The organism is Flagellimonas sp. CMM7, assembly GCF_021390195.1.
GTDB lineage: Bacteria > Bacteroidota > Bacteroidia > Flavobacteriales > Flavobacteriaceae > Flagellimonas.
On record NZ_CP090003.1, the window covers coordinates 3,493,100 to 3,550,770 of the forward strand.

The window sequence follows — 57,671 nt, forward strand, 5'->3', positions numbered from 1 at the left end:
TTAACTTCTTAAAACCATCTACAGGCAATTCTGGAGAAGCTGTTTTGGTCAGGTGCAAGATTGCAGCTTCAATGGCCTCAATTTCTTTTTGAATTTCGGGATATTGTATGGCATAGTGCTGCACCTCTAAATTTTCTTCTGGGCTAAGTGCTCCAGCAATGTAGAGTTCTAAAATTCCGGATGCTATGTACTTTTCAATATCCATTTATAATCTTACGTTTTTCCTTAATTCGGAAATACAACTCCGTAAACGTGTTTTAATAGTGCCAATGGGTGTTTTTAGTTCTTTAGATACTTCTTTTTGTGTATACCCTTTAAAGTAAAGCAAATCTATCAAAAGGATGCATTTCTCTTTCAGGCCATTTAATAAGGATTGCAACCCAATGGTATCAATTTTACCATTTAAATCCTCGCTATTTTCATAGATACCTACGAAAGAATGTACGGGGAGGTTTTTCTTTTGATTTTTATGGGTTTTTGAGCGCAGTTCATCGATGGCAGCATTTCGGGCTATGTTCAAAATCCATGTAAAGAAACGCCCTTTGGACGCATCATAATTATCAGATTTATCCCATATCTTAATAAAAACATCTTGGCAAAGTTCTTGGGAACGTTCTACATCTTTAATGATGGTATTGATGACTCCACAAATATTTTCTGCATACATATTATACAATTTCTCGAAGGCAGTTTTATCCTTTTTCTGAAATTGGAGTATGAGGTCGTCTAAATTCATAGCTAATCGGCCAAAGATATAAAAAGGTATCGTTCAATGCTGCCAAAAATCTAAACATGTTGGTCAATTAGAATAGTATTGCCATCTGGGTCCATGACCATAAAACTGGCAGGTCCGCTTGTGGTCTCATCAGCTTCGGATGTTAGTGCCACCCCATTTTTCTTTAAGGCCTTTTGAATGTCGCGAACATCATCAAAAGCATCCAAAGTTTGGGCATTTTCATCCCAACCAGGGTTAAAGGTTAGAATGTTGTTTTCGAACATACCTTGAAAAAGCCCTAAGAGAGAGTTACCATTTTTCATTATAAGATAGTTTCGTTCCATCTCACCGGCAAAAACGGTGAATCCCATTTTTTCATAAAATGTTTTGGAAACCTGAAGATCTTTTACCGCTAGACTTATAGAAAAAGCACCTAGTTTCATATTGTTTTGTTTTAAGTTATGCAATAGACGTGTCTCGCACTATTGTATTTTGCCATCATGAAAACCAGCTCTTTTCCAAGCCCCATTTTCATAGACCCATATGTTGGTTACTCGGTACTCATTTTTACTTAGTTCCCCATTTTTGGTAATAGATGTGATTACTTTGGCTGTGGCAATAGCAGTATTATCATGAAATTCAACCTTAAGTTGCTTCATTTCATAACTATTGATGGTCAAAATACCAGCTTCGATTTCTTTATCTCTCTTGTTTAAATATTGAAACCAACTTTCTTTGTCAATAGCTTCATAGGTCCCATTTGTATGACTATAATTATTGGTTACCATGGATTCCAATACGGAAATTTCACTATTGGCGAAAGCCAAATTAAACCGGTCTATCGCTGTAATCAGTTCTTCTTTTTGTTCCGCTTCCAACTTTTGGGATTGGTTTTCACATGCAGTGGAAAACCACATGAAGATGAAGATATAGAGAAATGAGAATTTGTAAGATTTCATTTTATGATTGCCTTCTTTGAATCATAAACTTAAGAAATTAAATTCTTGTAGCAGTATTCTAAATTTTGGAAGATTTTACTGTGGATTATTGGCTTTCAAGCTTCCCAAAAGTAAAAACACCAAGAAGGCCAGCCCTATGTATCCTACCAAACTATAAGAGTCAAAAGTAGAAAAGCAAAGACTAAAAATGGAAGGGGCCAAGGCACTGGCTAAAATGAGAAAACTCATTACTTTTCCAGTAATGGCTCCCAAATGATCACGACCATAAAAACGAGGCCAAGCTATGGCATTTAATACCGCAAAAAAACCACCCATAATACCAAAACCAGCAATTAGGAAAGGAACCCCTATAGGACTGGCCAAAAATAAAAAACCGACGGAAGCTAATATACCTCCCAGTAACATTAAATAGAGGAAGAGTTTTAAGGGAAGACGGTCACTTAACCAATTAAAAATTGTAGAGACCGTTACTGCGACAACAGAACCAGGTAAGAAGATAGAAATGGCATCAGCTTTTGGGAAACCCTCACTGGCAAAAATGGATACGATATGAAAGGTAAGCCCAGTGATGAAAAAACTATTGAAAGCTAACATAAGTCCATACATCCAAAAGGAACGTGTGTTCATTGCTTCTTTTAGTGTGAATTGTTTATGGGCCAATACCTTGTTTTTTTCTTTTGTACTTATTTGAACATTGTCACCATCTGGCAAAAGGCCATGTTCTTCTGGTTTATTTTTATAGAATAGAAAAACCAGAACACTAAAAATGAGCAAACCTATGGCAAAGTACCGCCATGTAACCTCCCAACCATTAGTATCTATCAATGTGTTTATCCAAATAGGAGAAGAAGAGAAACCAAAAGATAATGCTACACTGCTGAACATGTTTACTTTGCCTCGGTTTTTATCGAACCAAATCATAATCATGTTCCTAGAGGCCATTGTTAAAACTCCTTGCCCGGCAAAACGTAGTAAAAAGAAAAGGCATGTCATCAATAAGAAAGGGATCCACCAAGTATTGTTGTTCAATACATTTTTTATGAATTCGCTCATTTGTGAGGACCAAGAACAAAGAAAAAGCGTTGTTACCAAAGTTAGGGTTGCAAAAAAAGCAACGTACCGTGCCCCATATCTATCAAACCAAACACCTGCGCGCCCAATAACCAAAGAACTAATAATGGTTCCTATCATATACGCGTTACTGAACTGATTACGACTAAGACCCAGAGCGTCTTTTACGGGGTCTGTAAAAACCGATACACCAATGGTCTGGCCAGGGATACTACAATAGACACCAATGGTGCCAATGACCAAGATAACATAGCCATAAAAAACAGGACTTTTTGAAGGGTCAATAAATTGGTTTTTTTTGGATTGGGCCATGATTGGTTTTCGGCCTCAAAAGTAATTGTTTACTCCAAGGAATAAATCAAAAGAAAAAAGAAAATTATCGGTTTAAGCTATGTTGATACCCTTTAGTACCAAAGTTTTCCACTCCGGGTGTCTTTTAATATACATGGCTACAAAGGGGCACAAAGGAACTAGTGTTAAGTCATGTGCTTTAATGTTTTCCAAAGCCTGTTTAATAAGTTCGGAGCCAACACCTTTGCCTTCATAGTCCCTAGGTACTTCGGTATGGGTGAGATAAATCTTTTCTTTGGCCTTTATATACTCAATCTTCGCAATGGATTCCCCTATTCTAAATTGAAATTCCTTTGCTTCAACATTGTCAATAAGTAAGTATTCAGAGTTCATTGCTTAAGAATTAGGTTAGCGGTAACTTAAAGCTCCTGAGGGGCATTGGGCAATTTGATTTTTCAACTCTGCGGTAGTTGCATTTTCAGCCTTTATCCACGGTTTTTCTTTAGGGTTATAAACATTGGGGAGCATCTTCACACAAATCCCCGCATGTTCACAAAGTTTTGGTTTCCAGATTACGGAAACCTCTCCATTGGAATATTCTTTTGTTATGTCCATTTTGAAACAGGGATTAAATTATTTTAAAAAGAGCTGCTTTTAACGCAGCTCTTGTACTATTTGTTATTGAATAATTCCTGTACAAGCGACACGAGCACCAGCTGCACCACTAGGTTGGGAGGTGAAATCATCTACTCCTTGGTGAACAATAACAGCTTTGCCAACTATGTTTTTGGTTTCATCATCACAGCCAATACACCATTCTTTGGTAGCAAAATCAACTGTGGCATTACCCTCAGCATTAGCCACAAAATTACCAATGTCACCTTTATGATAACCATCAGCAGCTCCCCATTTGGCATGAGGTTTAAACGTTGGGTTCCAGTGTCCACCTGTGGATTTTCCATCAGCAGATGAACAATCCGCTTTTTCATGAATATGAATCGCATGTTCACCTTCTGTAAGGCCAGACAGCGTTGCTTTCATTACTACAGTTCCATTCTCTTCCGTAAAGGTCACTTCTCCACTAACACTGCTATCACTTTTTGGTTCCATTGAAAATTTGATTGACTTCACTTCTACTACCTCTTCCACCACTTCTTCCACAACTTCCTCAGAAGTAGCCTCTACCTCTTTTTTAGCTTGCTTACAACTAAAAGCAGTAATTAGTATTAGTGCCAAAGGAAGCGCAACAATTTTTTTCATCGTAAATATTTTTAGGTTTTGTCTAAGGTACAGATTATTTAAGGAGGTGTCAATAGTTTTGTTCGTTTGTAATATGTAAATCCGTATTATAAATGAATTTGATTTAGAGATACATAAGGTTTTAAATCAATGTGTTATGCAGTTTAAAATACTATTCTTTTTTTTAAAACGTTATCCTCATAACAACCTAAAACCATAAAAGGGCATCTAAAAAATAGTATATGTTGGTTCATCAACCTTCAAATTATATTGAATTTCTAAGGTATTGCAAAAAGAGAAGATCTTTCTGTAGAGGTTATCATCGTCTTAAAAGAGATAAATTTAGAGGGGCAATTGATCAATATAATTACGTAAAATCTTTACGTAAAATCCATAAATCCGCTATAGAACTTGAATTGGATTATTTTGATATTCTGCATATGCGTCTTTAATTGACTAAGGTACAAGAACAGTGATTACCTGCGTCTCGCTATGAAGCGTTTTGTGCACGGGACATTTATCAGCAATCTGCATTATTCTGGCTTTTTGTTTGTTATCTAGATTTCCAGTTAATTTAATTTCACGATGAAAAGTGTCAATCTTTGCCTGATCACTTTCACAATTTGCACAATCTTCTGCATGTGATTTGCTGTAAGACGTATGTACTTCAACATTGTCAACCGGCCATCCTTTTCTTCTGGCATACATTTGAATCGTCATCACAGTACATGCAGAAAGACCAGCAGAGACGAGCTCATATGGGGAAGGTCCAAAGTCATTACCCCCAAAAGAAGTGGGCTCATCTGCAATCATATAATGATTACCGACTTTCATTTGGGTAGTGAATCCATCATCACCAGCTAAACTTGCTGCAACTTGATGTTTGGTTCTTAATTTGGAATCTATTTTTTCTGAAACATCCAAATAACGCTTGGCCCATCCCGAAATTACCTCACCTACGTAAATGGAGTCTTCTTTCCTGGATAATAAATGATCGGCCCCATCCAGAGAAACAAAACTTTTGGGGTGATGCGCTGCAACATAAATTTCTTCAGCATTCTTAATTCCAACAGTGTCGTCTTGCGGAGAATGTAAAACTAAAAGTGGTTTGCGAAGTGCTTTTGCTGTCTCCGGCAATGATTTGGTCTCTAAATCATCTAAAAATTGCTTTTTGATGGTAAAGTCCCTGCCACTTAAATTGATTACTGCCTTTCCTGTGGATTGAATCTCTTCAACGCCACTCTTCAATAAATGTTTTACATGTACCGGATTTGAAGGCGCACCAACTGTTGCAACAGCTTTTATGGACGAAATCTCGCTGGCAGCAAATATGGAAGCCGCGCCACCTAATGAATGTCCAATGATTAGGGTGGGGGCTTCGTAGTTTTCTTCAAGATATTTTGCAGCTGCGACTAAATCTTCAACATTACCTGAAAAATTAGTGTCCGCAAAATCACCTTCGCTCTCTCCAAGACCTGTAAAGTCAAAACGTAAAACGCCAAAACCATGAGAAGTTAATGCCTTTCCTATATTCTTAACGGCCAACAGATTTTTATTACATGTGAAGCAATGTGCAAACACTGCATAATTGTGTGGATGTCTGTCAACAGGAAGTTCTAAACGCCCAACCAGCGTTTGTCCTTCGGTATTTTTAAATGTTACTTTTTGGAGGGCCATGTTACTTTTCTTAGTTAGAGGAAGTCTTTTTCTTTTTAAACACACCTCTTAAGTCGGGATTATAGAAGAATCCTATCTGCAAGCGGTCAAAAACAGCATTACTGAACTGGTTTCGTAAATATCCAAATTGAACACTACTGTTTTCTGTGATATGAATTCCTAAAGCTCCATAAAGACGATTTTGCCCAAAAAGGTCATTTTGCAAATTGATAAACAACTCATCATAAAAATTTAAGAAGAAGGTATCTGTAAGCGGTAGTGTCACCTGGATACGATAACGGGCTCTATGCTGTGTTTCATTTCTAGTGCCAAAATCCAAAAAACGCTGCTCTAATCGGTATCGGTGCTCAAAAAGTAATTCCCAAACCTTGTTTTTAAGAATAAACTGCTCAAAGATTCTATGTTCTTTGATGTTTCGTTCACCTGGGAACTCTAAAAAAGTGTTATCTGTTGATATATATCCATACCCGCCAGTGGCTATTGCACTGGGATTGATATGGTAGTTTAAACCTGTTCGTAACAATAGCTGATTAAAATTACCTGTGGTTTCATAAAATCGAAATTGGGCTTCAGTATGAATACTGAAACGTTCTGCAATCTTATTGGTCCCAAAATACATATACCACGCACCCAACTCATCTTCGCCTGCTAGTTGGGCGTTACTCAAGAAAAAAGAAAACAAAGTGAAAAGCAAAAATAATCTCTTCATATGATGAACAATTGTCAGGTCGAGCGCAGTCGAGACCCAATTTGAATTTATGGTTAAGAACCTCTCGACTGCGCTCGAGAGGACAACAACTTATTTTAATCTATGCTAAAAGTTTCTGTTTCTTTAAAAGGGGATAAATCCAGCGCTTCAATAGATTCGCGGTAGGGTTTCCACTTTTCGTTAAAGAAACTATTGGTTTTTCCCAAGGCTGATTTTAATTCTTCTTTCGCAAATTTGATGAGGTTTTTCTCCGTTTCTGTAACTCCAGATTTCCTTGTTTGGGTATAAAAATCAGCTGTGTTCAAGCGTTGCATCACATTAATCTCAGGATTACGAGTAATCCCTTGCCTTTTATCTTCCTTACCTAAATACAAAGCCACTATTGAATCAATTTGCTTAACAATGTTTGTGGATTCCTTTATTTGATCCTTATATTTTTCCTTGTCCAATTCCTTCATTTCTTTCTGAAACTTATTGGCCAAGTCTTTACTTTTTACTAGTTGCTTTACGGCATCAGCGGCAGTTTGCGTATAATCCTGTACTTTTTTACCCATTTCATAAACCTCATTTATTGAAGCTAATGAAGTTTGAAGCCTTGGGTCTGTTTTTACAGTAACCGAAGTAGAATCTGCGAGTTCACCATAATGTACTTTTACTTTATAAGTACCAGGCTTTACATTAATGCCACCTTCTTCCGTTTTACTTTTACTGATTTTTCTTGCGGGTGTATCCGGACCTTTTTCATCAAGGTTCCAATAGATTCTGTGGAAACCAGCTTTCTTGGGTGTTTTATGTTTAAGGGTGCGAATCAATCGGTCGCCATCATAAAACTTGAAGAAAATAGAATCCTTTGTTTTTTTCTTCTTGTTATCTTCTTTTTCAGGAGCATCTTCTTTGTCATCCTTTTTTTCTTCGTTCTTAGCTACCTTGTTACCTTCTTTCAGATAATACGTAATCATAGCTCCAGCCTTTCTATTTTCACCATTATAAAGTGCATCACCGCCAAAACGACTTCCTGTAGCTTGTTGATAAGCGGCATGATAAGCGTCTGGACTTTTAAATAAGCTTATTTCTTTCTGAAGCACATTTGGATTATTGGCAAGTGCCCTTAGCGGACGAATGTCATCAAGGACCCAAGCAGCGCGCCCAAATGTGCCAATAACCAAATCATGCTCTCTTGGTTGAATGGCTAAGTCTTTGGTTGATACCGTAGGGAAACCTTCAGTCCATTTTTGCCATGAACTCCCCGCATTGAATGATACATACAAACCATCATCCGTTCCTAAAAATAGTAGATTAGGGTTTTCAGTATCCTCAACAATGGAAAGTGTATAACTTTCCACATCGTTTTTATCTACAATTCGGGTCCATGTTTTTCCATAATCTTTGGTTCGATAGGCATATGGAGTATAATTAAACCTTCTATAATCGTTTGCGATCAATAGCGCTTCTCCTTTGTTCTTTCTTGAAGCTTTAATTTGAGGGATCCAGCTTCCTACCGGAAGTCCTTTAATGTTAGATGTTACCTCTGTCCAACTTGCTCCTCCGTTTTGTGTGTAATGGACACGACCATCATCTGTGCCTATCCAAAGCATATCCTTTTCTACAGCAGATGGTTCAATGACCAAAATAGTACAATGGTTTTCAGCTCCTGTAGCATCCATGGTAAGGCCACCGCTTTCGCTCTGTTTTTGTTTTTCCTTATCGTTGGTAGTTAGATCTGGTGAAATAACTTCCCAAGTCAATCCTTTATTGGTTGATTTATGTACAAACTGACTTCCAAAATAGACAGTACTGTTATTAAAAGGATCTTGTCCAATTCCCGCATTCCAGTTAAACCGAAGCTTGGTTGTTGCATCTGGCGGTGTTGGGCGCACAATGTAGTTATTACCTGTTTTCCAATCGTATCGCGAAACAAAACCTTGTTGACTCATGGCATAGCCAAATTGGTTGTCATCTAAATCTGGAACAACATCAAAACCATCACCAAAGGCAATTTCTTGCCAGTAACTGTTGCGTATGCCTTGCGCACGCCATACATATGCCGGTCCTCTCCAAGAGCCATTGTCTTGCATTCCACCATAAACATTGTAGGGATATTCATTGTCAACGTTAATATGATAAAATTGAGCAACAGGTAAGTTGCCAATAAAACGCCATGTTTTTCCACCATCCTTGGTAATGTTCATTCCTCCATCATTGCCATCAATCATAAATTGTCCATTGTCTGGATGAATCCACCATGCATGGTGATCAGGGTGTACCCCATTATCCACTTGGTAAGCAGGCATCAATTGTTTAAAGTTTTTTCCCGCATCCTCAGAAACATTCACGTAGGTGAACACAGAATAAACTCTATTCTCGTTTTCTGGGTCTACATGGATGTCAGAATAGTAAAAAGGTCTATTTCCAATATCGTTTTTGTCATTGACTTTTTCCCATTTAAATCCACCATCCATGGATTTGTACAGTGCATTTTTCTTTGCTTCAACAAGGGCATAGATAATATTGGGCTTGTTTTTGGCAATGGCAATTCCTATTCTTCCCAATTCGCCCTTCGGAAAACCCTCTTCATCGGTAATTTTTTTCCAAGTTGAACCACCATCATGTGTAATATGCAATCCACTTCCATCTCCTCCAGACTTGAAAAACCAAGGGTCGCGTTTATGTTCCCACATGGCAGCAATTAACTTATTTGGGTTGGAAGGGTCCATGACCAAATCTGCGGCGCCAGTTTTGTTATTGATAAAAAGGACTTTCTCCCATGTTTTTCCGCCATCAGAGGTTTTGTAAACTCCGCGCTCAGGGTGAATTCCCCATGGGGAACCAATGGCTCCAGCATACACTACATCTGGATTGGTGGGATCAATAATTACCCTATGAATATGCCTCGTTTTTTCAAGGCCCATGGATTTCCATGTTTTTCCCCCATCAAGAGATTTATAGATGCCATAGCCACCGTTAAGACTGTTTCTAGGATTTCCCTCTCCAGTTCCTACCCAAATTACGGATGGATTGGATTGCTGGATGGCAACAGCGCCAATGGAAGCGGTAACTTCCTTGTCAAAAATGGGGTCCCATTTGATGCCGCCAGAAGTAGACTTCCATAAACCACCAGAAGCGGTGCCCACATACATGATATCTGGGTTGGAAGTCACAACATCAATAGCAGTGACACGCCCGCTCATACCGGCTGGGCCAATGTTACGGGGTTTCATGTCCTGGACCAAATCCATGGAAAATTGTTGCGCAAAAAAAGGGATGGATGCCAGTAGCATCAATAGGGTGTAAAGGTGTTTCATTTTAGGATCAATTAGTCGCCTAAAGATACCAAAAACCCCAAGTGGATTTCTTAAGGAGTTGTTAATGGATTATGGCTTGGTCAAAAAATATATAAATGGCTTACAGAATTGATATAAAATGATTTTTTTGAAAAAATAAGGGAAGTAATTGCTGCGAATATGTCAGAATTACTCTTTATAAACCACCCCATCTTTCATTACATAAGTAACCTTACGCATTTTTTTAATGTCTTTACTAGGGTCGCCTTCCACAGCAATGATGTCTGCAAGGAAATTCTTTTGTATGCGCCCCAATTCATTCAAATGAAAGATACGGGCGTTAACAGAAGTAGCAGATTGCAGCACTTTTAAGGGTTGCATGCCATATTCAACCATCAATTCCAGTTCCCGATAATTTTCTCCGTGGGAATAGACCCCTACATCACCCCCAAAAACAATGTCCACTCCAGATTCCAATGCGAGTTTAAATGACTTCTTCTTTTTAATGATTCGCTCAGTATCTGGTTCTTTTCCTTTTTTCCAGCCTTTGTAGCGTTCTATAGCATCACCAGCTGCCAGAGTAGGGCATAGTCCAATTCCTTTTTCTTTCATCATTTTAAAGATTTCCATAGTGCCTCCATCACCATGTTCAATAGTTTCTACACCTCCTAATATGGCACGTCGCATCCCTTCTGGTGTGCCGGCATGGGCAACAACATAGCGTCCTGCACTTGTGGCGGTAGCTACCATTGCATCTATTTCTTCCTGTAAAAAGGTAGGCTGAGAGGGCTCATCTTTACCCCAGCGATAATCTGCATATATTTTTATGAAGTTTGCACCCTTTCCCAATTGCGTCCGAACTTCTTTAATAGCATCTGCCTTACCACTCACGGGCTCTGCACCCAATGGAACAGTAACCCCATCATGAAATCCTTTTGGACCATAGGCTCCTGTGGCTACAATGGCAGGACCTGCTACTAACAATCGTGGTCCAGGAATTATACCATCATCAATAGTCTTTTTTAAATAGACGTCTGTATAACCAGCGCCTTCAGCTCCTAAATCTCGCATGGTAGTAACCCCTGCCATCAAAGATTTTTTAGCATGTACTACGCCTCTAATTGCTCTTTCTACAGGAGATTCCTTTAATACTTGATCGTTCCATTCGGTTTCATTGTAAGGATGTAACAATAGATGGGAGTGTCCTTCTATGATTCCTGGCATTAGGGTCATACCCTTAAGTTCCCTTTTTTTATATGAGTTGGAATTTTTTAAACTCGAGATAGGGCCAGCAAAAGTAATTCGATTTTCATTTACCAATACTACCCAATTTGAATGCAATGCCTCCCCGTCAAAAACTTGGTCAGGAACCAATAATAATTGTGCCCTAATGGGTACGAACGTTAGGAATAAAAGAATAAGAAAAGTAGTTCTCATATTTAGTGAATTTCGTTTTGTTTAAAAAGTTCGGCTCCCTGATTTCATGATACTTTTCATCTGCTTCCAGGGTTTCTGGTTTTAATGTTATTGGCTGAAAGTGTTATGATTTCCGCTATTCTTTTTTGTCGGGTTTCTTCCCGTTTGGCCTGATTTAACCAGTACAGATAGCTCTTGCGTTGTCCACGGGTGAAATTTTGATAGTTTTTAAAAGCTTCAGGGTTTTTATCAAAAGAAGCTTTTAAATCCTCAGGAACTATTTCATTTTCAACGTCATCCAAAGCGGTCCAAGAACCATTTTTTTTAGCGACTTCAATAACTTTATGTCCGCTTTCATGCATTAAATCAGCGGCTATTAATTCTTTCAAATGATTTTTGTTTACCCTACTCCAGACACTTTTGGGCTTTCTTGGGCAGAAATACTGTCTGCGTTTACCATCACCTAAACTTTTGACGGTACTATCTATCCAACCGAAACAGAGCGCTACTCTTACTGCTTCTTCCCAACGCATGCTTGGCATCTCATGTTCAATCTTGTACATGATTACATGAATACCGCCTGAAATTTGATGGTTGGCATGTAACCAAATCCGCCATTCCTCATCATTTTTAAAGTATATCTCTATTGCATCTTTCATACACTAATTAAAAGTATTGATGATGGTCATTCCCTTATTGGTAAACTGATTCATCTCTCTCAAAACTTTACCCGCTTCTGATAAGTGAATGGTTTGTTCCACCAATTTTTGAGGCATCAATTTTCCTTCTTTGATGAGTGCCATCATTTCAGGGTATTTATGTGCTTGCATTCCGTGGCTGCCAATAATTTCGAGTTCGTTGGCAAGAACTTTATCCATGGGTATTTTTGGATATTGATGATTCCCCGTCATTAACCCAACCTGAATGTGTTTCCCTCTTTTTCTAAGATTCCCTATTGAATTTTGACAAGTGATAGAACTGCCCAAGGCATCTAAAGATACATGAACGCCGCCATTTGTGAGTGACACTACTTCTTCAATAACACCTGAAGATTCAGAAGCATTTATAACTTTTGAAGCACCCAAATCTCTGGCCAGTTTTAAGGTATCCTTGTTGATGTCTATTGCAATAACCTGTGCACCAAACGCTTTAGCTATCATGATTGCAGAAAGTCCTACGCCGCCACAGCCATGAATTGCGATGGATTGCCCTTCAGTTATTTTCCCTTGAGCCACAACAGCCCTATATGCGGTTATGAAACGACAGCCTAGAGAAGCAGCGGTAATATCATCTATTTCTTCAGGAAGTTTCACCAAATTGGTATCTGCTTGATCTATACGGACATATTCGGAAAAAGAACCCCAATGCGTAAAACCTGGCTGTGATTGATGGTCACAAACTTGATGATTACCAGAATTGCATTGCTCACAAGAGCCACAGCCACATACAAAGGGAACGGTTACTCTATCACCAATGTTGAAGTTTTTTACATCTTTACCAAGAGCGGCAATGCTGCCTGACAATTCATGACCTGGAACATGTGGTAAAACAATATCTGGGTCGTGGCCCATCCACCCATGCCAATCACTACGGCAAACCCCGGTTGCAGCTGTTTTTAAAACAACACTATGATCTAATGGAGTCGGATCCTGAACATCTTTAAGTTCTAAATCCCCTTGAAAAGTTTCATAAACCAATGCCTTCATGATTACTCCTTTTCTATTGTCATATCCGGTTGACCAGTCACGTTCAGATTAAAGATATCATTTCTTGCATAATGGCCAATAACATCAAAATCTAATTTACTCACGGTTACATCTTTAAGATCTAGTTCTGTCACCAGTGCACCTGCTTCACCAAAGAGAGGTCCAGCTATAATTTTTCCTAAAGGGGACACGACAATGCTCCCACCCGGACATATGTCTTCCTTTTCGTTTTCTACCAAATGCTGGTATTCAGTGGGATACATAGATTTGGTGTAGAATTGATTGCAACCCAATACAAAACATCTACCCTCTAAAGCAATGTGCTGCATGGTTGCTGTCCATTCGTCTCTAGAATCAGCTGTTGGGGCAATATAGATTTCCACTCCTTGCTGATACATGGCCATTCTTGCCATGGGCATATAATTTTCCCAACAGATAAGACCGCCCATTTTCCCAATTTTGGTATCAAAACTTACCAAGGACTCTCCTGAAGCTTCTGCCCAAACAATGCGTTCCGTTCCAGTAGGTTTAATTTTTCTATGTACACCCAACAAGCCCGAGGTGGGTGAAATGTAGGCCATGGAACAATATAGACTTCCGTTGACTTTTAATCTTTCCGTTATTCCAATTACCAGATATACATTTTGCGATTTGGAGAGCCTCTCTAGAAATTCAAGATCATCTCCTTCCAAACAAACACTATTTTCATAATATTTGGCATATAATTCTTTGCCTTCCATGGAACGACTCCCTACGGTTGCTCCAAAAGTAAAGCCTCTAGGATAACCAGGGACAAAAGACTCTGGAAAGACAATTAAATCACAACCTTCAGCAGCATGTTTTTTAGTTAAATCAGCTAGTTTTTCAAAGGTTTTCTGCTTGTTAAAGAAAACAGGACTTTCTTGTATGAGCGCTACCTTTACCTTCATAAGCACTTGTTTTAAGGTATTAAAAGTTCTACACTTATGTTTTGATTATTCTTCTTCAATGGCCTTTAAAAAAGGTTCCATTTCTATAAGGTCAATATCATCTCTTTTTCTCAATTCCCGTATAAACCAACTCTTGTGTCCGGCACCATAGGTGATTAAAAAGCGTTTACCAGAATAGCGATGTTTTTCCAATGCTTTTTCAATATTCCAGTAATGCGCAATATTGATGTTGTCCCAGCCGCCAAGACCCAATTCTACATTAAAAAGCTTGTTATAGACCTGCAATGAAATATCTTGAATACTATCGTAAGTGTCCGTATGTATAAAATGGGGGTTATTTACTTTTCCAGTCGCTTTATAAACCGAATCTGAGCGCTCATTGGCCTCAGTATAGGCAGCCCAATCCTCCGTTCTCGTAGAATCTTGGCTTATGGCAAGAAGTTTTGCACTTCTTTCATCCGCCATTGGTTTCGTCCAGCCAGCAGTTGGGATAATTTCAAAATCCATTTCCTTTGTTAAAGGAAAAATGACATCCACATACTCTGGAAAACGCATTACTCTTGGTTCGGATATACTATCGTCCCTTTTAAACCCATCAACAGCGGCTTGAAATCTATCTGGCGGAATTTCTGCCAAGATAAAATCGGGATTGATTTCTTTTACTAGCTTCCTTAAATACGGAAGGTTATAAACACTATCTGTTAAATGCCCACTATGAATGGTGCCAAGTATCAAAACTTCATTCTTGAGAGGTTTCGGAGTTTGTTCTTTACAACTTAGCAAAAGAAGCAATGCGATGCAGCAAGTTAAAAGTGTCTTCATTTCATCAATACGTTTATAATTCCCTCAATAGGTCTCAGTTCTTCAACATTTGCAGTGATAGACTCCAAAACACTTGTTCCAACTACATTAAAGCTACTTTTTAACTCATAGATGCATTCCTCTGCATCTTTTATCAATAAGCCATCAGGAACTCTGTAGTAGGTTTTATCATAATTCGAAGGTTCTAGGCAATCAAAATCAAAATGTAAATAGAGATGCTCTATGTTTTTGGATTGCAAGGTTGAAACTAGCTCTGGAATATTCAGTTTTTTTGGGTGATAAATACCACCTCTCTCCAATCTAGTTTTTTCAGCGTTATCAATATCTCGCAATCCAACATAATGGATTTGGGAACTATTTATGGTGCTAAACAGCAAATCGTCCATATTGGGTTCTCCTTCTCCAAGTAATGTTCTGAGTGGCATACCATGAAAATTGCAACTTGAAGAATCGCATGGTTTATTGATGTCTGCATGTGCATCAAACCATATAACACCCAAATTTGGATATTGAGCATTTAAGTAGGATACCGGTACAATCTCAAGGCCACAATCTCCACCAATAGTAGCAGTAGTGTTGGGTTTTTCCGAAGTTAGAAATTGTTTAAATCGTTGTAGTTGTTCGTAAATGGCGTCGTAATTGTTTATGTTGAATTTTTGCAATCCATTTTCCCCTGCCGAAATATTGGATAGTGGAATTTGAACAAAATTTGGATTTTTCAAATACTCCAACACAGCAAAAGCCCCAGATTCTATATCCTTACCCAATCCAGCGCCCTGCCATTGTGGAAAGTATATTTTCATAATAACTTGCGGTTGAATTTAAATTTTCTGATGCAGGATGTAAAAGTTGTCGTCAAAAACCAGTTCACTGCTCTGCAATGTTTCAGTTTTCCATTCTTTGCTAGGAAATAACCACTGTTCTTTGCCATTAGTAAAAACTCTGATAGGCATATCAAAATCTTCTACAACATCCACATAACGATGCGTAATGGACTTTCCTTCCAGCTTATATTCCAATTTTGGAATCATGGTGGTTCTTAAATATTGGTTGAAGAAAGCAGATAAGTCCTTTTTTGTTTTTTCACTGATATAGTGTTCAATCTGTTCTGTGGTTACCGTTTGGTGATAGAACTCGGCGTTCAATCCTCTTAGGATTTGTCTCCAAAGTTCATCATCTTCGATGAGCTGTCTTAGAGTATGCAACATGTTAGCCCCTTTATAGTACATATCTCCAGAGCCTTTTTTATTAACGTTGTAAGTTCCAATTATGGGAATATCATTTTTAATGTTTGCACGAGTTCCAATGACGTATTCGGAAGCTGCTTTGGTTCCATAATGGTAGTCTAAGTACAAATTTTCGGAATAAGCGGTAAACCCTTCGTGAATCCACATGTCTGCGACATCTTTGTATGTGATGTTGTTGGCAAACCATTCATGGCCGGCTTCATGAATAATGATGAAATCGAACTTAAGTCCCCAGCCGCTTCCTGACAAATCCCTGCCTAGATATCCATTTTGATATTTATTCCCGTAGGTAACTGAACTCTGATGTTCCATCCCTAAATATGGTACTTCCACTAACTTGAAGCTATCTTCATAAAAAGGGTAGGGGCCAAACCAATGCTCAAAGGCCTTTAGCATCATTGGAGTTTGTTTAAACTGCTCTTTGGCCTTATCCAAATTATCGCGCAGTACATAATAGTCCAAATCCAATGTGCCCTTTTCCCCCTCATATGTTTCGCCAAATTGAACGTAATCACCTATGTTTATATTTACACCGTAATTATTTATGGGGTTGGATACAAACCAATCGTACAATTTATAACCACCAAAATCATAGAGGTATTCTTCTCTTAACCTACCGTTGGACACTGCTACTAAATCCTTTGGAACATCAATGGCAATGCGCATACTATCGACTTCATCATACATATGGTCCTTATTCGGCCACCATACACTAGCACCCAATCCTTGACAAGATGTTGCTACAAAAGGATTACCATTTTCATCTTTTTCCCAGGAAAACCCACCGTCCCATGGCGCTCTTTTTGCCTTTCTTGGTTTTCCAGAATATTGAACATATAGTTCGTTAAACTCCCCAGGCACCTGTTTTTTCTTCAAATGAATGAAATGTGCTGAACCATAAGAAGTATAATCGAGATCTTGATTGTCTTGCGATACCGCGTCTATTTTTAAAGGTTTTTGCAAATCGATTTGAATGACATCAGATTCCTCTAAAACTTTATACCTAATGATGTTGTAACCTGCAATGGATTCATTTTCTGGTTGCACCTTAATGTTTAAATTATAATAATTCAAGTCCCACCAAGCACGTTCTGGAGTAATACTCCCTCTTAAGGTATCTTGCCTAGTAAAGTTTTGGCCATTTATATTGAAAGACATGGCTAAAACAAGCAGAATAAGTAGTGTATTTTTTTTCATTTGTGTAGAGATGTAATTATTCTATCTAAAAATTTTGTTTGGAAACACAACCAAACTTTCATGGCCATCCTTACCAATGGCTGCTACCCCAAAGAAGAAATTATCAATGACAATACCTTTTAAGGTATGTTCCGTAACATCTCCAACGTATTTGTGGTTGTCCCAGGTAGGAGAGGTAGTATCTCTCCAATAAATTTTATACCCTACAGCTCCATCAATTTTGTTCCATTTTAACTTAGCTGAAGGCTCTACAATCCCGCCAATCTCCACTATAGAAGGAGCAGGGGGAGCCCAAGCGATTGAAGCCAAATTAATAGCATTTACCGCAGTCAATTTTTTAGCATATTCAAAGTTTACGTGCTCTAGTACATCTCCGTAAGCGATTCCACCTTCTACTCTAATATCTTGATGTTGTTGGGTGTAGTTTTCATGGGCTTCCATAATTCTAACACCTGCAAAACCAGCATCATTAAAAGGCCTATGATGACCCCCTCTTCCAAATCTATCTAGACGATAAATCATCATTGGATTCATTTCTGGCATGTAGGTCTTTGTAGTTTTATGGATATACCTTGCCAATTGACGGGAGATTCCATCCACTTCACCACCATAAAACCGTCGTGCTCTTCTTTCATCCTCGGTCTCTGTTGGAGGCACAGGTTCTGAAAAAATTCTAAAATCCCTGTTACTGATCACACCATCAATTCCGGTTATGTTCCCTATCATATCATTGTTGATGATTCCAACAATATCCCAACCTTGTTCTTTGGCATAAGCAGCTAATCCTTTCCCACCAAAAAGACCTTGTTCTTCACCAGATAGCCCTACATAAATGATACTGCTTTCAAACTTATATTTGGATAATACCCTAGCGGCCTCAATGGTTCCAGCCATACCGCTTGCATTATCATTGGCCCCAGGAGATTCGGAAGTAAAATTGTTCGGGTCGCTCACCCTGGAATCAATATCTCCGCTCATAATAATAAAGCGGTTTGGATATTTTGTTCCCCTTTGAACGGCAACGACATTAACTACCCATACATCTTTTACAATACGTTGGCCGTCTCCTTTTTTTACCAAATCTTTTTGATAAAAAACATTCAAACAATTATTGCAATCTGCAGAAGTCTTCTCAAATTCGGATTTTATCCAACGTCTTGCTGCTCCTATGCCTTTTGTTTGTGAAACTGTATCGCTCAAAGTATGACGGGTTCCGAAGTTAACCAAGGCGGTAACATCTTTTTCAATGCGTTCAGCGGAGACTGCATTAATAATATCATACAAACGAGTATCCGTTTGGGCCCAAAAAGTTGAAATACTAAATAATACTGTTGCAAATGTATAAAGTTTCCTCATTTTTAAATTTTAATTACCAATAAGCTCAATAAAAGTTCCATCTGGATCTTGAACTAGGATGAAACTTTTGCCATTTGCCAATGTAATAGGTGTTTCTCCTAACAATTTTATGTTATTTGCTTTTAAACGATTGAGTACATCATCCGTGGATTTATAAAATAGCGTAATGTATCTCATTCCATTTCGTTCTTGGATATGTGTTTCAGATGTATTCTTTTTGTTTCCAAAGGACATTAACTTGTATTCTGTGGCATTTGGGTCGTCTCGGAGTTTTAGGACTTTTACATCAAAAGGAATACCACCTGTAAGACCCGTTTTTAGGGCAAATTCCTCATTTACATTAAAGCCTCCGGTTTCTTTCATGCCAATGACATTAGTATAAAAGTCTAAAGCTGCATCTAAATCTGAAACAATGACGCCTATGGAGACAAAAGATTTATCAAATTCGGTTTGGTTTTGACTTTGAGCCGCACTTGCCACTAGGAGCAAACTGACAAGAAATATATTTTTCATCTTTTTATGGTTTTACCTCTTTAAAATTAATCCTATGAAAGTAACAAAAACAACTAATAAGAATCTTGAAAAATCAAAAAAGAAATGATTGAAAAACTGGTGTAAAGGATTATTGTAAGAAGGTAGCTTTGATAATCCTTCCATTTTCCACTTCATATATAGCTACTGCTCTAAAATTTACACCATTAGCAGTGATATATTCTTCATCAATAACTCTATTTCCTATTATTATCCGACTTTTTAATTCGCAATGAAGATCCGGAGTGTTTTCAAAATAGGAACCGTAACTTTCCTTCATTTTTTCCTGCCCTTCCATGAATAGAGTGTCAGGGTATTCGTAAAGTTTTATATTTTTTGAGTATGTATCCATGAAGGCCTCTATGTCTCTTGCATTGTAAGCATCAAGTTGTTTTTGGACGATATTAGCAGGAGATTCTTCAGCTACAAAAGCCAAACGATTTCCTGCTTTATTTATGGCAATACGGGTAATGTTGTTTATTTCTTCTTGTTCAAAATTTGCTATAAGTTCCCATTCTATTCCAGATTCAGTATCGAATTTAATAAGGGATTTTCCAGCACCAGCAACAATCGTAGTATCATTTAACCAGCAGATGTCTTCAGATTCTTTAAAGGTATTGGTTATTTTCTTGGTTGCCCCAGAAATTGGATTTAGAGATTTAATTTCCCAAGCGTTGTTCTCTTTGCTGATGTAGCTTATTAAATCGGAGTTAGGGATTTTCCATAAGCTACGTCCCACATTTTTTTGGAAGGTATAATTGGTATTATCCTCTAGATTTATCACAACAAGGTCCATACGGTTTTCTACTAATACAGTAGTAACTAAAGTATGGTCATTATACCATAAGTGGTAGCCAACTTTTAAATCCTCAAGAATGAGTTTTGAATCTCCTGTGTTGATATCATACTCATACAATCTTTGCAATCCATCTAAGTCCAAACGAATAGCAGAGACAGCTTTTTTACCAGGAATTTTTAATGGAGAATATTCACTTCCGGTAGGAGTGTTGGATATCCAGGATGTAGTGCTTCCTTCCAGTATATTAAACCTCAAAATATCTGTTTGGTCTTCACGGTTTGCAGAAAACAAAACCGTGTTATCATTTAAAAATGAAGGTTGATTATCATACCCTTCATTGTTTGATATATTCTTTGGATTTGATAATACGGGATTTTCGTTGACTATTTTTAAATCAAAAAGATAGACATCTGTGTTTACCTGGCCTTTTATGGTTGTACAAATGAGGGTTAGGCAGCTAATTAGTAACCTGTTTGTCATTATTCTACAAATCTTTTTAATAGTTCTCTTACTCGTTTAGTGTTTTCAACATGATATTTGGCCTGCGTCTTTTTTAGCCCAACTTTGATAGTAACTGCTGAATCTGGAAGTTCCTGGAACATAAATTCATCTGTCCAGTCATCACCTATGGCAAAGACAAAATCATAATTGTCCTCTCCTAAAATGCGTACTGAAGCCCTTCCTTTATTGACATTACTACTTTTTACTTCCATTACCTTGTTGCCATTGAGCACACTAATGTCGTCGTTGCCAATTAAACTGGTTAAAACTGTATTTAACTCAGTTGCTCTTTTTGTTCCAAAATCCGGATCTGTATTGCGATAATGCCAAGCCATGGAATAATTCTTTTCTTCAATAAAAGAACCTGGCGTTCTGTCAACGAACGACTCTAAGACAGGTCTTATTTTTTCCATCCAGTCACCCTTAACCTTTTCTAGCAGTTTAAATTCTTCACCACCTCTGGAAATCCATACTCCATGTTCCACGATCATATTATACTTTTTAGGCACAAACCATTGGGTAAAAGTTTGCTTGTCTCTCCCACTGATCAGGAACAGTGTTGTATCTTTTTGATTATGCAACTTATCCAAAAGAGTATATAATTCCTCATCCGGGGAAGCTTTTTGAGGGTCTTTATGAAACCCTACCAAGGTCCCATCATAATCTAAGAATAAGAGTCTTTTTTTTGCTTTGGAATATTGGCTATCAATCTTTCCGAGAATGTTTTCCGAGATTTTTTGGGAAACAAAAGTATCGATCACTTCTCTTTTCTGTTTAAGAGAATTCATAAATTCATTTGCCCATACTTCAACGTTATAGCGTTCTAACCTATTTTGAAGAAACATGTTGCGCGCTATTTGCTCTTCTTTCGGCATGTTTATAGCACTCTTCAATGTATCTGCCTGTTGCTCAAAATTGTTAGGGTTAATCAAAAGCGCTTCGTTCATTTCATAAGCAGAACCGGCCATTTCACTTAAGATCAATACACCTGTTTTATCTATACGTGTAGCAACGTATTCTTTGGCTACCAAATTCATACCGTCACGCAACGGGGTCAGCCACGCAATGTCACTGGAAGCATAAAGATCTATTAGGTTTTCAAAAGGTAAAGAACGATAAAAATACCAAATAGGAGTCCAGTTAACTGTTGATAGTTCCCCATTTATTCTTCCAACCAATTCATCAATCTCTTTTTTGAGCAATTGATATTGGGGAACGTTGGATCGCGAAGGAACCGCCAGGATAATCAAACGTACTTTTTCTTTGTATTCAGGATACTTGTTCAAAAAGTACTCAAAGGCGTTAATTCTTTTTGCAATGCCCTTACTATAATCCAACCGATCAATGGACAGAATTAGTTTAGTATCTGGAGCTGAGGCTTTATGACTATCGAGCTTTTGTTGAAAATCTGAACGTTTTTCTTTTGTATTCTTTCCGTGGGAAATGGCAGCGTCCTTAAATTTTTTATAATCAATTCCCATAGGGAAGGAATCAACTTTAATAACGCGATTGTCTAAATGAATGTCATTAAAACTGACTTCTAATCCCAATAACCTTCTTACTGAACTTAAAAAATGTCGTTCGTAATCATAAGTGTGAAAACCGATGAGGTCGGAACCTAGTAGGCCTTCCAAAATCTCCTCTCTCCAAGGCAGCGTTCTAAAAATCTCGTATGATGGAAAAGGTATATGTAAAAAGAAACCTATTGAGGTGTTGGGCCTTTTTTCCTTGACCATTTGTGGGACCAGCATTAATTGATAGTCATGCACCCAAATAGTATCCTCTTCATTGGATTTTTCAATAATGGCATTTGCAAATTTTTGGTTTACCGCTTTGTAAGAATCCCAAAATTCCAGTTCAAATTCGGAATATTCCAAAAAGTAATGGAATAAGGGCCATACGGTTCTGTTACTAAACCCAAAGTAAAACCCTTCAATATCTTTTTCGGTAAGATTTACCTTAGCACAGCCATGTTTTTTCAAAGCCTTGTCTATTTCACCTTCAAGTGCTGCGGGTGTCTCTTCATCCGTAAGCCCGGACCAGCCAACCCAAAGACTTTCCCCTCCACTATGCACAGATTTCATTCCTGTGGCTAACCCACCAACACTGGGAATAGCGGTTAGGCCGCCGTCACTTATTTGCAATTGTACTGGCAGCCTATTGGAAATAATTATAGTTTTACTCATGAAAAGTGATTTTAGGACAAAAATGTAATAAAATTCCTATTTTTTCGATTTATTATAAGTAAATACCTACAATAACCAACAGAAATACAAATCCTTACTATGGATAACCTAAATTACGGAATAATTGGAAACTGTAGAAGTGCCGCTCTAATTTCCAATACCGGTTCTTTGGACTGGTGCTGTTTGCCTCAGTTTGATTCTACCTCGGTCTTTGCAAAACTATTAGATGATAAAAATGGCGGAAGTTTTAAGATCAATGCCAAGTATAACTACGAAATACATCAAGAATACCATAGAAATACTGCTATATTAGTTACTAGATATTCTGATGGGGAAAACATTTTTGAGGTTCATGATTTTATGCCCAGGTATTACAAGCTCACTGGAAAATACAATGCTCCACCTGAGATTGTACGGTATGTAAAACATATTTCTGGAGCTCCTAAATTTAACGTGCATTACGACCCTAAGTTGGAGTATGCTCAAGGGCAGACCACAAACCATGCTAAGACCAATTTTATAGTAAGTCTTACTAGCAAGAAAAAATTTGACACCCTTTTTCTCTATACATCTTTTGACAAAAGTAAAGTCTTGAGCGGGGATGAAATAACGCTCAAAGAAGATGGATACTTTTTAATCTGCTATAATGAAAAGATTTTGAAGCCCACTACGGAGAAAATGTCTCTAGAGTTGGAACGAACCAAAATATACTGGCTGGACTGGGTTGACAGAACCCCAAATTATAAGCAATTCAACAAAGAGATTGTTAGAAGTGCCATAACCTTGAAAATGCTTACGTACGATAAAACGGGAGCGGTGTTGGCTGCTGCGACAACATCATTACCGGAAACTATTGGGGAGGTTCGAAATTGGGATTACAGATTTTGTTGGATTAGGGATGCTTCCATGGTGATTAAAGTGGTTTCTGAACTTGGTCACAAAAATTCCGCTAGGAGATATTTACAATTCATTATTGATTTAATGCCAGATAAGGATGAAAAACTCCAAATTATGTATGGCATTAACAAAGAAAAGAACCTTACTGAAAAAACTTTAAGCCATCTTGACGGATACAAAGGATCCAAACCAGTTCGCATAGGAAATGCTGCCTACAAACAAAAGCAGAATGATATCTATGGTATTTTAATGGATGTTATTTACGAACAGTTGGCGAAGTTTAGCAACGACATTGAAAATGGGGAAGAACTTTGGAGCATTACCAAAGGGATTGTTTGGATAGTAAGTAAACACTGGAGAGAACCGGATAAAGGTATTTGGGAATTTAGGGGAGAAGACAGACATTTCACTTTTTCAAAGGTATTGTGCTGGGTGGCCATGGACAGAGCAATTAAGGTGGCAAAGATTTTTGGGAAGGAAAGGAAAATTGAAAAATGGACCGCTTTAGAACAAGAAATGAAAGAAGATATACATGAAAATGCTTGGAATAGTGATATCAATGCATTTGTTCAGTCTTATGGATCTAGTCACTTAGATGCTTCTGTGCTGTTGATGGAATCCTATGGGTTTATTCATGCTAAAGACCCAAAGTTTGTAAGCACGGTAAAAGCAATTGAAGAGGATTTAAGTAATGATGGATTGCTCTATCGATACAAAAATGAAGATGATTTTGGACTACCGTCATCATCTTTTACAATTTGTACGTTCTGGTTTATCAATAGTCTCTTCAAAATTGGAGAAGAAGAAAAAGCATTGGCACATTTTGAACGTTTGCTCAGTTACAGCAACCATTTGGGACTCTTTAGTGAGGATATTGATTTTAAGACCAAACGATTGTTAGGGAATTTCCCTCAAGCATATTCACATTTGGCATTAATTGAATGTGCCATCAATTTCTCTAGAAAGAAAAGTGAGGAAAAGATATTGGAATCTATTAGCTAGTTTTTTTGGCCAATAACTTTTGTGCGTTGTTTTTAATTTTTTCTAAAAGCAATTGCAGATCTTCAATTGAAGTAAAGGGGTTCATTAAAGTAGTTCGTAGATAATGCTTCCCATTTAATTTGGTTTGGACTACGTAAAATTCACCATCTTCCAATAGTTCTCGTCTAATAGTTTGGTTGAGTGAATTCAATTCTTCTAAAGAAAGATTTGCATCAATGTATCTAAAGCAGAGAATATTGGTCATTGGTAGCGTGGCCAATTCAAAATTGGGTTTGTCAGAAATCATTTTTGCAAAATCCTTTGCCAAATCGTACTGACGGGTTATAAAATCATCAAACACTTTTTCTCCATATATCTTTAGTATGATGTACCAATGCATGGCCATCATGTTTTTGGTACATTCAAAGGTTCTTTTACCACTGTTGAACCACTCATCTTCCTCTGGCGCATCCATAAGATAATCTGCTTTAAGACTAAAAGTATGTCTGGAATGATTCTTTTCTTTGAATAGCAGGGCAGTGGTAATGGTAGGCATCAATAACATTTTGTGGCCGTCTATGACCACGGAGTCTGCTTCTTCAATACCTTTTAACAATCCCCTATATTTTTTAGAAAATATTGCAGCACCTCCATGGGCACCATCAACATGGAACCACAGATTGTTCTTTTGCGCAAACTCCTTTATATTTTCCAAGTTATCATGAGCTCCAGTGGCAGTGGAAGGAGCACTGCCAACAATGGCAAAAACATTAATTCCTTCTGACTTGGCTTTTTGATAACAGGTTTCCATTTTGTCGGCATCCATGGCAAAATTTTCATTGGAGGGAACCTTTATAATTCCTTTTTCACCCAATCCCATAATTTTAGCTGCCCTATCTACACAGTAATGTGCTTCTTCACAAACCATGATGCCTAGAGGTTCAATAGACCCATCATTCCATACGTCATGCTCAATTTTTGCTTTTCTAGCGGAAAGCAAGGCGGTAAGATTGGCCAGAGTACCACCAGACGTTAAAAAACCATCTGAATGTTGATTGTACCCAATTTTTTTGCAAAGTTTTTCGGTAACAATACGTTCAATTGCATTGGAAGACATGCCCATTTCATATACCGCCATACCATTATTGAGCAAAGAACTAAGCATTCCAGTTAAAGCGGTGATAGGAAGTGTTGGAGCTACCTGATGCCCCAAATATTTTGGATGATGTATATGGGTGGTTCTATTTAAGATTTCTCCAAAAAAGTCCTGCTCTTTCCCATTTTTAAGGAAGTCCTCCCAGAAACTAAGCTCTTGGTCAGGCTCGTTCCAACGAATGGTTTTTGGATTAGTCCCTGATATAGTATCTTGAATATGATTTGTCAATAAATCGATAAGCTCGTGACCTCTTTTCTTGAAATCTTCTGGATCATACAAAGAACCTAGTAAATTTTTATCCATCGGATAAAGTTATGAGGTAAGCTTTAGGCTTCAAAATTATATATAAAAAAACCGCTCCAAGCGGAGCGGTTTCCAAATCAGCTTTGTTTCAGCATCATTTGAATTAGTCAAAGGTATACCCATTATCCGCAGCTACTTTGTCCGCTATTTGCGTGCGTAGTGCCACGACATTGGGTTGATTTGTATATTTCGTAAAACGTTTTAATCCCATAAGCATCATACGCTGTTCATCTCCTTCAGCGAAAGAAACAATAGCTTCTTTACCTTTTTGGTTGATGATGTCCACAGCTCTGTATAAATTTAGTTTGGACATTGCAATTTGAGTAGATTGAGACTCTTCTCCAAATCTTTTCACATTTTTCTCAGTACGTAAGATAGTGGATTCTGACAAATAAACTTGAATTAAAATATCAGAAGCTGATAACAATAACATTTGGTGATCTTCTAGGCTAGGGCCAAATTTCTGAACAGCACTTCCTGCTATCATCAAGAAAACTTTTTTCAATCTAGCAATTAAATCCTTTTCTTCGGCGAATAATTCAGAGAAATCCGGTGTGTCAAAGGATGGAATCCCCATTAATTCTTCGCCAACAGCTGTAGCAGGTCCTAATAAATCTACATGACCTTTCATTGCTTTCTTAACCAACATTCCCACTGCCAACATTCTGTTGATTTCGTTGGTTCCTTCATATATCCTTGAGATACGCGCATCCCTCCAAGCAGATTCCATTGGAGTATCTGCACTAAAGCCCATTCCACCAAAAATTTGAATTCCTTCGTCCGTAGTTTGCTGTACATGTTCGGAAACCGCTACTTTAAGAATAGAACATTCAATGGCATATTCTTCAACTCCTTTAAGCTCTGCGTCCTGGTGCGTATTTCCTTCTGCTTCCCTTATTGAAATTCTATCTTCAATGTTTTTAGCTGCACGATAGCAAGCTGATTCATCTGCATAGGCGTTGGTGGCCATATCAGCAATTTTTGCCTTAATGGCGCCAAAATTTATGATCGGTGTTTTAAACTGAACACGTTCGTTTGCATATTTGGTAGCTTCATTAATGACACGTCTCTGTGCTTCCAAACAGGCAGCTGCTAGTTTAATTCTACCCACATTAAGGGCATTCATGGCTATTTTAAAGCCATTCCCCCTTTCAGAAAGCATGTTTTCAACAGGTACTTTTGTGTCGCTAAAAAATACTTGACGGGTAGAGGAGGAGTGAATCCCTAATTTCTTTTCCTCATCCCCAAGGGTTATACCGTTGCTTTGGTCATTTTCAACTATAAAACCAGTAATATTTTTATCATCTTCTATTCTAGCGAAAACAATAAAAACATTACAAAATCCAGCATTGGAAATCCACATTTTTTGTCCGGAGATACTGTAATGTTTTCCATCTTCCGAGAGTACCGCCTTAGTTTTTCCAGAATTTGCATCGGAACCAGCTCCAGGTTCTGTTAGGCAATAAGCCCCAAACCATTCACCGGATGCCAATTTTGGCACATATTTTTGTTTTTGCTCTTCTGTTCCATACAGGGTTATTGGCATGGTACCAATACCTGTATGAGCACCAAATGCAGTACTGAAAGAACCTGTAGCACCGGAGATATAGTCACATACCAACATGGTAGATACAAAGCCCATTCCCATACCTCCATAAGATTCTGGTACGGCTACACTAAGTAAGCCCAGTTCTCCTGCCTTGCGCATGGTCTCCTCCGTATAGGCATAGTCTTTTTTCTCAAAACGCTCCCAATGTGCCCAAAGTTCTCTATCTACAAACTCCTTGGTGCTTTCACGCATCATTTTTTGTTCTTCGTTCAAGTCTTCAAGAGTAAAAATATCTTCACAATTGGTTTCCTTCACTAAAAACTGCCCACCTCTTAGAATATCTTTATTTAGGGTTTCAGTACTCATAGCATTACAATTTGATTCTTTCTTTCTAATTCAAAAATTCATAGATACCCGCTGCGCCTTGTCCTGTACCAACACACATGGTTACCATTCCATATTTTCCTTGCATATCTCTTTTCCGCATTTCATCGAACAGTTGCACTGAAAGCTTTGCTCCAGTGCAACCAAGTGGATGTCCTAATGCAATGGCTCCACCATTGACATTCACAATTTCTTGGTTTAAGCCCAATTCGCGAATAACGGCCAAAGACTGAGAAGCAAATGCTTCATTCAGTTCTATTAACTCAATATCATTTTGTTTCATCCCAGCTTGTTTCAAAGCTTTTGGAATAGCTTTTACTGGACCTATCCCCATAATTCTTGGTTCTACTCCAGCCGCGGCATAATTTACCAAGCGTGCAATGGGCTCAAGGTTCAATTCCTTAACCATTTCCTCACTCATCACCATTACAAAAGCAGCGCCATCACTCATTTGAGAAGAATTCCCTGCAGTTACACTTCCGCCCGCAGCAAAAACAGGGCGAAGTTTATTAAGCGTAGGGATGTTAGTACCTTTTCTTGGCCCTTCATCCTTGTTTACGGTATATGTTTTGGTTTCCTTTTTTCCTGCTCCATTCACAAAAGTGTGTTCTACTTCTATGGGAACAATTTGATCTTGAAACCGATTTTCTTCTTGTGCTTTTAGTGCTTTCATATGAGAACTATAAGCAAAAACATCTTGGTCTTCGCGGGAAACCTTGAATTGTTGTGCTACTGCTTCCGCGGTGAGACCCATTCCCCAGTAATAATCTTCATGGCCTTCTTTAGCAGTTGCATAGTCAGGAGTAGGTTTATATCCTCCCATTGGAATGTAGCTCATACTCTCCGCACCACCTGCGATAATACAATCTGCCATACCCGATTGAATTTTGGCTGTGGCGATACCGATGGTTTCTAATCCTGACGCACAGTACCTATTGACAGTAACACCTGGAACATCATCAATATTAAGACCCATTAAGGAAATTAAACGGGCCATATTGAGTCCTTGTTCGGCTTCTGGCATTGCATTTCCCACAATGACGTCGTCAATTCTTTTTTTATCGAGCTGAGGCAGCTCCTTCATCATGTGCTCAATAGTTTCAGCAGCCAACTCATCAGGTCTTTTGAATCTGAACAATCCTTTAGGTGCTTTACCCACTGCTGTTCTATATGCTTTTACGATATATGCTGTTTTCATTCTAGTTTCTTAAAGGTTTACCGGTTTTCAACATATGTTGAATCCTTTCCAATGTTTTTCTCTCGGTACAAAGGGAAAGAAATGCCTCACGTTCTATATCTAAAAGATATTGCTCCGTAACATAACTTGCTTCGGATAAATCTCCACCGGCCATTACGTAAGCTAACTTATCCGCTATTTTCTTATCATGTTCTGAAATGTAATGTCCAGCTTCCATAGAATCTGTTCCAACCAAGAACATTCCCAATGCTTGTTTCCCAAGAACCTTTACATCTTTTCTTTTAGGAGGTTGTGTATATCCGGCTTCTGCCATTAATTTTGCATGGGCCTTGGCTGTAGCAATTTGTCGGTCTTTGTTTACAACCACTACATCTTTACCTTTTTGAAGGATTCCTAAATCAAAAGCTTCATATGCCGAAGTAGATACTTTTGCCATACCAATGGTTAAGAAATACTCTTGAAGGATATTCAATTCAACATCATTTTTTCTAAAAGTATCTGATGCTCTTAGCGCCATTTCTTTGGAACCACCACCACCAGGGATAACCCCTACACCAAACTCAACTAATCCTATATAGGTTTCTGCCGCGGCAACTACTTTATCTGCATGCATGGAAAGCTCGCAACCCCCACCCAAACACATTCCATGAGGTGCAGAAATTGTGGGGATAGATGAATATCGCATTCGCATCATGGTGTCTTGGAACATTTTTATGGCCATATTCAGCTCATCATATTCCTGTTCCACAGCCATCATGAAAATCATACCAATATTGGCCCCTACGGAAAAATTGGCCGCTTGATTACCAACAACCAATCCTTGAAAATCTTTTTCAGCAATATCAATGGCTTTGTTTAGTCCAGCTAAAACGTCACCGCCAATGGTATTCATTTTAGATTGAAATTCCAGATTTAGGATTCCATCTCCTAAATCTTCTAGGATTACACCGCTATTTTTGAATACTTCGTTAGACTTCCTAATGTTATCAAGTATGATAAACGCATCTTGGCCTGGAATTTTCTCTACTGCTTTTTTAGGAATATCATAAAAATGGGTGGCACCGTCTTTAACTGAATAAAAGGAATCAATGCCAGACTCTTTCATTTCAGTAACCCAAGATGAAGCTTCTAAACCTTCTGCCTTAATGAATTCCAGCCCTTTTTCCAATCCTACTGCATCCCAGATTTGAAAAGGTCCATGTTCCCATCCAAAACCTGCTTTCATCGCATCATCTATCTTGTAGAGGTCATCAGATATTTCTGGAATTCTGTGCGAAACATATGCGAAGAGTGCCCCAAAACTTTTTCTATAAAATTCTCCAGCTTTATCTTTTCCTGAAGTTAACACTGGAAAACGGTCAACAACTTTGTCTATGGTTTTTGTAAGTTCCAAAGTGGCAAACTTGGCGCTCTTTTTAGAACGATAATCCATAGTGTCCAAATCCAGTGTTAGGATTTCGCTTTTGCCATTATCACCCTTTATTTTTTTGTAAAAACCTTGGCCTGATTTGCTCCCCAACCATTTATTTTTCATCATAGTATTGATGAAATCTGGCAGTTGGAAAAGCGCTATCCGTTCATCATCCTTACAGTTCTCGTGAATTCCATTTGCCACATGAACCAAAGTATCCAAGCCAACAACATCCACAGTGCGGAAAGTAGCAGATTTTGGTCTGCCAATTACGGGGCCGGTAAGTTTGTCAACTTCCTCGACTGTCATTCCTAAATCCTTGACCGCATGGAACAAGCTTTGAATACTGAAGATACCAATCCTATTTCCTATGAAAGCAGGAGTGTCCTTGGCAATAACAGATGTTTTTCCCAAGTATTGTTCCCCATAACCATTCAAAAAGTCTAATACTTCTGGGTCCGTTTCAGGTCCAGGAATGATTTCGAAGAGCTTTAAATATCGTGCAGGATTAAAAAAATGTGTTCCACAGAAATGTTCTTTGAAATCGTCACTTCTTCCTTCACTCATAAATTTTATGGGAATACCTGAAGTGTTGGAAGTAATCAATGTTCCGGGCTTGCGATATTTTTCCAAGTTTTCAAAAACTTGTTTTTTAATATCCAGTCGCTCTACAACCACTTCAATTATCCAATCTGCATCACTAATTTTTGAGATGTCGTCCTCAAGATTACCGGTGGTAATCCTATTGGCGAATTTTTGATGGTAAATAGGAGAGGGTTTTGATTTTAGTGCTGCCATCAAAGAACCATTGACCAATCGATTGCGAACAACCTTATCTTCTAGCGTCAATTTTTTAGCTTTTTCTTTTTCGTTAAGCTCTCTGGGAACTATATCGAGCAATAAAACTTCGACCCCAATATTGGCAAAATGACAGGCTATGCCACTTCCCATGATACCAGAACCGATAACGGCAACTTTGTTGATATGCCTTTTCATTTATAAACTTAGATTAATTAGCAGTAGTTTTTATGTATACCTTCTTATCTAGGATGAGTCTATTGATTATGTCAGCAGTTTTGAAAAATCCTAACAAATCATCATCAGATACATGTTCACGGACCACTTCGTTAAAACGCAATACCACATCTTTGGAATCTTTCCTTTTTTGCAAGCCTAAAGTTGTTAAATGAATCAATACGCCTCTACCATCTTTAGGATTTGGTTTGCGTTGAATATATCCTTTCTCTTCAATACTCTTTAAAATTCTGGACAGACTGGTTGCTTCCATGCCCATTTTTGGTCCAAGAGCAGTACTCGGTGTACCTTTTTTAGGGTCAATACTTAGCAGTGTGAAACCAATGGCCATGGTAAGTCCATAATTTCTAGCTTCTTCGTTATACATTTTGATAACAGCTTGCCATGTGGCCCTTAGAGCATAGTCAATGGTTAAATCTTTCATAGAAGAGGTTTGGTGGTTTCAAATATAAGAAAATTTATTATGCATGCATAATAAATTTAATAAATTAATTATTGTATTAAAAACAAAAGCCCACTATTGAAGTAGGCTTATTTTCTTAAAGGTTGAACAGTCTTTTTATTAATACCCGTAGATACTATTATATAACGCTAAGTATTTTTCTTTTACAATTTTTCTGCGCAACTTCATTGTAGGGGTCAGGTGCCCATCATCCACGCTCCAAACATCTGGAGTTAATCTAAATTGTTTTACTTTTTCCCACTTGGCAAATTCTTCGTTGGCCAAGTCCACCTCTTCTTGTATTCTAGAGATTACCCGTTCGTTTAAAACAATATCGGAGTTTTCACCAAAAGTGATTTTGTGGCGTTCCGACCATTCGTACAAAAATTCAAAATTTGGTTGAATCAGTGCCGCCGGCATTTTCTCTCCTTCACCCACTACCATAATCTGCTCAATAAAACGAGATTGTTTAAAACGATTTTCAAGCAATTGTGGCGCTACATATTTACCTCCTGAGGTTTTGAACATTTCTTTCTTCCGATCGGTAATTTTTAGAAACCCGTCTGCATCTACTTCACCAATATCACCTGTATGAAAGTAACCGTCAATAATTACTTCTGCTGTTTTTTCTGCATCTTTATAATAACCCATCATTACTTGCGGACCTTTTATACAGATTTCACCATCTTCGGCAATTTTAACTTCAGTTCTGTCTATAGGAATTCCTACTGTTCCAATTCTAAAACCATTTTCCCGCATATCATTTACGGAAACAACCGGTGAGGTTTCTGTTAGACCATAGCCCTCCATAACACCCATTTCCGCAGCATTGAAAATTCTGGCCAATCTTGGTTGTAAGGCTGCGCTTCCTGAAGCAATTAGTGCCAGGTTGCCACCCAATCCTTCTTTCCATTTGCTAAAAATCAGTTTTCTGGCCAATGCCAGTTTCTTTTCGTACCACCAGCCATTTTTTCCATAAGGCTCATATTTTAGCCCCACTTCTACGGCCCAAAAGAAAAGGTTCTTTTTTATGCCACTTAAAGCTGCGCCTTTGGCAATGATTTTATCATATACCTTTTCCAACAATCGAGGTACCGCTGTCATTACATGCGGAGCGGTCTCCTTAAGGTTGTCACTTATCGTTTCAAGCGATTCTGCATAATAGATGGTCACTCCCCTAAATTGGTACAGATAAATAAGCATGCGTTCGTACACATGACAGAGTGGTAGAAAACTCAGTGATTTGGTTTCACCATCCACAATTGGGAATCGTTTTGAACTTTCTATAGCATTGCTCACAAGGTTATCATGAGATAACATAACACCTTTTGGTCTTCCTGTAGTTCCAGAGGTATAGATTAAAGTAGCCAAATCTCCAGGCTGCACATTTGCTTTTAGTTTTTCTACTTCATCTTGGTTAGAGTTATCTGCTCCCAATTCTAAAACTTCTTTCCAATTTTTACAATTGGAAAGACCATCAAAAGAGTAGACATCCTTTAATTTTTTTAGTTTGGGGGTAACTTCCAACACTTTTTCCAAAACCTCATTACAGGAAACAAAGCAATATTTGGCTTCAGAATGGTTCAATACGTATTCGTAATCCGCTGCTGAAATAGTTGGATATATAGGTACGTTTTGAGCACCTATTTGCAGGATGCCAATATCCATAATATTCCATTCGGTTCTATTGTTCATGGAAATTATGGCAATCTTGTCATTGGGTTTTACTCCCAGTTTTAAAAGTGCCCTACTAATGGTATTGGCTTGATCAATATAATTCTTTGTTGAAGTTGCTACCCATTTACCATCATATTTGGTAACAAGTGATTTTTCAAGGGGGAATTTTTCCAATTGATAGTATGGAAAATCAAAAAGTCTGGTAACTGTTTGCATAGTAAGTTTCTGTAAAGTAATTGCAAAATAGGGAAAGGAAGCGGGATTTTAAAATGGGTTATTCAAAAAAACCTCTAAATAATTGGCAATCTTATGGTAAATGGAGTTTCATTCCTTCGTGGGAAGCTACAAACCCAAGGGTTTTATAAAATTCCATAGCGTCAGGCCGCTTTTTATCCGTAGTCAATTGTACTACATGGGCGCCCTTCAACTTAGATTGCTCAATGGCCCATTGAAATAAAATTTTGCCAATTCCTTTTCCGCGATGCGCTTCATGTACACGAACAGCTTCTATTTGGGCTCTAATTCCACCTTGATAGGTTAAATACTGAATAAAACTTAGTTGCAATGTTCCAATAACTTTTCCAAACTCATCTTCAATAACCACCAATTCTTGGTTTGGGTCAGTATCTATATTTTCAAAAGCTTCAAAGTATTTTTCTGGGAGTGGTAGCTTGTAATCCTCTCGAAGCTTGCCCAATTTATCATTGGCAATCATTTGCACAATTACGGACACATCTTCTTTTTTAGCTTTTCTAATGGTCATTATTTTACATTTTCAACCCAGTTTCTTGCATTCACAAAAGCCTCAAGCCAGGGTGAAATAGCATCATTTCTATCCTTTGGATAATGGGCCCAGTTCCAAGGGAAAGTGGAACGCTCTATATGCGGCATGGTTACCAAATGTCTACCAGTCTTATCACATAACATAGCGGTATTGTAATCGCTTCCGTTAGGATTGGCGGGATAATCCTCATATCCGTACTTGGCAACGATACTGTAGTTTTCCTCAGAAAGAGGAAGGTTGAATTTACCTTCACCGTGTGAAATCCATACCCCTAATGTTGTGCCTGCCAAAGAAGAGAGCATCACGGAGTTATTCTCTTGAATTTTTACAGAAGTAAAATTACTCTCGTGCTTGCCTGAATCGTTATAAGTCATCTTGGAAAGCTTTTCGTGTTCTGGGTTTATCATGTCCAATTCCAAAAACAATTGGCATCCGTTACATATGCCCACAGATAGGGTATCTGGTCTAGCAAAGAAATCTTTAAGTGCTTTATTGGCCTTTTCGTTGTATTTGAAGGCACCTGCCCAACCTTTTGCACTACCAAGCACATCAGAATTGGAAAAACCACCTACAGCACCAATAAACTGAATGTCTTCCAATGTTTCTCTACCTGATATTAAATCGGTCATATGCACATCTTTTACATCAAAACCAGCCAAATACATGGCATTTGCCATTTCACGTTCAGAATTACTTCCTTTTTCACGAAGAATAGCAGCCTTTGGTCTATTGCCTTTGGAATGTGTTGGTAGTAGACCTGTAAAGTCTTGAGGAAAATGATGAGCTAGAGGTTGGTTTTTATAGTTATCGTACCGCTCCTTGGCCAATCCGTTTGCTGTTTGCTTGTTGTCCAGAAGGAAAGAAGTCTTGAACCAAGTGTCCCGGAGCGATGTAACATTAAGCCCTATCTCTATTCCATTATTTTTGATGCTCAACATGTCCGTAGAAGTTACAGAACCTATATTTTTAAAGTTGATTCCAGCGTCTGTAAGTGCCTTTTCTATTGAAGTATCTTTGGATTGAAATACAATCCCCGCATTTTCCGAAAACAATAGTTTGATAGTATCCGTTTCTCCTAAATTTGATAGGTCTAGGTTTGCACCCAATTGCGCGTCTGCAAAGCACATTTCCAAAAGGGTAGTGATCAATCCACCCGAAGCCACATCATGCCCGGCGAGAATTAGACCTTTTTTGATTAGCTCCTGAACGGTATTGAAAACCAGTTTGAGGTAACCAGAATCTAATACAGAAGGTGTTTCATCACCAATTTCATTTAGAATTTGACCAAATGAAGAACCACCCAATTTGTATTCGTCTTTTGAAACATTGATGTAGTAGATATCCCCACCATCTTTCTGAAGAACGGGCTCAACAATTTTGGTGATATCATTACAATTACCTGCAGCAGAAATAATGACCGTTCCAGGAGAGATTACATCGCCATCTGTATACTTCTGCTTCATGGAAAGCGAATCCTTTCCAGTTGGAACATTGATGCCCAATGCAATAGAAAATTCAGATACTGCTTTTACTGCTTCATACAGTCTGGCATCTTCACCTTCATTTTTGCAAGGCCACATCCAATTGGCAGATAAGGAAACAGAGTGCAGACCATCCTTTAAAGGAGCCCAAACTATGTTTGTCAAAGCTTCCGTAATACTATTTTTACTTCCTGCAGAAGGGTTTATCAAACCTGAAATAGGGGAGTGTCCTATACTGGTGGCAACACCTTCTTTTCCTTTAAAATCCATGGCCATTACACCACAATTGTTCAATGGTAACTGTAATGGACCTGCGCATTGTTGTTTGGCTACGCGGCCACCTACACAGCGATCAACTTTGTTTGTTAGCCAATCCTTACAGGCAACCGCTTCCAATTGCAAAACGTTTTCCAGATAATCATGAAAATTTTCTAAAGTATAGGCAAGAGCATCATAATCTCTTTTAACCGTTTTATCATCCATTATGGTCTTAGGAGAACTTCCAAACATATCGGATAACTCCAAATCCATTGGCTTTTCTCCAGATTTTTGAGACTCAAAAGTAAAGCGATGATCACCGGTTACCTCACCCACATTGTACATAGGTGAACGCTCTCTAGCTGCAATTCTATCCAGTAGATTTAGGTCTTCGTCTCCAATGACCAATCCCATTCGTTCTTGGGATTCATTTCCAATAAGCTCTTTTGCAGATAATGTTGGATCCCCAACTGGAAGTTTGTCCGTATTGATTTTACCTCCGGTTTCCTCCACCAATTCTGATAAACAGTTGAGGTGGCCACCTGCACCATGATCATGTATAGAAACGATGGGGTTATCGTGACTTTCCACCATTCCGCGAATAGCGTTGGAAGCCCGTTTTTGCATTTCTGGGTTGGAACGTTGTACGGCATTTAACTCAATGGATGAGCTAAACTCTCCAGTATCGGCGCTTGACACGGCAGCTCCACCCATCCCAATACGGTAATTATCACCACCAAGAATGACAATTTTGTCTCCTTTTTGCGGAGTGTCTTTTAAGGCTTGCTCTGCTTTTCCATATCCAACACCTCCAGCAAGCATAATAACTTTATCAAATCCTAGTCGACGTGCTTCCTCTTTATGTTCAAAAGTGAGCACGGAACCTGCGATCAAGGGCTGTCCAAACTTATTTCCAAAATCTGATGCACCGTTTGAGGCTTTTATCAAGATATCCATTGGGGTTTGATACAACCACTCCCGTTCCTGCATTCCGTTTTCCCAAGGCCTATTCTCTTCCAATCTGGAATACGATGTCATATACACAGCAGTACCGGCAAGAGGCAATGAGCCCTTTCCTCCGGCCAAACGATCTCTTATTTCACCACCAGAACCTGTAGCGGCTCCATTAAAAGGTTCTACAGTTGTTGGAAAGTTGTGGGTCTCTGCTTTGATGGATAAAACAGATTCAAATTCATCTTCTTCATAAAAATCTGGCTTATCTGCACTTTTTGGTGCAAACTGAACCACTTTTGGGCCTTTAATAAATGCTACATTGTCTTTATAAGCAGAAACAATATCGTTAGGATGCTCTTCTGATGTCTTCTTAATTAGTTTGAAGAGAGATGAAGGCATTTCCTGCCCATCAATAATAAAGGTACCATTGAAAATTTTATGGCGACAATGTTCTGAATTCACTTGGCTAAAACCAAAAACTTCGGAATCTGTTAATTTACGCCCTAGCTTTTTAGATAGGCTTTCCAAATAACCTACTTCGTCTTCATTTAGGGCCAGACCTTCTTGAGCATTGTATCCGGCTATATCTTCAATTTCTAAAATGGGTTCGGGGGTAATATTAACCGTGTATATATTTTGATTAAGACCCTTATATTTTTGAAGGAGCATAGGGTCATAATCGGTATGAGCTTCTTTAACTGCATGGAACTCTTCAATTCTGATGATTCCTTCAACTCCCATATTTTGGGTAATCTCCGTAGCATTGGTACTCCAAGGAGTTACCATAGCGGCACGGGGACCAACAAAAAAGGCGTCAAGAGACGCCGTGTTTATTTTAGGTTGGTTGCCGAACAACCATGTTAGTTTTTTAATATCTTTTGGTGCAATTTCTTGAGCGGTTTGGACTGCGAACACTTTTGTCGCCACATCTCCAAAGAAATGAATCATATCAGCCTAGTTGTTGAACGGATTAAGAAATGCAAATTTACAAGTTTAGCTCGGATTTTGATCTATAGAAAGGGGGAGTTGTTAACCGAGAAGTGTTGATAGATTTGTGAACTACTCCTTTTAGCGTGTGTCGTTTTGTGACTTTCGGGATTAGGATTTTTTTATTTCCGTTATTCTTAACAGATGATGATCATCGTGCTCAGCAACAAACAGAAATAAATCCATAGTCCTCATGGGTTTTTCCAGTCTGGTATGCAAAGCCATTTTATAAATATCTTCTTCGGATAATTCTGATAGTTTTTTTAAAGTGATTTTTCGAATTTGCTCAAAATTGGCTAGCAAATCATTTATGTCTTTGGAGTTATGTTGTGCAAAATCGGTCTGTTTGTTGTCCAAGTCAGTTGGCCTTAAATATTTTTCATGGTTTAATATGTCCTCTAACCTTCCTTGCCATAATGGCTCTAAATCGATCAGATGGCCTATGTTTTCTTTTATAGACCACGTATCGTCCGGTTTTGCCTCAAGCAGGTCCAATGGGACTTCTTTTACCAAAGAGGTCAATCGCATCGGAGTGCTTTTCATTCGTTCAATAATTGATGGAAAAATGTTCTGTTCAAATGAAAAATCAAATTTTCGTTCAAACCATTTAATTTGCCCCATAGCTCATGTTCTTTTAAAATAGATTTATTGCTTTTGCAAAAAGCTAACTATTGACATCTAAAGTAAGAAACTCATATAATTTCTAAAACAAAAGCCCCAAAAGGGGCTTTAGAAATAAAGATTAATTTGATGCTAAACGAACATACCTCCAGAAGCCTCAATACGTTGAGCGTTTACCCATTTGGCATCTTCGGTACATAGAAAAGCAACCACACTGCCAATATCATCACTTTCTCCCACACGACCCAATGCAGTTAAGGAGGCAATCATATCCACTACTTGTGGAGCTTGCTCAAAGCGTTCTTTGTTAAAATCAGTATTAATGGCTCCAGGGGCGACCGTATTGGCCTTTATTTTACGTTCACCCAATTCTTTTGCCAAATAGCGTGTGAACACCTCAATGGCTCCTTTCATGATGGCATATGCTGCATATCCCGGAAAAGAAAAGCGTGCTAGACCACTGGAGATATTAATGATTCCTCCACCATCGTTCATAACATCGAATAAGGTTTGGGTTAAAAAATACACTCCTTTCAGATGCACATTCATTAAGTTATCAAAATCAGCTTCTGTTGTTTCCGCGATGGAGGCATTATAGCCAAAACCGGCATTGTTGATTAAAAAATCAATCTTATCTGTTTTAAATTCATTTTTTAACTCTCGCAAAAGGTTGGTTTTAAAATCACTAAAGCTGCTTACCCCACGAGTGTCCAATTGTATAGCGACGGCCTTACCACCTAATGCCGTTATTTCGGTCAAGGTATGCTCCGCTGCAGTTTTGTTTGAGTTATAGGTAATCACAACGTCTAGCCCTTTTTTGGCAATGTTAAGAGCCATGTCTTTGCCCAATCCTCTGCTTCCTCCTGTTATCAATGCTATTTTTGTAGTATTCATTTGATCTTAGTTTTAATTATTGAATACCACAAAGTTCTTCGCTATAGCTGCGATTTAATTGCGAACACCAATCCAATAGTTGTAAAAATCAAACAATTTCTGCTTTTCTGAATTTTAATGGGGAATGAGAAGTATGTTTTTTGAAGAAATTAGAAAAATGTGCAGTTTCTTCGAACCCAAGACAATATCCAACTTCGGAAATGTTCCAGTTGGTATGGCGGATAAGAATTTTGGATTCTTGCATAACTCTTTCTGTAATAAGCATTGAAGTACTTTTTTGCATGGTCTCCCTTAAAGCCCTATTTAGATGGTTAATATGCACACCAAGCTGTTTTGCGAAATCTGAAGGAGAACGTAATTGCATTCGCTGGGTAGGGCTTTCAATCGGAAATTGTCTTTCCAATAATTCTGCAAACAAGGAAGAGATTCGCTCTGAAGCATTCGAGTGCAAGTTAGACGCAAGGTTGGCGGGCTGTAACTTCATGGCTGCATGAATCAACTCAAAAACCAGATTTCTAAGGATATCATATTTATAAGCGTAGTCAGAGTTGATTTCTTTGAACATTCGTTGGAAAACAGGTGTGAACGAGTCAACTTGATCGTCCGTTAGTTCAAAAACTGGATGGCCGCTAGGTTGAAAAACCGGATAACCAAGTAAATTCCCATACTGATGAAAAAAGGCCTCTGTAAATACACAGAAATAACCTGTCAATTGCTCATCAATTTGTTCCCAGTTATAGGGAATCTGCGGATTGGAAAACACAAAAACATGTTTGTCCACATTAACAATTTTGTCTGCATAGTGAACCCTGCTTTTACCTGTAACCAAACTTATTTTAAAATAATCTCTACGGTTAAAAGGCATCGGTTTTGCTTTGGGACCAGCAAATTCATCCAACTTGAATACATTAAAATGACCTATTCCCGATTTTAAGCTATCTGGAACTTGATTGCCAGATTCAGCGTAAAAATTTGCTAAGGTCTTTCTCTTTTCCATAGATCAAATTTATGAAAATCAAACAAATAGTAATGAGAAGATAGGTATAGGAACTTAACTTTAATTCTTATCATGGTAAGAATCAAACTTGCTTTTACGGAAACATAAATAAAATTGAGATGATGATTCTGACCATCCCAATATTTAGTATTTTAGAAGGATAGTTTGCTAATTCAAATCCAATCCTATGAAATCTAATCACCACGTTTTAAGAGTTTTACTTCTTATATGGACCTTTTTACTGGGCATGCCATCTTCTTATGGTCAAAAAAGCTATTCAAAATCTAAAATTGCCAAACTTAAGGCTGAAGTTGCCGCTTTGGTAGAAGCGGATAAAAAGCAGGCTCAAGTGATGGTGGATAAAATTTTCAGCTTTGCCGAACTTGGTTTTCAAGAGGTAGAAAGTTCAAAATACTTGACCGGTATCCTGAAAGACAATGGATTTGCCATTGAAAATTCTATTTCGGGTATTCCCACTGCTTGGTTTGCAAAATGGAGCAATGGTGAAGGCCCGGTAATTGCCATTGGTAGTGATGTTGATTGTATTCCCAAGGCATCGCAATATCCAGGGGTAGCCTACCATAAACCTATGGTGGATGGAGCACCTGGTCATGGAGAAGGTCATAATTCTGGTATTCCTTTGAATATTTCAGCTGTTTTAGCGGTAAAGAAAATCATGGAGCGTGAGCAAATTGGAGGTACTCTAATTGTTTGGCCAGGGATTGCAGAAGAATTGGTGGCGGCCAAAGCATGGTATGTACGCGATGGCCTCTTTGATAACATTGATATGTGCATTTTTACGCATGTTAGCAGTAATTTGAGTGTGAGTTATGGTCCAGCACGTGGCACAGGCCTTATCTCCGTGGAATATTCTTTTGAAGGTGAAGCGGCGCATTCCGCAGGTTCACCATGGCGAGGACGCAGTGCACTGGATGCGGCTGAGCTTATGAATATTGGTTGGAATTATAAGCGGGAACATTTGCATCCGCTACGTCGTTCACACTCTATTTTCACAGATGCTGGTGATCAACCCAACGTAGTACCTTCAAAGGCGTCTATATGGTTTTATTTTAGAGATATTAAATATGAAGGTATCATGGACATGTATGCAACTGCCAATGATATGGCGAAGGGGGCTGCGTTAATGACAGGTACCACTATGAAATCTAAAGTTTTGGGAGCAGCGTGGCCAAGACATTTTAATAAGGTGATTGCAGAGACTATGTATGGAAATATTAAAAAGGTAGGATTGCCTAGTTGGTCCGATGCGGACCAAACTTTAGCTAAGGCTGTACAAACGGAAGTCAATTCTAAAAAAATTGAAGGGTTAGCAGTAAAGTTAGATACTATTGGTTTGCCAGTAGTGAATCCTGTTAGCGGCGGATCGGATGATATTGGGGATATCTCTTGGAAAGTGCCAACGGTCACCATGCGTTTTCCTTCTAATATTCCTGGTTTACAAGGCCATCATTGGAGCAATGCGATTTCGATGGCCACGCCCATAGCACATAAGGGTGTGGTAGCTGGTGCAAAAGTGGAGGCAATGACCTTAATCGACTTTCTGCTGAAGCCAGAACTTTTAAAAAAGGCCTGGGACTACTTTAACAACGAGCAAACCAAAGAGACTAAGTTTGAACCGATGATCTCTGAGGATGATATGCCTCCCATTTATCTAAATAAAGACAAACAAGACCAGTTTAGAACTGCCCTTGAAAAATTCTATTATGATGAAACGAAGTATGATTCGTATTTAGAGCAGTTGGGAGTTGATTACCCAACTTTAAAGGGAGAATAACAACATTACTTTCTTTTTAACAAGGCCATATAAAACCCATCGTAACCTCTTTCAGAGGCATAGATGTTTTGTTCTTTGACCAGTTCAAAAGCTTCACCGGATTCTGAATTTAAGAAAGTGTAAACTTGATCTGTATTCTCTTGCGGAAGAATGGAACAAGTAGCATATACCATTTGCCCATCTTTTTTGACCATTTTGCTGTAATTCTGAAGAATATCTTGTTGAATATCCATGATTCGGTCAATGAACTGAGGTTCCAGTTTCCATTTGGAATCTGGATTTCTTCTTATGACCCCCAATCCGGAACATGGTGCGTCTAACAACAACCTATCTGCACTATTATGTAGCTTTTTAATCACTTTTGTAGAATCTATAGCTCTAGTCTCTACATTATGGACGCCGTTTCGTCTTGTTCGTACTTTTAGCTTTTTCAGTTTACTTTCATAGATATCCAAAGCAATCAATTGTCCTTTGTTTTCCATTTGTGAGGCCAAATGCAAGGTTTTGCCTCCAGCACCTGCACAAGCATCAACCACTCTTTGACCTGGCTCAACCTCCAAAAATGGAGCAACCAATTGTGAAGAGGCATCTTGCACCTCAAAGAAACCATTTTTAAAAGCTTCCGTTGTAAACACGTTCTTGCGCTCCTTTAGTTTTAAAGCATCAGAGTATCCATCAACAGGAATCGTTTCAATTTCATTTTCTGCGAGTAATGCCTGTAATTGTGTTTTCTTGATTTTTAGAGTATTGGTTCTTAGGATTACCTCAGCTTGTTTATTAAGTGCTGCAATTTCTTTGGTCCATAGATTGTTTCCAAGGGCTTGCTCTCCAAGTTCATCCAACCAATCTGGTACTGATTCTCTGAACTTTCTTATTTTGGATAGTTCATCAAACTTACCTTTAATGCGTCGTTCCGGGGTTTCCTCCAATTGCTTCCAATCGGGTAAACGAATACCTTTTAAAACGCACCAAACGGCAAACAATCGAAACAAATTTGGCCGCGAATAGGGTTCGTGTACTTCTGCTATTTCAGTATACAAACGTTTCCAACGTACAATGTCATAGGTGGTTTCAGCAATGAAACCTCTATCTCGGGATCCCCAGCGTTTATCGTATCTCAATACTTTTTCAATGACCTTGTCTGCATATTCCTTCTCATTAAAGATTAGGTTCAAGGCATCTATAACGGCAAAGACAAGGTTTCTGTGTAAACGCATCCTGAAAATTTTAGGAATGCAAAGGTATGGTTTCTTATACGATTCCGATTACATTTGAAGAAACCTTATAAAATGACAAAAGCAGCCATAATTATTGCAGTAGTATTAGCAATTGGGTGTTCCTCCAAAGAGAAATCAGCCAATTATACAACCGTTGAAATAGAGACAATCTTCAGAGATTCGATAAGTATTAGGGCCATTGAGTTTTTAGATACCAAAACACTGGCATTTGCTGGAAGCAATGGGGTATATGGTTCTGTTGATACCAGAACAAATAAGGTTCGAACCAATATTCAAAAATTTGATTCCATATCTCCAGAATTTAGAGCTGTAGCTCACACAAAAACAGACTTTTTTATGCTTTCGGTAGCTAGTCCCGCTTTATTATATAAAACAGGAGAAAGTGGACAGATGGAATTGGTGTATAAAGAGGAAGGTGAAGGTGTTTTCTATGATGCTATGAAATTTTGGAACGATAGGGAAGGGATAGCAATAGGAGATAGCATGCAAGGGTGCCTATCTATAATCATAACTAGAGACGGAGGTAGTAGTTGGACCAAACTTTCTTGTAATGTTTTGCCAAAAGCAAAAGAGGGCGAAGGGGCATTTGCCGCAAGCAACACCAATATTGAAATTATTGGTGATAAGGTATGGGTAGTTTCCACTTCTGGTACTGTTTATTCTTCCTCAGATAAAGGCCATTCCTGGGGAGTACAACAAACACCAATATTGAGTGGAGAACCAACTGAAGGCATTTATTCTGTCGATTTTTATGATGAAAAATTGGGTTTTGCAATAGGAGGAGATTATTTAAAGCCTACGGCCAATGCAGAAAACAAAATTATAACTACTGATGGTGGAAAAAAATGGAATCTTATTGCAGATGGAAAGGAGCCGAGTTATAAAAGTTGCGTGCAATTTATTCCTAATTCTGGTGGAAAGGATATTGTTGCCGTTGGGTTTACAGGAATTTCATATTCAAATGATCAAGGGGAAACATGGAAACCATTGAGCGAAGAAGGTTTTTATACCATTCGCTTTTTGAATGATTCTGTAGCTTATGCTGCTGGGAAACATAAGATTGCAAGATTAGTGTTCAAATGAAAAAGCGACGATTTTATCGTCGCTCTTCAACAAAAAACAACCAAACCAACTAAACGTTTACCACTACGTAATTTCTACCAGTTTTCTTGTACCAGATACCTCTGTATTTATAGAGTTTTCTTCCATTGACCACAACAATTTTTCTGCTTCTAGGAAGTCTTTTTACTTTAATTCCTACTGGTGCAGCACATACAATGTAATTTTTGTTTCGTGCTTTATACCATACTCCGTCTGCGAAATAGAAATTAGTTTTATTATGGACAACTACTTTGGGTTTAGTGACCTTTGTTACGACCGTCCCATGTTTTGGGTATACGCGAACAACTGTTCGTTGTGCGTTTGTAATAAGCATACCACCTAAAAGTGCCATTGTAACCAATATTGTTTTTAAAGTTTTCATACTATTTGTTTTAATGGTTTTCTTGTAGTATGACTTTAGTATTGGAAGAAGGTTTAATTAGAAAAGGAGCCGAAAGGCTCCTTTTTAATGTATTTTATCGAGTTTTGGTTTTATCCACCACCCATTTTACGCTTTCTGTACTGCTGTAGCAATCGCTTTTTAAAATCTTCTTCTGCTTTTAGGAGCAGCAGGGTCTTTTTTGGTGGAATCACTTTTCTGATTTTTGCAATAAAATCTTTTTGTGCATCATACTTCTTTTTATGTAGCGCGATATATTTATCCAATAGTTCAGAAGTTTCTTCTTCAGACATACTTTCAAGTAGTGCGGCCTGTGATTTTAATTCTATCCGCTCATTACGCCTAATTCCTCCCAATATTTTTTCATGTTCATTATAAATAGGCCAAAACGATTGTGCTTCTTCGCTGGTCAGGTTCAATCGCTCTGTGATAAAAGCCACCTTTAATGTTTTTATGCGTTCCCTACCTGGGCCTTGGCCATAAAACCAAGTTGCGCTCATCATGAGCATGGATAGTATGAGTAGTCTTTTATTCATAATAGTTGTAATCTAAATTTAAATCCTCAATATCCTCTACATTTTCATCTAGATATTCAAGGATGTTTTCTTCTTCCAGAGTATTGTCTAATACATCATTTATTTCTAAACTATTTAAGGACACTACTTCTGCTATTTCGTAAGTGCTCAAATCAAGTTCTGTTGTTTCAAAATAGGCATCTATTTCTGTACTGGCCAAATCTTCAAATGTTATGGTTGTATCTGTTTTCCATGTTACGCCAAAAATCAAAATAAATATAGCAGCAATTGCTGCAGCACTGTAATAGAATTTTTTGTGGGATTTTAGTTGAACAACTTTCACCTCTTTTGGCTCCACCTTAAAAGAGTCAAAATACCCTTCCGGAACGCCAAAACCATCAGATTTTGGAATTATCGATTCTGCTTGTTCATTTTCTTCATCGTTAATTTTGTCCATGAGCCGCTCATGGAAACTGTCAAAGTAACCTTCAGGGGTTTTGAATTTATTTTTGTGGTCCTTTTTCATACTACTACTTTGACTTTTAAACACTTAAAAGGTTTAATCTGCCTTAAGATACGTTTCAATTTTCTTTACTGCCAAATGATATGAAGCCTTTAAAGCTCCTACTGATGTTTCCAAGACCTCTGAGATCTCCTCATATTTCATTTCTTGAAAGTATTTCATGGTAAACACCAATTTTTGCTTATCTGGAAGCGTAGCCATAGCTTGCTGCAATTTTAGTTGAATTTCATCACCTTCAAAATAAACATCGGATTGTAAATTCTGTACCAGTGAAACTCTTAGCTCTTCATCACTTATTCCCATTTTTTTTGACTTCTGTTTCAAAAAAGTCAGGGATTCATTGGTAGCGATACGATACATCCAAGAATACAGTTTGCTATCTCCTTTAAAACCTTCAATGTTTTTATACACTTTTATAAAGGTATTTTGTAGCACATCATCCGCATCGTCATGATTCAGAACAATTCTTCGTATATGCCAATACAAACGCTCTTTGTAAGTGTTTACCAACACTTCAAAGGCCTTTGCTTGGCTTTTTTTTTGTTTTAGTTTGTCGACTAAGGCTTCCTCAGCAATCAATTGTTCTTACAATTTGGTGCTTTGACTCTGTTTTTATGAAAAGGTTTAACTATACAGTAAAAGACTGCATTTCAACCAGTTTTTTGTAGCCTTTTTTAGATTTCATGAGCTCGTCATGTGTACCTTGCTCCACAATTTTTCCTTTACTGAGCACAACTATGGAATCCGCATTTTGAATGGTGGAAAGTCTATGTGCAATAACTATGGAGGTTCTGTTCTGCATCATTTTTTCCAATGCATCTTGCACCAAACGTTCACTTTCGGTATCCAAGGCTGAAGTAGCTTCATCCAAAATCATAATGGGAGGGTTCTTCAGTACTGCCCTTGCAATGGAAAGTCTTTGTTTTTGGCCACCACTTAATTTATTACCGCTATCTCCTATATTGGTATTATAACCATTTGGAAGCTCCATAATATAATCGTGGGCATTGGCAACTTTGGCTGCCGCTATAATTTCATCATCCGTTGCGCCTTCTTTTCCTAGACCAATATTGTTTTTGACGGTATCATTGAACAAAATGGAATCTTGAGTTACTAGTCCCATTAAGCCACGAAGCGATTTTTTAGTGATATCCTTGATATTTGTATTATCTATTAAGATTTCCCCTTCGTTTACATCATAAAAACGAGTAACCAAATTGGCTATGGTACTTTTTCCACTACCTGATTGCCCCACAAGTGCTACGGTATGTCCTTTTTTAACTTTGAGGTTAAATCCTTCCAGAACATAGTCATCTTCATACTTGAATGAAATATCTTTTATGGCAATATCACCTGTAAAATCTGTTTTCTCAATTGAATTTTTGCTGTCGGCAATTGGATTTTCAGATTCCAATATTTGCAAAACCCTTTCTGCAGCTGCATTCCCTTTCTTAACAGCATAGGATGCTTTGCTAATTGCTTTTGCTGGTGTTAAAATATTATAGGCAAGACCCATATAGGCAATAAAAGATGAGGCATCTAGGTTTTTTTCAATTAAAACCATTCGACCTCCAAACCATAGAAGTATTCCTATGACGAGAATACCTAAAAATTCACCTGTAGGAGATGCCAAATTTTGCCTGTTCAATAATGTATTGGAGAATTTAAAGAACCGATTAGTAGATTTTTTAAAGGTGCTGAAAAACCTAGATTCAGCATTAAAAGCTTTAATGACCCTTAAACCTCCAAGGGTTTCTTCTACTATGGAAAGAAATTCCCCTTGTTCTTTTTGCACTTTGTCAGATTTCCTTTTTAGAGATTTTCCAATTCTTGAAATTAGCATACCTGCAATTGGGATAAAGACAAAAACAAAAATGGTCAACTTTACACTGATTAAAAACATTACAATAATCGTGAAAAGGATGGTAAGTGGCTCTCTTACAATTAATTCTAAAATGGAGAGAAACGAATGTTGAATTTCCAGTACATCTGACGTTATTCTGGCAATTGTATCTCCTTTCCTTTTTTCAGAAAAATAGGAGATGGGCAAATCAACTATTTTTTTATACATTTTATTTCTAATGTCCTTTAATGCTCCATTTCGTAAGAAGGTGATAAAGTACATTGCCAAGTAGTTGAAAATGTTTTTAAGTAAGAAAAGAGCTAGTACCAAACCAACAACCAATACAAGACCTTTCATTGGCTCATCACCAGAATATTGGGTTACTTGATAGTTCATGTACTCCATGAAATAATCTTTAGCTTTTCCTATGCCTTCAAAAACTGGAGGTTCGTTCATTTGTTTGGTTTTGTCAAACAACACATTCAGCATTGGAATCAACGCTGCAAAGGAAAGCGCACTGAAGAGTGCATAAAGAATATTGAAAAATATGTTCAGAAATCCGTATTTGCGATAGGGTATAGCAAACTGGAGAATCTTTTTAAAGTAATTCATTCACCTATAAATTCAGTTCGGAAAGAATACCATCAATTTTGGTATCCAGCTGCGAATTTACGGATTTATAATCCTCCGCTTTTTCTAATTTGGTATTTGTGCTAATGTAAAACTTAACCTTAGGTTCGGTACCGCTGGGTCTTGCAGCTATTCGGGTGCCGTCTTCAGTTTCGTAGATCAATACATTGGATTTTGGCAAGTTAATTGCCTTTTCTTCGCCAGTAAGGACGTTTTTAGCAATTGAAGTATTGTAGTCTTCTATCCAAATTACTTTTGAACCTTGAACGGATTCAACTGGGTTTTCCTTAAAATCAACTAACATTTGTTTGATCTCTTCTGCGCCGCTAATTCCTTTTTTGGTCAAGGAAATCAATTTCTCTTTATAAAATCCAAAGTCGACATAGGCGTCTATTAAATTCTTGTAAAATGAACTTCCGTTCGCTTTGGCATCAGCAGCAATTTCACAAGCCAATAGGGTAGAGGTTACAGCATCTTTGTCCCGCACAAAATCACCAACCATATATCCAAAACTCTCTTCTCCACCTCCAATAAAAGTTGAATCAGGAAAATCCTTGATCATTTTGCCTATCCACTTAAAGCCTGTCAAAGCAGTTTTAAACTCAACTCCATAGGCTTTTGCCATTTGTTCCATCATTGGTGTGGAAACTATTGTGGTAGCAATGAATTCATTACCCTTGAATCCGTTTTCCTTGTATTTATCCAAAAGGAACTTGGTCATCAACACCATGGTCTGGTTTCCATTGAGCAATTCTATTTTCCCCTCCAAATTTCTTACGGCAATCCCTAATCGGTCACTATCAGGATCCGTGCCCACAACCATGTCTGCACCAATTTCCTCCGCTTTTTTAATGGCCATTTCCAGCGCTTCAGGCTCTTCGGGGTTGGGAGATTTTACCGTAGGGAAGTTGCCATCTGGCGTTGCCTGTTCTTCAATAATAGTCACGTTTTTATAACCGGCACGTTTTAAAACCTCTGGAATTGCTGTTATAGAAGTTCCATGAAGTGAAGTGAAGACAATTTTGAAGTTGTCTTTCTCTTTAGCGTTAAAACTTCCTTTACTTACAGATGCTTTAAAAAAGGCTTCATCTACGTCTTTATCAATTAATTTGATAAGACTTTCATTAGCTTCAAAATTGATGTCCTCAAAAGAGAGCGAATTAATTTCAGCTATAATCTCACCATCTTGAGGAGGTACTATTTGCCCGCCATCAGTCCAATATACTTTATATCCATTATATTCTGGTGGATTATGAGAAGCAGTCAAGACAATCCCAGCGTGACAATTCAAATGCTTTACTGCAAATGAAAGTTCTGGAGTGGTTCGTAATTCTGAAAACAGGAAAACCTTGATTCCGTTTGCGGATAAGATTTCAGAAACTGTTCTTGCCAAGGTATCTGAATTGTGCCTGCAATCATATGCGATCACAACCTTGACCTCCTCTGTAGGGTATGTTCTTTTTAGATAATTACCCAAGCCTTGTGTGTTTTTTCCTAGCGTATATTTGTTGATCCTATTGGTTCCAACACCCATCATACCCCGCATTCCACCAGTACCAAATTCTAAATCCTTGTAGAATCGTTCCTTTAGTTCCTCTGTATCGTTTTCAATAAGGTTTTGAATTTCTTTCTTGGTCTCAGAATCGAAAAAATCGGTTAGCCAAGTCTGTGCGGTTGAGCGAATGGAATCCATATAATATAGCTAAGTTTTATGCTTTTAAAAGTACGAAGAATCTGTATTTGATGCCTGCTAAATATTAATTTTATTGGAGATAGTGTAGCGGGTATCGTTTTTTCTAGAGCGTACCAGAATCTCACCTAAAAAACCAGCTAAAAAGAACTGTGTTCCAATTATCATGGCGGTCAATGCAATATAGAATTGCGGACGTTGTGTAATCAATCTTCCGGTGGGGTTTAAAAATAATTTGTCTACACCTAAATATATGGAGAACCCAAGGCCAACTATAAACATAAGCACGCCCAAGGCACCAAAGAGGTGCATAGGTTGTTTTCCAAATTTTGAAACAAACCAGATGGTAATTAAATCTAGAAATCCATTAATGAAACGTTCAGCTCCAAATTTGGTAGTTCCATATTTTCTTGCTTGATGCTGCACAACTTTCTCTGTGATTTTAGAAAAACCAGCATTTTTAGCTAGTACTGGAATGTAGCGATGCATATCTCCTGAAACTTCAATGCTTTTTACCACATCATTTTTAAATGCCTTTAGTCCACAATTAAAATCGTGCAGTTTTACACCGGATGTTCTTCTAGCTGCCCAGTTGAAGAGTTTTGAGGGCATGTTTTTGGTGATAATGGAATCATAACGCTTCTTTTTCCATCCAGATACAACATGGTTACCATCTTCCTTAATTAACTTATACAACTCTGGAATCTCTTCTGGGTTATCTTGTAAATCTGCATCCATGGTAATGACTACATCACCTTGAGCGGCTTTAAAACCTGCATGCAGGGCTTGGGATTTTCCAAAATTTTTCAAAAATTGAATCCCTTTTATATGGTTATTTTTTGCAGAAAGTTCCTCAATGGTTTTCCAAGAACCGTCAGTGCTGCCATCATCAATAAAAATGACCTCATATAAAAAATGATTGGACTGCATAACTTTTGCAATCCAATCATGGAGTTCTATAAGTGATTCTTGTTCGTTAAGTAAAGGGATTACAATGGAAATTTGCATTGTTCATTTCTGGAATTCCCTTCAAAAATAGTATTTTTTGTTTAGTATGCGGGTTTGGCTTTTTTCAGAATTAAACCACTAATCAATCCTAAAACAAGTCCAATTAGGATGTTTAATATCAAAAGAACAGGATATCCCATCCACCAGAACTTTAAGCTCTGGTCTTTTTGTACATTAAATTGTTCTTGGGTAATTTCCCCACTTTCCAGCGCCGGACCTAAGCGTGCATCCATGATTTTGGAAGGTGCATCTGGGTCTATTGCGTTTACTAAGACAAGATTGTATACTATTGCAATAATTGCAGATATTAATGCAATGCCAGCGCCAATTTTTAAAGCTTGGCTAAGGGTCAAAAAACCTTCATTGGCTTTTCTAAAGTTAGAAATACCAATAAAAGTAACGATTGCAGCAAGTACAATACCAATGATCATAAGTGCGGGACTTTGTGAAGTGTGCATGTCTTGAGTATATAGCATTATTCCAAATACCACTGATACCAATCCCAGTATTAGGCCATAGTTAAGGGAAAATTTTCCCGTTTTTGGTTGATTTTCTTCCATTTTATTTAAAATTTATTGTTGATTGTAGCTTGTTAGTGAGTAACATAAAAGTTTTGTTACACTCAAAGGTATATTTTTTCTTTTTCACCATAATTAGGTTGGAATTATCAAAGAAATTATTAAATTTGCACCTCGAAAATTCTGAGATTTAAGTTTTAAGACGATGAGAAAAGGTATACACCCAGAAAATTATAGATTGGTAGCTTTTAAAGATATGTCCAATGATGATGTATTTCTTACAAAATCTACTGCGGAAGCTAAAGAGACTATCACTGTTGATGGCGTTGAGTATCCTTTAGTAAAATTGGAGATATCTAGAACTTCTCACCCATATTACACAGGTAAAACCAAATTGGTCGATACTGCTGGTAGAATTGATAAGTTCAAGAACAAATACAAGAAATTCAGCAAAGAGGATAAAAGCGAAGAATAAGCAATTTCTCTTAATAATATGGAACGCCTCTGATAATTGTCAGAGGCGTTTTTTATTTTTACACCATTCAAACTACAACCATGAACTATATACTTTCTGATGGACCTCAAAGAAAATCACTGCTTCCTTTTACGTTTACCAGGCCTGTCGCGGAAATTAGAATAGGAATCTTGACCATTAAGGAAAAATGGGAAAAGTACCTGAATGCGGAAATTAGTTTTAAGACAGAGGAGTATTTATCTGAGAAGTATCCAATGACGGAAGCCGCAGATAACGTTGTTATTATCGCATCTTATTTGCCTAACCCACAACTTTTGGAAACCATACGTTCTTTAAAGGAAGGGGATGCAATTTTTCATGAGGACAAAGTAGTAGCGTATAACACCAAGAATCCAAAAGATGATGTTGATTTTTCTGAATATACCATTGTAAAATACGCAGGAGATATACTCACTGTAGACCATACTTGGGATATCTTTTCTAAGAATGGAGAAGCTTTACAAGCTGATTTTAATTTAATTACGAAAGGCCGAAAAAGTGCCCCAATTTCTGATACCAATAGATTAACCTGTCCTGAAAACATTTTTTTGGAAGAAGGAGCAAAAGTGGAGCATAGTATTCTAAATGCAACCAAAGGACCAATTTACATTGGCAAAAATGCGGAGATTTGGGAGGGTTGCATGGTTCGCGGTGCATTGGCTTTATGTGATAATGCAGTGGTAAAAATGGGTGCTAAAATGTATGGACCAACCACTATTGGGCCTTACGGAAAGGTTTGTGGTGAAGTTAACAACTCTGTTATTTTTGGATACTCCAGCAAAGGGCATGATGGTTACCTAGGAAATGCAGTATTGGGTGAATGGTGCAATATTGGCGCGGATTCTAACAACTCCAATTTAAAGAACAATTATGCCAAGGTGCGTTTATGGAACTATGCAACAGAAAAATTTGATCATACAGGCTTGCAGTTTTGTGGACTAATGATGGGTGATCATAGTAAAACAGCTATTAATACCATGTTCAATACGGGAACAGTAATAGGCGTAAACGCTAATATTTATGTTCCTGGATTTCCAAGAAACTTTGTTCCTAGCTTTAGTTGGGGCGGAGCTTCTGGCTTTAGTACTTACATGCCAAAAAAAGCCTTTGAGGCAGCAGCAGTAATGATGGAACGTAGAGGGGTTGAATTTGACGATAAAGAGGCACGTATCTTAGAGCACGTATTTGAGTTGACCAAAAAGTGGAGGAATTATTAAGTATATAATTTAATTTTCGGAAACAGCTTCAAACTCTTTTAAAAGGGCTTTACTCATTTTATCCTGTAAATCTTCACCCCCTTTTATAAGTTCTGATACGTGTGCTCTATCTTTTTCAGAAACTTTTCTATGATTTAAACTCCACTCAGACATTGCTATCATAATAGGCATTAAATCAATACCTACTTTGGTTAATGTGTATATGTTTTTTTGTTTGTGCTTAGCATCTTTTGTTTTAATAACAATTCCTGACTCCTCTAGTTTATTAAGCCTGTCTGTTAAAATATTGCTGGCAATTTTTTCATCAGATTCTCTTATCTCATTAAAGTATCGTTTCCCGTCAAACATAATATCCCTTATGATTAACAAGGTCCATTTGTCCCCAAACACTTCAAGGTATTGATTTATTGGGCATGATGATTTCAATTCTTTCATATTAAGTTTTATATTAAAACTAGTTGCAAAATAAAATTAGTTTAATATATTTGAGCAGTTGTTTTTTGCAACTAGTCAAATATACATTAAAATTCACTTTGATGAACAGAGGGTATCTGATTGAAAATTATACCGTAATAGATAAGGAGAATTATATTCCTCCTGTAAAAACGATAAACGGAATACTGGAAAAGTTTAATGGGAAATTCTTAGTGGCAACACCAAAATCTAAAACCTTACATGGCAATCCGTTAGAGGTGGTCGTAGTTATAGAGTTTGAATCTGTTGAGAAGGCTCAAGAGTTCTATAATTCTAAGGATTATGAAGAGTACAAAAGCCTATATGAAAACACTACTCAAGGTTGGATAAGTTTAGCACCAGAATATTTAAAAAAGTAAAATCAAAACTCAATTATATGGATAATCAATTATTAAAGAATAAGAATGCACTTGTTTTTGGAGCTAAGGGAGCTACGGGACTACAAGTGTCAAAAGCATTAAAAATGCAAGGAGCCACTATTTATATGTCGGACATTAATGTAAATGGTATTGCAGAAGAATCGGAATTGGGCCAAGTGCGAAAGTTAGATACTTTGGACGAGGAAGCTGTTTTACAGTATTTTGACTGGTTTAAAAAGGAAGATATAAATGTTGATATTGTCATTAACTTAAGTGCTTCAAACCCTGCTGAATACAATCATGGCAAGCCTGCAATGGAAGTATCTTTAGAGCAGTTTATGATGCCTTTGAAATCTACAACAGCCTGCCAATTTCTTACTGCAAAAGCTGCTTACCCAATAATGTCCAAACAAGGGCAAGGAGTTATCATTTTCATCACTTCTACTTTAGCTAAAGTAGGCTCTCCATGGAGTCCTGCCTTAACAGCATCCCATGCCGCTACGGAAGGTTTGTTGAAAAGTCTGGCTAACGAATGGGGACCAGAAGGAGTAAGGGTAATTGGCGTAAGAACGGAAGCCATGCCAGACTCCCCTACAATTGATTACACTTTTACTACTATGGGTTTAAACATGGGAATGAGCAGAGATGAAATGCAGCAATTTATAGTAGAAAACAAAACGGCCATGAAAAAACTTCCTTCCACAGAAAATACGGCAAACGTTGTAGTTTTAGCAGCATCTGAACTAGCAAGCCATATGACTGGAACTATCATGAACCAATCCGTGGGGCACATTTTAGAGTAGTTGCCTAATTATATTTTTAATGTTTAAGATATGGTATCGATTTAACACTAAGACAAGTTCGGCACGGGCAAGTTACATAGACCAATAACCAAAAATCAAATCAATTTAGTACCTTTGCAGCCCTTAAAATCAAGGGTTTACTCATGAACAAAAAAGTCGCCTTTTACACACTTGGTTGTAAACTAAATTTCTCCGAGACCTCTACCATTGCAAGAAGTTTTGAAGGGGAAGGTTTTGATAGGGTAGACTTTTCAGAAAAGGCGGATATCTACGTAATCAATACATGTTCTGTTACTGAAAATGCCGATAAACGTTTTAAAACAATTGTAAAACAAGCTCAAAAAAGCAACTCAGATGCCTTTACAGCTGCTGTTGGTTGCTATGCGCAACTAAAGCCAGAGCAATTGGCTGCGGTGGATGGTGTGGATTTAGTGCTTGGAGCAACAGAAAAATTTAAGATTACCGACTATCTTAACGATCTTACTAAAAATGATAGGGGAGAGGTTCATTCCTGCGAGATAGAAGATGCTGATTTTTATGTAGGCAGTTATGCCATTGGAGACAGAACCAGGGCCTTTTTAAAAGTTCAAGATGGTTGCGACTATAAATGTACCTATTGCACTATCCCTTTGGCCAGAGGTATTTCTCGTAGCGATACTTTACAGAATGTATTACAGAATGCTACTGAAATAGCTACTAAGGGCATTAAAGAAATTGTACTTACCGGGGTTAATATTGGAGACTATGGTAAGGGAGAGTTTGGGAACAAAAAACACGAGCATACCTTCTTGGATTTGGTAAAGGCTTTGGATGAAATAGAAGGAATTCATCGTTTAAGAATATCATCAATTGAACCCAATCTTTTAAAAAATGAAACAATAGATTTTGTTTCCAAAAGCAATTCTTTTGTACCCCATTTTCATATTCCCTTGCAGAGCGGTAGTGATGATGTTTTGAAGTTGATGAGGCGTAGGTACCTATCCAATCTATATATTGATAGGGTAAGTAGAATTAAGCGGACTATGCCACATGCTTGCATTGGAGTAGATGTTATTGTTGGTTTTCCAGGGGAAACAGATGAGCATTTCTTGGAAACCTATCATTTTCTAAATGAGCTGGATATTTCCTATTTACATGTCTTCACCTATTCTGAAAGAGATAATACGTTAGCAGCAGAAATGGAAAACGTGGTTCCAAAAAATATCAGAAGCAAACGAAGTAAAATGCTGCGTGGACTTTCGGCAAAAAAGCGAAGAGCTTTTTATGAGAGTCAAATTGGGAGTGTGCGCACTGTTTTGTTTGAAGGCGAAAACAAGTCAGGTTACATTCACGGTTTTACAGAGAATTATGTGAAAGTAAAGGCACCGTGGAATCCAGAATTGATCAATACACTGCATGAAGTGGAACTCACCAAGATAGATGAAGATGGATTGGTGCGTTTTGAATTTGTTTCAGATAAAATTTTGGCATAAAAAAAACCTCTCGGTTGAGAGGTTTTTATAAATCTTACTTTTTTAATTAGATGCGTATTCCAACAGGAAGCATCTCTTTATACTGTCTGTTCTTTCTTAAAAAACCTGCAATGTGTGGGCTAGTAGGAACAACCCTCAAGTTTTTCTCTTGTATTTGATGTAAAACGGCTTTGATAAAAGTTTCTTTAAAGCCTTCTTGTGTAATTTCTTCAGGAATTACAAGTTTGGTCAAAAATACTTTGCGTTCTTGTGAAGAGTACTCAATTTTAGCTAAATGCCCATTCAACTTAGTTTCAAATTGGCGCAAGAAACTATTGTCATTAACTTCCATTTCTGTCATATAGAATTATTTTAAAATTGACATTGTCTAATTACCGAAGTGGTAATTCTATTGTTCCCATTTAAGATGCATATGTAATATTAAGTGGGGCTAATTGCAAAAGGGACACAAAATTAGTCAAAAATTTGCTAATTTCCTAGCCTAATCGATATTCGGTGAGAAATGCCCGACAACAAAATACATGTATACCTTATACCAGGAATGGCTGCCAACTCATCCATATTTGATGGAATAAAATTGCCTTCTGAAATTTTTGAAACCCATAAATTAGAATGGTTCATTCCCAAAAAAGGAATGCCCTTTGAAGCATATGCCAAAGAAATGGCCTTGAACATCGTTCATGAAAACCCAGTATTGCTCGGAGTGTCATTTGGAGGTCTTTTGGCCCAAGAGATTGCAAAGCACAGGAAGGTGTCTAAAATTATAGCGGTCTCGTGTGTTAAAAAGAGCAGTGAACTACCCAAGAGGATGATTTTTGCCAAGTATACCAAGGTGCATAAATTGTTACCTACAGGCTTGGTAAACAATGTGGAACTATTGGCCAAATATGCTTTTGGCGAAACGGTTACCAAGCGTTTAGAACTTTATGA

General features: G+C 37.8%; 53 protein-coding genes (2 of these 53 running past the window's edge). 9 read left to right on the plus strand and 44 right to left on the minus strand.

Features of this window, described 5'->3' with window-relative positions; translation table 11 throughout:
- The 22 genes from LV704_RS15685 to LV704_RS15790 all read right to left on the minus strand — a co-directional run.
- On the minus strand, positions 1 to 205 hold the beginning of the coding sequence (locus LV704_RS15685) for an anti-sigma factor domain-containing protein (RefSeq protein ID WP_163422813.1). 590 nt of this gene lie to the left of the window's left edge; only the first 205 of its 795 coding nucleotides appear in the window; it begins with the start codon at positions 203 to 205; its stop codon lies beyond the left edge, outside the window.
- A complete protein-coding gene (locus LV704_RS15690) occupies positions 206 to 736 on the minus strand; it encodes an RNA polymerase sigma factor (protein WP_163422812.1) in 531 nt (176 codons plus the stop codon).
- A gap of 50 nt (positions 737 to 786) precedes the next feature.
- On the minus strand, positions 787 to 1,158 hold the full coding sequence (locus LV704_RS15695; RefSeq protein WP_163422811.1) for a VOC family protein: 372 nt from the start codon (positions 1,156 to 1,158) through the stop codon (positions 787 to 789).
- A gap of 39 nt (positions 1,159 to 1,197) precedes the next feature.
- A complete protein-coding gene (locus tag LV704_RS15700; protein WP_163422810.1) occupies positions 1,198 to 1,674 on the minus strand; it encodes a nuclear transport factor 2 family protein in 477 nt (158 codons plus the stop codon).
- Between the two features lie 75 nt (positions 1,675 to 1,749).
- Positions 1,750 to 3,057 carry an MFS transporter gene (locus LV704_RS15705; RefSeq protein WP_163422809.1) on the minus strand — a complete coding sequence of 436 codons (1,308 nt, stop codon included), beginning with the start codon at positions 3,055 to 3,057 and terminating at the stop codon, positions 1,750 to 1,752.
- Positions 3,058 to 3,129: 72 nt separating this feature from the next.
- Positions 3,130 to 3,429 carry a GNAT family N-acetyltransferase gene (locus tag LV704_RS15710; RefSeq protein ID WP_163422808.1) on the minus strand — a complete coding sequence of 100 codons (300 nt, stop codon included), beginning with the start codon at positions 3,427 to 3,429 and terminating at the stop codon, positions 3,130 to 3,132.
- A gap of 15 nt (positions 3,430 to 3,444) precedes the next feature.
- On the minus strand, positions 3,445 to 3,651 hold the full coding sequence (locus LV704_RS15715; RefSeq protein ID WP_163422807.1) for a (4Fe-4S)-binding protein: 207 nt from the start codon (positions 3,649 to 3,651) through the stop codon (positions 3,445 to 3,447).
- 63 nt (positions 3,652 to 3,714) lie between these two features.
- Complete coding sequence (locus LV704_RS15720) at positions 3,715 to 4,296, minus strand: superoxide dismutase family protein (protein WP_163422806.1); 582 nt, start codon at positions 4,294 to 4,296, stop codon at positions 3,715 to 3,717.
- A gap of 435 nt (positions 4,297 to 4,731) precedes the next feature.
- The gene (locus LV704_RS15725; protein WP_163422805.1) at positions 4,732 to 5,952 is read right to left on the minus strand and encodes a bifunctional alpha/beta hydrolase/OsmC family protein; all 1,221 of its coding nucleotides are present in this window, start codon (positions 5,950 to 5,952) and stop codon (positions 4,732 to 4,734) included.
- A 10-nt stretch (positions 5,953 to 5,962) separates the two neighbouring features.
- Positions 5,963 to 6,661, minus strand: a complete 699-nt coding sequence (locus LV704_RS15730; RefSeq protein ID WP_163422804.1) for a DUF2490 domain-containing protein — start codon at positions 6,659 to 6,661, stop codon at positions 5,963 to 5,965.
- A 95-nt stretch (positions 6,662 to 6,756) separates the two neighbouring features.
- Positions 6,757 to 9,963: a hypothetical protein gene (locus LV704_RS15735; RefSeq protein WP_163422803.1), complete on the minus strand. Its 3,207-nt coding sequence runs from the start codon at positions 9,961 to 9,963 to the stop codon at positions 6,757 to 6,759.
- A 168-nt stretch (positions 9,964 to 10,131) separates the two neighbouring features.
- The gene (locus LV704_RS15740; RefSeq protein ID WP_163422802.1) at positions 10,132 to 11,379 is read right to left on the minus strand and encodes an amidohydrolase family protein; all 1,248 of its coding nucleotides are present in this window, start codon (positions 11,377 to 11,379) and stop codon (positions 10,132 to 10,134) included.
- A 56-nt stretch (positions 11,380 to 11,435) separates the two neighbouring features.
- Positions 11,436 to 12,017: a YdeI family protein gene (locus LV704_RS15745; protein ID WP_163422801.1), complete on the minus strand. Its 582-nt coding sequence runs from the start codon at positions 12,015 to 12,017 to the stop codon at positions 11,436 to 11,438.
- 3 nt (positions 12,018 to 12,020) lie between these two features.
- Complete coding sequence (locus tag LV704_RS15750) at positions 12,021 to 13,064, minus strand: zinc-dependent alcohol dehydrogenase family protein (protein ID WP_163422800.1); 1,044 nt, start codon at positions 13,062 to 13,064, stop codon at positions 12,021 to 12,023.
- A gap of 2 nt (positions 13,065 to 13,066) precedes the next feature.
- Entirely contained in the window at positions 13,067 to 13,993 is a 927-nt protein-coding gene (locus LV704_RS15755; protein WP_163422799.1) for a carbon-nitrogen hydrolase family protein, read from the minus strand.
- Positions 13,994 to 14,038: 45 nt separating this feature from the next.
- Positions 14,039 to 14,815 (minus strand): hypothetical protein, encoded by a 777-nt coding sequence (locus tag LV704_RS15760; protein WP_163422798.1) that lies wholly within the window; start codon positions 14,813 to 14,815, stop codon positions 14,039 to 14,041.
- Entirely contained in the window at positions 14,812 to 15,618 is an 807-nt protein-coding gene (locus tag LV704_RS15765; RefSeq protein ID WP_163422797.1) for an arginase family protein, read from the minus strand. Before LV704_RS15765 ends, LV704_RS15760 begins: the two co-directional genes overlap by 4 nt.
- An 18-nt stretch (positions 15,619 to 15,636) precedes the next feature.
- A complete protein-coding gene (locus LV704_RS15770; protein WP_163422796.1) occupies positions 15,637 to 17,259 on the minus strand; it encodes a M1 family metallopeptidase in 1,623 nt (540 codons plus the stop codon).
- Between the two features lie 21 nt (positions 17,260 to 17,280).
- Positions 17,281 to 18,615: a M28 family peptidase gene (locus tag LV704_RS15775; RefSeq protein WP_163422795.1), complete on the minus strand. Its 1,335-nt coding sequence runs from the start codon at positions 18,613 to 18,615 to the stop codon at positions 17,281 to 17,283.
- A 9-nt stretch (positions 18,616 to 18,624) separates the two neighbouring features.
- Entirely contained in the window at positions 18,625 to 19,128 is a 504-nt protein-coding gene (locus LV704_RS15780) for a VOC family protein (protein WP_163422794.1), read from the minus strand.
- A 109-nt stretch (positions 19,129 to 19,237) separates the two neighbouring features.
- Positions 19,238 to 20,425, minus strand: coding sequence for a nuclear transport factor 2 family protein (locus LV704_RS15785; RefSeq protein ID WP_163422793.1), 1,188 nt, complete (start codon positions 20,423 to 20,425; stop codon positions 19,238 to 19,240).
- On the minus strand, positions 20,425 to 22,632 hold the full coding sequence (locus LV704_RS15790) for a bifunctional alpha,alpha-trehalose-phosphate synthase (UDP-forming)/trehalose-phosphatase (protein ID WP_163422792.1): 2,208 nt from the start codon (positions 22,630 to 22,632) through the stop codon (positions 20,425 to 20,427). The genes LV704_RS15785 and LV704_RS15790 overlap by 1 nt, the downstream gene beginning before the upstream one ends.
- A 99-nt stretch (positions 22,633 to 22,731) precedes the next feature.
- On the opposite strand from LV704_RS15790, the gene LV704_RS15795 reads away from it, so the two are divergent.
- Positions 22,732 to 24,531 (plus strand): glycoside hydrolase family 15 protein, encoded by a 1,800-nt coding sequence (locus LV704_RS15795; protein ID WP_163422791.1) that lies wholly within the window; start codon positions 22,732 to 22,734, stop codon positions 24,529 to 24,531.
- On the opposite strand, the gene LV704_RS15800 is transcribed toward LV704_RS15795, so the two are convergent.
- The 11 genes from LV704_RS15800 to LV704_RS15850 form a co-directional block, all read right to left on the minus strand.
- A complete protein-coding gene (locus LV704_RS15800) occupies positions 24,524 to 25,969 on the minus strand; it encodes an aminotransferase class I/II-fold pyridoxal phosphate-dependent enzyme (RefSeq protein ID WP_163422790.1) in 1,446 nt (481 codons plus the stop codon). The genes LV704_RS15795 and LV704_RS15800 overlap by 8 nt on opposite strands.
- Before the next feature lie 103 nt (positions 25,970 to 26,072).
- A complete protein-coding gene (locus tag LV704_RS15805; protein ID WP_163422789.1) occupies positions 26,073 to 27,884 on the minus strand; it encodes an acyl-CoA dehydrogenase family protein in 1,812 nt (603 codons plus the stop codon).
- Between the two features lie 25 nt (positions 27,885 to 27,909).
- Complete coding sequence (locus tag LV704_RS15810; RefSeq protein ID WP_163422788.1) at positions 27,910 to 29,100, minus strand: acetyl-CoA C-acyltransferase; 1,191 nt, start codon at positions 29,098 to 29,100, stop codon at positions 27,910 to 27,912.
- 1 nt (position 29,101) lies between these two features.
- A complete protein-coding gene (locus LV704_RS15815; RefSeq protein ID WP_163422787.1) occupies positions 29,102 to 31,507 on the minus strand; it encodes a 3-hydroxyacyl-CoA dehydrogenase/enoyl-CoA hydratase family protein in 2,406 nt (801 codons plus the stop codon).
- A gap of 13 nt (positions 31,508 to 31,520) precedes the next feature.
- On the minus strand, positions 31,521 to 31,970 hold the full coding sequence (locus tag LV704_RS15820; RefSeq protein ID WP_163422786.1) for a MarR family winged helix-turn-helix transcriptional regulator: 450 nt from the start codon (positions 31,968 to 31,970) through the stop codon (positions 31,521 to 31,523).
- 138 nt (positions 31,971 to 32,108) lie between these two features.
- Positions 32,109 to 33,881: a long-chain fatty acid--CoA ligase gene (locus tag LV704_RS15825; RefSeq protein ID WP_163422785.1), complete on the minus strand. Its 1,773-nt coding sequence runs from the start codon at positions 33,879 to 33,881 to the stop codon at positions 32,109 to 32,111.
- A 91-nt stretch (positions 33,882 to 33,972) separates the two neighbouring features.
- Positions 33,973 to 34,428: a GNAT family N-acetyltransferase gene (locus tag LV704_RS15830; protein WP_163422784.1), complete on the minus strand. Its 456-nt coding sequence runs from the start codon at positions 34,426 to 34,428 to the stop codon at positions 33,973 to 33,975.
- Complete coding sequence (purL, locus tag LV704_RS15835; RefSeq protein WP_163422783.1) at positions 34,428 to 38,090, minus strand: phosphoribosylformylglycinamidine synthase; 3,663 nt, start codon at positions 38,088 to 38,090, stop codon at positions 34,428 to 34,430. Before purL ends, LV704_RS15830 begins: the two co-directional genes overlap by 1 nt.
- A 150-nt stretch (positions 38,091 to 38,240) precedes the next feature.
- Positions 38,241 to 38,750: a DinB family protein gene (locus LV704_RS15840; RefSeq protein ID WP_163422782.1), complete on the minus strand. Its 510-nt coding sequence runs from the start codon at positions 38,748 to 38,750 to the stop codon at positions 38,241 to 38,243.
- 132 nt (positions 38,751 to 38,882) lie between these two features.
- Complete coding sequence (locus LV704_RS15845; protein WP_163422781.1) at positions 38,883 to 39,644, minus strand: SDR family NAD(P)-dependent oxidoreductase; 762 nt, start codon at positions 39,642 to 39,644, stop codon at positions 38,883 to 38,885.
- A gap of 88 nt (positions 39,645 to 39,732) precedes the next feature.
- The gene (locus tag LV704_RS15850; RefSeq protein ID WP_163422780.1) at positions 39,733 to 40,641 is read right to left on the minus strand and encodes an AraC family transcriptional regulator; all 909 of its coding nucleotides are present in this window, start codon (positions 40,639 to 40,641) and stop codon (positions 39,733 to 39,735) included.
- A gap of 187 nt (positions 40,642 to 40,828) precedes the next feature.
- Here LV704_RS15850 and LV704_RS15855 point away from each other — a divergent pair, with 187 nt between their 5' ends.
- Entirely contained in the window at positions 40,829 to 42,436 is a 1,608-nt protein-coding gene (locus tag LV704_RS15855) for an amidohydrolase (protein ID WP_163422779.1), read from the plus strand.
- A 5-nt stretch (positions 42,437 to 42,441) separates the two neighbouring features.
- Here LV704_RS15855 and LV704_RS15860 read toward each other — a convergent pair whose 3' ends face one another.
- Positions 42,442 to 43,653: an RsmB/NOP family class I SAM-dependent RNA methyltransferase gene (locus LV704_RS15860; protein ID WP_163422778.1), complete on the minus strand. Its 1,212-nt coding sequence runs from the start codon at positions 43,651 to 43,653 to the stop codon at positions 42,442 to 42,444.
- A gap of 72 nt (positions 43,654 to 43,725) precedes the next feature.
- On the opposite strand from LV704_RS15860, the gene LV704_RS15865 reads away from it, so the two are divergent.
- Positions 43,726 to 44,757 (plus strand): oxidoreductase, encoded by a 1,032-nt coding sequence (locus tag LV704_RS15865; RefSeq protein ID WP_163422777.1) that lies wholly within the window; start codon positions 43,726 to 43,728, stop codon positions 44,755 to 44,757.
- A 49-nt stretch (positions 44,758 to 44,806) separates the two neighbouring features.
- Here LV704_RS15865 and LV704_RS15870 read toward each other — a convergent pair whose 3' ends face one another.
- The 8 genes from LV704_RS15870 to LV704_RS15905 all read right to left on the minus strand — a co-directional run bounded on the left by LV704_RS15870 (position 44,807) and on the right by LV704_RS15905 (position 51,944).
- Complete coding sequence (locus tag LV704_RS15870) at positions 44,807 to 45,157, minus strand: DUF6515 family protein (RefSeq protein ID WP_163422776.1); 351 nt, start codon at positions 45,155 to 45,157, stop codon at positions 44,807 to 44,809.
- 110 nt (positions 45,158 to 45,267) lie between these two features.
- Positions 45,268 to 45,711: a hypothetical protein gene (locus LV704_RS15875; protein ID WP_163422775.1), complete on the minus strand. Its 444-nt coding sequence runs from the start codon at positions 45,709 to 45,711 to the stop codon at positions 45,268 to 45,270.
- A complete protein-coding gene (locus tag LV704_RS15880) occupies positions 45,704 to 46,216 on the minus strand; it encodes a hypothetical protein (RefSeq protein ID WP_163422774.1) in 513 nt (170 codons plus the stop codon). Before LV704_RS15880 ends, LV704_RS15875 begins: the two co-directional genes overlap by 8 nt.
- Positions 46,217 to 46,249: 33 nt before the next feature.
- Positions 46,250 to 46,792, minus strand: a complete 543-nt coding sequence (locus tag LV704_RS15885) for an RNA polymerase sigma factor (protein ID WP_163422773.1) — start codon at positions 46,790 to 46,792, stop codon at positions 46,250 to 46,252.
- Positions 46,793 to 46,841: 49 nt separating this feature from the next.
- Positions 46,842 to 48,668, minus strand: a complete 1,827-nt coding sequence (locus tag LV704_RS15890) for an ABC transporter ATP-binding protein (protein ID WP_163422772.1) — start codon at positions 48,666 to 48,668, stop codon at positions 46,842 to 46,844.
- A 4-nt stretch (positions 48,669 to 48,672) separates the two neighbouring features.
- Positions 48,673 to 50,379, minus strand: a complete 1,707-nt coding sequence (locus LV704_RS15895; protein WP_163422771.1) for a phospho-sugar mutase — start codon at positions 50,377 to 50,379, stop codon at positions 48,673 to 48,675.
- A gap of 57 nt (positions 50,380 to 50,436) precedes the next feature.
- Positions 50,437 to 51,384, minus strand: coding sequence for a glycosyltransferase family 2 protein (locus LV704_RS15900; protein ID WP_163422770.1), 948 nt, complete (start codon positions 51,382 to 51,384; stop codon positions 50,437 to 50,439).
- Between the two features lie 41 nt (positions 51,385 to 51,425).
- Complete coding sequence (locus tag LV704_RS15905; protein ID WP_163422769.1) at positions 51,426 to 51,944, minus strand: DUF4199 domain-containing protein; 519 nt, start codon at positions 51,942 to 51,944, stop codon at positions 51,426 to 51,428.
- Between the two features lie 163 nt (positions 51,945 to 52,107).
- On the opposite strand from LV704_RS15905, the gene LV704_RS15910 reads away from it, so the two are divergent.
- Positions 52,108 to 52,377, plus strand: a complete 270-nt coding sequence (locus LV704_RS15910; protein WP_163422768.1) for a type B 50S ribosomal protein L31 — start codon at positions 52,108 to 52,110, stop codon at positions 52,375 to 52,377.
- Positions 52,378 to 52,457: 80 nt separating this feature from the next.
- Positions 52,458 to 53,633 (plus strand): GlmU family protein, encoded by a 1,176-nt coding sequence (locus tag LV704_RS15915; RefSeq protein ID WP_163422767.1) that lies wholly within the window; start codon positions 52,458 to 52,460, stop codon positions 53,631 to 53,633.
- Between the two features lie 9 nt (positions 53,634 to 53,642).
- Here LV704_RS15915 and LV704_RS15920 read toward each other — a convergent pair whose 3' ends face one another.
- Positions 53,643 to 54,068, minus strand: coding sequence for a helix-turn-helix domain-containing protein (locus LV704_RS15920; RefSeq protein WP_163422766.1), 426 nt, complete (start codon positions 54,066 to 54,068; stop codon positions 53,643 to 53,645).
- Between the two features lie 101 nt (positions 54,069 to 54,169).
- Here LV704_RS15920 and LV704_RS15925 point away from each other — a divergent pair, with 101 nt between their 5' ends.
- From LV704_RS15925 to mtaB, 3 genes are all read left to right on the plus strand, one after another.
- Positions 54,170 to 54,466: a DUF1330 domain-containing protein gene (locus LV704_RS15925; RefSeq protein WP_163422765.1), complete on the plus strand. Its 297-nt coding sequence runs from the start codon at positions 54,170 to 54,172 to the stop codon at positions 54,464 to 54,466.
- A 17-nt stretch (positions 54,467 to 54,483) separates the two neighbouring features.
- Positions 54,484 to 55,269 (plus strand): SDR family NAD(P)-dependent oxidoreductase, encoded by a 786-nt coding sequence (locus LV704_RS15930; protein ID WP_163422764.1) that lies wholly within the window; start codon positions 54,484 to 54,486, stop codon positions 55,267 to 55,269.
- A 143-nt stretch (positions 55,270 to 55,412) separates the two neighbouring features.
- On the plus strand, positions 55,413 to 56,741 hold the full coding sequence (mtaB, locus tag LV704_RS15935; RefSeq protein WP_163422763.1) for a tRNA (N(6)-L-threonylcarbamoyladenosine(37)-C(2))-methylthiotransferase MtaB: 1,329 nt from the start codon (positions 55,413 to 55,415) through the stop codon (positions 56,739 to 56,741).
- 46 nt (positions 56,742 to 56,787) lie between these two features.
- Here mtaB and LV704_RS15940 read toward each other — a convergent pair whose 3' ends face one another.
- Positions 56,788 to 57,081 (minus strand): GNAT family N-acetyltransferase, encoded by a 294-nt coding sequence (locus LV704_RS15940; RefSeq protein WP_109662536.1) that lies wholly within the window; start codon positions 57,079 to 57,081, stop codon positions 56,788 to 56,790.
- A gap of 162 nt (positions 57,082 to 57,243) precedes the next feature.
- Here LV704_RS15940 and LV704_RS15945 point away from each other — a divergent pair, with 162 nt between their 5' ends.
- A protein-coding gene (locus LV704_RS15945; RefSeq protein WP_163422762.1) for an alpha/beta fold hydrolase crosses the window boundary here: on the plus strand, positions 57,244 to 57,671 show its 5' portion. Its footprint extends 250 nt past the window's final position; only the first 428 of its 678 coding nucleotides appear in the window; its start codon is at positions 57,244 to 57,246; its stop codon lies off the right edge, out of view.

Excerpts from the sequence above, each read along its gene's own strand:
- LV704_RS15805 (WP_163422789.1), bottom strand. The coding sequence starts at position 27,884 with ATGAGTACTGAAACCCTAAATAAAGATATTCTAAGAGGTGGGCAGTTT.
- LV704_RS15820 (WP_163422786.1), bottom strand. The coding sequence starts at position 31,970 with ATGAAAGATTTAACCATTGACTATGCTCTAAGGGCCACATGGCAAGCT.
- LV704_RS15735 (WP_163422803.1), bottom strand. The coding sequence starts at position 9,963 with ATGAAACACCTTTACACCCTATTGATGCTACTGGCATCCATCCCTTTT.
- LV704_RS15710 (WP_163422808.1), bottom strand. The coding sequence starts at position 3,429 with ATGAACTCTGAATACTTACTTATTGACAATGTTGAAGCAAAGGAATTT.
- purL (WP_163422783.1), bottom strand. The coding sequence starts at position 38,090 with ATGATTCATTTCTTTGGAGATGTGGCGACAAAAGTGTTCGCAGTCCAA.
- LV704_RS15765 (WP_163422797.1), bottom strand. The coding sequence starts at position 15,618 with ATGAAAATATACTTTCCACAATGGCAGGGCGCTGGATTGGGTAAGGAT.
- LV704_RS15840 (WP_163422782.1), bottom strand. The coding sequence starts at position 38,750 with ATGGGGCAAATTAAATGGTTTGAACGAAAATTTGATTTTTCATTTGAA.
- LV704_RS15890 (WP_163422772.1), bottom strand. The coding sequence starts at position 48,668 with ATGAATTACTTTAAAAAGATTCTCCAGTTTGCTATACCCTATCGCAAA.
- LV704_RS15880 (WP_163422774.1), bottom strand. The coding sequence starts at position 46,216 with ATGAAAAAGGACCACAAAAATAAATTCAAAACCCCTGAAGGTTACTTT.
- LV704_RS15860 (WP_163422778.1), bottom strand. The coding sequence starts at position 43,653 with ATGCGTTTACACAGAAACCTTGTCTTTGCCGTTATAGATGCCTTGAAC.
- LV704_RS15870 (WP_163422776.1), bottom strand. The coding sequence starts at position 45,157 with ATGAAAACTTTAAAAACAATATTGGTTACAATGGCACTTTTAGGTGGT.
- LV704_RS15780 (WP_163422794.1), bottom strand. The coding sequence starts at position 19,128 with ATGAAAAATATATTTCTTGTCAGTTTGCTCCTAGTGGCAAGTGCGGCT.
- LV704_RS15705 (WP_163422809.1), bottom strand. The coding sequence starts at position 3,057 with ATGGCCCAATCCAAAAAAAACCAATTTATTGACCCTTCAAAAAGTCCT.
- LV704_RS15855 (WP_163422779.1), top strand. The coding sequence starts at position 40,829 with ATGAAATCTAATCACCACGTTTTAAGAGTTTTACTTCTTATATGGACC.
- LV704_RS15755 (WP_163422799.1), bottom strand. The coding sequence starts at position 13,993 with ATGAAGGTAAAGGTAGCGCTCATACAAGAAAGTCCTGTTTTCTTTAAC.
- LV704_RS15875 (WP_163422775.1), bottom strand. The coding sequence starts at position 45,711 with ATGAATAAAAGACTACTCATACTATCCATGCTCATGATGAGCGCAACT.
- LV704_RS15690 (WP_163422812.1), bottom strand. The coding sequence starts at position 736 with ATGAATTTAGACGACCTCATACTCCAATTTCAGAAAAAGGATAAAACT.
- LV704_RS15770 (WP_163422796.1), bottom strand. The coding sequence starts at position 17,259 with ATGAAAAAAAATACACTACTTATTCTGCTTGTTTTAGCCATGTCTTTC.
- LV704_RS15930 (WP_163422764.1), top strand. The coding sequence starts at position 54,484 with ATGGATAATCAATTATTAAAGAATAAGAATGCACTTGTTTTTGGAGCT.
- LV704_RS15720 (WP_163422806.1), bottom strand. The coding sequence starts at position 4,296 with ATGAAAAAAATTGTTGCGCTTCCTTTGGCACTAATACTAATTACTGCT.
- LV704_RS15800 (WP_163422790.1), bottom strand. The coding sequence starts at position 25,969 with ATGGATAAAAATTTACTAGGTTCTTTGTATGATCCAGAAGATTTCAAG.
- LV704_RS15845 (WP_163422781.1), bottom strand. The coding sequence starts at position 39,644 with ATGAATACTACAAAAATAGCATTGATAACAGGAGGAAGCAGAGGATTG.
- LV704_RS15920 (WP_163422766.1), bottom strand. The coding sequence starts at position 54,068 with ATGAAAGAATTGAAATCATCATGCCCAATAAATCAATACCTTGAAGTG.
- mtaB (WP_163422763.1), top strand. The coding sequence starts at position 55,413 with ATGAACAAAAAAGTCGCCTTTTACACACTTGGTTGTAAACTAAATTTC.
- LV704_RS15915 (WP_163422767.1), top strand. The coding sequence starts at position 52,458 with ATGAACTATATACTTTCTGATGGACCTCAAAGAAAATCACTGCTTCCT.
- LV704_RS15810 (WP_163422788.1), bottom strand. The coding sequence starts at position 29,100 with ATGAAAACAGCATATATCGTAAAAGCATATAGAACAGCAGTGGGTAAA.
- LV704_RS15695 (WP_163422811.1), bottom strand. The coding sequence starts at position 1,158 with ATGAAACTAGGTGCTTTTTCTATAAGTCTAGCGGTAAAAGATCTTCAG.
- LV704_RS15830 (WP_163422784.1), bottom strand. The coding sequence starts at position 34,428 with ATGACCATTAGAAAAGCTAAAAAAGAAGATGTGTCCGTAATTGTGCAA.
- LV704_RS15865 (WP_163422777.1), top strand. The coding sequence starts at position 43,726 with ATGACAAAAGCAGCCATAATTATTGCAGTAGTATTAGCAATTGGGTGT.
- LV704_RS15795 (WP_163422791.1), top strand. The coding sequence starts at position 22,732 with ATGGATAACCTAAATTACGGAATAATTGGAAACTGTAGAAGTGCCGCT.
- LV704_RS15715 (WP_163422807.1), bottom strand. The coding sequence starts at position 3,651 with ATGGACATAACAAAAGAATATTCCAATGGAGAGGTTTCCGTAATCTGG.
- LV704_RS15825 (WP_163422785.1), bottom strand. The coding sequence starts at position 33,881 with ATGCAAACAGTTACCAGACTTTTTGATTTTCCATACTATCAATTGGAA.
- LV704_RS15700 (WP_163422810.1), bottom strand. The coding sequence starts at position 1,674 with ATGAAATCTTACAAATTCTCATTTCTCTATATCTTCATCTTCATGTGG.
- LV704_RS15740 (WP_163422802.1), bottom strand. The coding sequence starts at position 11,379 with ATGAGAACTACTTTTCTTATTCTTTTATTCCTAACGTTCGTACCCATT.
- LV704_RS15815 (WP_163422787.1), bottom strand. The coding sequence starts at position 31,507 with ATGAAAAGGCATATCAACAAAGTTGCCGTTATCGGTTCTGGTATCATG.
- LV704_RS15850 (WP_163422780.1), bottom strand. The coding sequence starts at position 40,641 with ATGGAAAAGAGAAAGACCTTAGCAAATTTTTACGCTGAATCTGGCAAT.
- LV704_RS15750 (WP_163422800.1), bottom strand. The coding sequence starts at position 13,064 with ATGAAGGCATTGGTTTATGAAACTTTTCAAGGGGATTTAGAACTTAAA.
- LV704_RS15905 (WP_163422769.1), bottom strand. The coding sequence starts at position 51,944 with ATGGAAGAAAATCAACCAAAAACGGGAAAATTTTCCCTTAACTATGGC.
- LV704_RS15910 (WP_163422768.1), top strand. The coding sequence starts at position 52,108 with ATGAGAAAAGGTATACACCCAGAAAATTATAGATTGGTAGCTTTTAAA.
- LV704_RS15925 (WP_163422765.1), top strand. The coding sequence starts at position 54,170 with ATGAACAGAGGGTATCTGATTGAAAATTATACCGTAATAGATAAGGAG.
- LV704_RS15940 (WP_109662536.1), bottom strand. The coding sequence starts at position 57,081 with ATGACAGAAATGGAAGTTAATGACAATAGTTTCTTGCGCCAATTTGAA.
- LV704_RS15895 (WP_163422771.1), bottom strand. The coding sequence starts at position 50,379 with ATGGATTCCATTCGCTCAACCGCACAGACTTGGCTAACCGATTTTTTC.
- LV704_RS15730 (WP_163422804.1), bottom strand. The coding sequence starts at position 6,661 with ATGAAGAGATTATTTTTGCTTTTCACTTTGTTTTCTTTTTTCTTGAGT.
- LV704_RS15725 (WP_163422805.1), bottom strand. The coding sequence starts at position 5,952 with ATGGCCCTCCAAAAAGTAACATTTAAAAATACCGAAGGACAAACGCTG.
- LV704_RS15785 (WP_163422793.1), bottom strand. The coding sequence starts at position 20,425 with ATGACAAACAGGTTACTAATTAGCTGCCTAACCCTCATTTGTACAACC.
- LV704_RS15745 (WP_163422801.1), bottom strand. The coding sequence starts at position 12,017 with ATGAAAGATGCAATAGAGATATACTTTAAAAATGATGAGGAATGGCGG.
- LV704_RS15775 (WP_163422795.1), bottom strand. The coding sequence starts at position 18,615 with ATGAGGAAACTTTATACATTTGCAACAGTATTATTTAGTATTTCAACT.
- LV704_RS15760 (WP_163422798.1), bottom strand. The coding sequence starts at position 14,815 with ATGAAGACACTTTTAACTTGCTGCATCGCATTGCTTCTTTTGCTAAGT.
- LV704_RS15900 (WP_163422770.1), bottom strand. The coding sequence starts at position 51,384 with ATGCAAATTTCCATTGTAATCCCTTTACTTAACGAACAAGAATCACTT.
- LV704_RS15790 (WP_163422792.1), bottom strand. The coding sequence starts at position 22,632 with ATGAGTAAAACTATAATTATTTCCAATAGGCTGCCAGTACAATTGCAA.